The sequence below is a fragment of the Collinsella sp. CLA-ER-H6 genome (genome assembly GCF_040092305.1).
Lineage (GTDB): Bacteria > Actinomycetota > Coriobacteriia > Coriobacteriales > Coriobacteriaceae > Collinsella.
Window position 1 is genome coordinate 1 of sequence record NZ_JBBNLS010000019.1, and the last position, 42,968, is coordinate 42,968.

The window sequence follows — 42,968 nt, forward strand, 5'->3', positions numbered from 1 at the left end:
TACATAGAGCTCTATTACAATAGGGTGCGCATGCATTCCACCCTGGGCTACATGTCTCCAGTGGAATACGAGCGGCAATACGCTTGAGGATCCTTAAAAGAAAGTCCAGTTTATCCTTCCCACTCCAGTCTAAATCTGTAACAGCTATGGTTCAAAAACCGGTCCAGACGTTACAGATTGAGATGATTGGTTGAGACGGTCCATCGGCCAACCAACCACCCTCATCTGTAACGAAATGTCATACATTTCTTTCTGTACTGGACACCCCCAGGGGGTATGGGTGTATAGTATCGGCAGGTTAACACTTTCAACACCGAACCACAGAAAGGAGAAGCCATGGCTCAGGATAAGTTTGACGTGGGCGGTATGACGTGCGCCGCGTGCCAAGCGCACGTGGACCGTGCCGTGAGCAAGCTCGACGGCGTCCAAAGCGTCGCGGTCAATCTGCTCGCCGGCTCTATGCTGGTGGACTACGACCCTGCGCAGGTCTCCCCCGACGATATCTGCACCGCTGTCGATCGCGCTGGCTACTCGGCCTCGCCCATCAGCGCGGGCACCGACGCCGCCTCAAGCGGCAGCTCGCAGGCCAGGTCTGGCGTCACCCATATGGAGTCGCCCACCAAAAAGCTGGAGGCCGCCGCCTCTGCCATGCGTACCCGCCTCATCATCTCGATCATCTTCCTCATCCCGCTGTTTTACACAGGCATGGGGCACATGCTCGGCTGGCCGCTGCCCGGCATCTTCACCGACCATACTCACAGCATGACGCTCGCCCTCACCGAGCTCGTCCTGCTCATCCCCATCGTCTATGTCAACGACGCGTACTTTATCAATGGGTTTAAATCGCTCGCGCACGGCGCGCCCACCATGGACGCCCTCATCGCCGTCGGCGCCACCGCGTCCATTGCCTGGTCGCTCTACGCCATGTTTATCATGGCCGACCAGCTGGCCACAGGTCAGGTACACGAGGCCATGATAACGGGCATGGACAATCTGTATTTTGAGAGCGCCGGCACGATCCTGTCGCTGGTCACCGTGGGCAAATACCTCGAGACGCGCAGCAAGTCCAAGACCGGCGGCGCCATCGAGGCGCTCATCGACCTGGCGCCCAAGACCGCGACCATCGTGGCCGACGACGGCACCGAGACCGCTGTGGACGTCGACGCCATCCTTCCCGGCCAGGTGCTGCGTGTGCGCCCCGGCGAGTCCATCCCCGTTGACGGCGTGGTGCTCGAGGGCAGCTCGGCCGTGGACGAAAGCGCGCTCACCGGCGAATCCATTCCCGTGGAGAAGACCGCCGGCGACACTGTCAATGCGGCCACGGTCAACCGCACGGGCTCGTTTACCTTCCGCGCCACGCGTGTGGGTGCCGACACGTCGCTCGCCAAGATTATCCAGCTCGTCGAGGACGCCAACGCCACCAAGGCGCCTATCGCCCGCATGGCCGACAAAGTCGCCGGCGTGTTCGTGCCCGTGGTGTTTGCGATCTCGGCCGTGACCTTTGCGGTGTGGATGGCACTGACCGGCAGCATAAACGAGGCGCTCACCTCCGCCGTGGCCGTGCTGGTGATCAGCTGTCCGTGCGCGCTGGGCCTGGCCACGCCCGTCGCCATTATGGTCGGCACCGGCAAGGGCGCCGAAATGGGCATTCTGTTTAAGAGCGCCGAGGCGCTGGAGAACCTACGCAGCGTGGGCACCGTGGTGCTCGACAAGACGGGCACCGTCACCCGCGGCAAGCCGGCTGTGACCGATATCACGGTAGCCACGCGCGCTGACGGCTCGCCCGCCATGAGCGAAAAGGCATTGCTCAAGCTGGCCGCTGCGCTGGAGCGCTCAAGCGAGCACCCGCTGGCCGAGGCGATTATGGCCGAGTGCGAGGCGCGCGGAATCGTCGCACGCATGGTCGAGGACTTTACCGCCGTGCCCGGGCGAGGCGTTACGGCACGCGAGGGGCAGAATGTCATCGCCGCCGGCAACGTGCGTCTGATGGACGAGCTGGGCGTGAAGGTTCCCGCCGGCCTTGCCGAACAGTTCGCGGCCGAGGGCAAGACGCCGCTGTTCTTTGCCAAGAACAGCGAGCTTGTCGGTACCATCGCCGTGGCGGACGAGGTCAAGGAGACGAGCGCCGGGGCCATCGCCGCACTGCGCTCGCTTGGCGTCGACGTGTGCATGCTCACCGGCGACAACCGCGTGACGGCCGAGGCCATCGCCCGCCGCGTGGGGCTGAGCAGCGAACAGGTCATCGCCGACGTCCTCCCTGCCGACAAGGAGCACCACGTCCGCGAGCTGCAGGATGTGGGCGGCAAGGTCGCCATGGTAGGCGACGGCATCAACGACTCCCCCGCCCTGGCGCGCGCCGACGTGGGCCTTGCTATCGGCACCGGCGCCGACATCGCCAAGGAGGGCGCCGACGTGGTTCTCATGCGCAGCGACCTCATGGACGTCGCCCGCGCCATCGAGCTGTCGCGTGCCACGATCCGCAACATCAAGCAGGACTTGTTCTGGGCGCTGTTCTACAACGGCATCGGCATTCCGCTTGCCGCGGGCGTGTTCTTCCCTCTCACCGGCTGGCAGCTCTCGCCCATGTTTGGCGCCGCCGCCATGAGCCTGTCGAGCGTGTGCGTCGTAAGCAACGCTCTGCGCTTAAAATCCTTTAAGCCAAAAGTGGCAAAATAAGCTCACCATTAAGTCCATTTAGAACGGGTTTTCCAGGTGCCCGAGATTGACCTGAAAGAGGAGCGACGCGTACTTTGGTACGCGAGCGACGGCTTGAAGGTCAAGGTCGGGCACCTGGGAAAGCCGACACAACAGAGAGGAATACCCATGCGTTACACAATCAAGACTTCCGGCCTTATGTGCGGCCATTGCGATGCCACCGTCGAGACCGCGCTGCTCAACGTGGTCGGCGTGACCGATGCCGACGCCGATCACGAGACCCAGACTGTCCAGGTGGAGTGCGCCGACACCGTGACCGCCGAGCAGCTCGCCGCCGCCGTCGAGGGCGCCGGCGAGAAGTTCCACGCCCTTTCGGTGACCGCCGCGTAACGACCCGCACGTACCCCCCCGACCAGAAACGAGGACCCGCCATGATGGCAGACCACAAATCGGTGACCCGCATGCTCAAAACGGCACGCGGGCAGATCGACGGCATCCTGCGGATGGTCGAGGAGGACCGCTACTGCGTCGATATTTCCACGCAGCTCATGGCCACACAGGCGCTCCTCGCGCGCATCAACGCCGACGTGCTCAAGGCGCATATCGAGGGCTGCGTGACTTCGGCAATCGAATCGGGCGACGAAGACCTCAAAGCCGCCAAGCTCGCCGAGATCGAACGCGTCGTCAACAAGCTCTCCAAGTAATTGGGGCATTGGGGACAGACTTCTTTGCGCCATCTTGGTGTATCGGGGACAGGTACGTTTGCACCACATTGGTGCAGATTAACCTGTCCCCCTTGCTCTAAATCGGGTATAAAGGCGTGCAGCATATCGAACGAAAGGCAATTTGCATGAATGACTTTATGAAGGGTCGCAATGGTGCCGACGAGCTCACCATCGTGATGGGTTTTGCCGGCATCGTCATCGCGATGATCGGATCGATAACCCGCATCCAGTGGCTCAGCTGGATTGCCATCGCCGTAATCGTGATTGGCGTGCTGCGCGGCCTGTCCAAAAATATCGACGCACGTCGCAAGGAGAACGAGGCCTTTGTCGCCGCGACTGCAAACGTACCCGGCTTGGGCAAGTTTGTAGCTAGCTTGGGCGGCGGAGCTGCAGCGGCCAACGCCTCGCGCGCAGCCGGTACTAGCAAGGAAGACTTTGAACGTGCCAAGCGCACAGCCAAGAAGATGTGGAAGGGCCGCAAGACCACAGTCTATCTCAAGTGCCCCAACTGCGGCCAGATGCTCTCCGTTCCCAAGGGCAAGGGCAAAATCCGCGTCACCTGCCCCAAGTGCCACGCCAAGATGGAGACGCGCTCCTAGCCGCCATACCATGGGACAAAATAAAAGCCGAGGCCTCGTGTTGAGACCTCGGCTTTTTTTGATTATGACAAAGGGACCGTCCCTTTGTCACACCTATGCTACGCCATCGCGGGCGAGCTCCTCGGCAAGCGCTTCGGCAGGCATGGCCATAATCGCGTCGAGCTCGGCGTCCACCTCGGGAATGCGCTTCACCTTGAGCTTGCGCACCAGATCGCCGCGACACATCACGTGCGTCGGCTCACGCAGTGCGCACAGGTCATCGAGCGGGTTCTTGCGTGTCACCAGGATATCGGCGGCCTTGTCGCACTCGATTGTGCCGGTCTCGCCGCCCAGCCCCAGCAGCTCGGCATTGACCTGCGTGGCCGTATGCAGCGCGAAGGCGTTACTCACGCCGACATACTTGGCAAAATAGGCCACCTCACGCCACATGTCGTACTGCGTCACGAACGGGCAGCTCGAGTCCGTGCCAAGGCCCACCTTAACGCCAGCTTCCAGTGCGGCACGGGCGCTCTCAATGATGCCCGAGCACACGATGTCGCCGTTCTTCTTTTGCGTATCGGTCGAATGGGTCTTTTCCGGGTCGAGCAATACAAACGGCAGCGCCGGGCTGATAGTGCAGGTAACGCTGGGCGCACGCCCCTCGAGCTGCGTGCCCGCGGCGCCACGGTACAGCTCCAGGATCTCGGGCGTCAGCGGAGCGCCGTGCTCAATCGTGTCAACGCCGGCCTCAAGTGCGGCCTTCACACCCTCGGTACTCTCGACATGGGCCATAACCGGAAGGCCCATATCGTGCGCCGCCTTGCATGCCGCCGCGGCAACCTCCACCGGCATACGCAGCACGCCCGGCTCGCCCACCTCGGTCGCATCGAACACGCCGCCCGTCACGAACAGCTTAATGACGTCGGCACCACGCGCGTACAGGTCGCGCACCTGTTCGGCTGCCTCGGCGGGACTGTTGGCCACCTGGGCGAACAAGCCCGCACCATGGCCGCCCGGCACCGTGACGCCCGTTCCCGGCGCCACCAGGCGAGGACCTTGATACTTGCCGGCGTCGATGGCATTACGAACGGCGATGTCGGCAAACAGTGGGTCGCCCGCGCCGCGCACCGTGGTCACGCCGCTTGCCAGTTGTTGTTGGGCGCTGCCCTTAAGAATATGGCGCACGATGGCGCGCCCCACGGGATTATCGAGCTTCTTCATCAGCGCGCCCGCATCGCCCGCCGAAACCGGCTTGCCCGAACCGCACAGATGCACATGCATATTGATGAGACCGGGCATGAGATACGCACCTGCCAGGTCGATGACCTCGGCACCTGCAGGTGCCTGCGCCACAGCACTCGGCCCCATCCACGTGATGACACCGCGCTCAACAGTCACGGCCATATCGGGTTGCGGCTCCATATGCTCCGAACCATCCAGGACGGTCGCATTGATAAACAACGTGGAACGATCGGCAGACGCCATATCGAGCTCCTCCCCCTCAGAAAACTTGAACATCTGTCCATTATTATCCAGTGTAGCCCGATTGCCACAGACATATCGGTTAACGGAGGGAAGAGGGGATGTGGGGGACGGAATACGCTGCAGTCCCACCCCAGCGACACCAGGGAAATGTCTCGATCTGTAACAGTTACGGGCTCAAACAGCCGCCAAGCGTTACAGATCGAGACAAATAGACACGCGGCGGCGCTGCGACAGCCCATCCCCTACTCCCACTCCTGCTCGTAGATGTTGAGGGACTTTACGTAGCGCCCCTGGGCGCCCATGATGTCGCGGACCAGGCGCAAAAAGAAGCTGATACGCGAGGTGTCGAAGCCATCTTCTAGGTCTTCCGGATGGACGGCGCCGGGCCCGTCGATCGCCGTATCGCTCAGGCGCGCTATGTCGTAGAGGTAGAGCTGCCCCGCCGTCAGCCAGACATCGTCGACGCAGGCGAGGCGCACCGCAATCGCACCGTCGCTCCAATGCTCCTTTTGCACGATATGCGGGTCGTAGACATCAAAGCGACGGTCGGTGCGCGTATCCTTCAGCGCAACCGTGCCGTTCGCAGGATCCTTGCCCAAAATGCCAAAGCGCGAGAAATACTGTGTGTCGCGCACCTGCTCGAGCCGCTTGAGCGAGGCAGGCGAAAGCGATGCCGGTGGCTCGTCAACATACAGCTCGAGCAGCGTCTTACCATGGCGATAGGGGCGCTCGAAGAGCAGCCAATCGGTAAATGCCATGTTGTAGGCCATGATTTCGTTTTGGGAAGGCTCGGTGCGATAGCTGAGCCACGGATCGACGATAATCTCGAACTGTTCGCGCGCCGACTCCAGGAATTGAAACTTCCGCAGCATCCAAAAGTGAGCCATGTCGGCAATATCGTTGCCGACGGCTTCAGCCAGCTCTGCTCGGTCAAAAACTTGGTCAGTCACGGCATCCTCCTCAAACTGATGGACCTCAATTTGAGCTTACGAGGAGGGTGGGCAGCCACGACCAGCGCGGGCAAAATAGGCCTCCGGCTGCAAACCAGATGCTGACCAAACACTTGACGAAAAGCTTGACCGAAAATGCGCACCGCAACAAAACCGCAGGTAAACATAGACGGCCAACCCGCCCTTTTGAGCCAAGCGCCCCCGGTCACCACAGAAACAGCAGAGCACCACAGCTCAAGAAGACGCCGAATGGACACTCGCGCGTCGGCAAACGAACAAATCGGTCGCAAACCCGCAAGGAGTGTCCCCGAATGCCGGCACATAAGGAACGTCCCCAGCTGCCGGCACTTGGGGACGTTCCATTTGGGCCAGCCGTTGGGGACAGCCCTTGTCGATTCAGCTGTGGACAGCCGCCTTACAGCTCCAGCGCCTCGGCGACTTCGGCTGCGCAGGCCAGGGCGTCGGCCATAGCGTTCACCACGAGCGAGCTGCCGTTACGAGCGTCACCGGCAACATACACCGGCGCGGCATCCGCGGCGACGCCGTCAACACGCGCCGCAAGATGCGAGCCCTCGGCGGCCATCACAGGCAGCGGACGACCAGCAGTGGCAACGGGCACGCCAACGGCGTCGAACACACCGTGCTCTGGGCCCGTAAAGCCGCAGGCGATGAGCACCAGCTGGGCCGGCACCTCGTGCTCGGAGCCCGCAATGCGTTCAGGCTTGCCGGCCGACCAATCCAGGTCGACCACGCGCAGGCCCGCGGCAGCGCCCTTCTTGTCCAGCAGCACCTCGAGCGTATCCACGCCCCAAGCGCGCATCTCGCCGCCCATGGCAGCGATGGCCTCCTGCTGGCCGTAATCGGTCTTCTTCACGTTGGGCCACTGCGGCCAGGGGTTGCTCGCCGCGCGCGCATCAGGCGCCGCCGGCAAGAACTCAAACTGGCGCACGCTGCGCGCACCCTGACGTACCGCGGTGCCCACGCAGTCGTTACCGGTATCGCCGCCGCCAATGACCACGACGTCCAGGCCGCATGCATCGACGACAGGCTCGCCGCCATCGAGCACCGAGACGGTCGAAGCCGTCAGGTAGTCCACGGCATACACTACGCCCGGGGCATCAATGTTCGCAGCCGAAAGCCCACGCGGAGCACGGGCGCCGGCAGCCACCACAACGGCATCGAAGTCGTCGAGCTTGGCAGCCACCGCAGGATCATTCACGTCAGCACTCAGTTCGAACACAATACCCAGCTCGCGCATAAGTGCCACGCGACGCTCGACCACGGACTTCTCGAGCTTCATGTTGGGAATGCCGTACATGAGCAGGCCGCCCGGGCGGTCGTCACGCTCAAATACCGTCACACGGGCACCGCGACGTGCAAGCTCCCATGCAGCCACCAGGCCAGCCGGGCCAGAGCCAATCACAGCGACCGTGGGTGCATCCTCCCCTGCCGGCTCAAAGCGGCGCGGACCGCCATTTGCCCACTCATGGTCGCTGATCGCACGCTCGTTGTCATGGATCGTCGTGGGTTGGCCATCGACCGAACCCAGGTTGCACGCGGCCTCGCACAACGCCGGGCACACGCGACTCGTAAACTCGGGCATGGGCGAGGTGAGCGACAGTCGCTCGGCAGCCTCATCCCAGCGGCCGCGGTACACCAGCTCGTTCCACTCGGGAATCAGGTTGTGCAGCGGGCAGCCGCTCGGGCGTGCCTTGCCAAAGCTCGCGCCCATCTGACAAAACGCCACACCGCACATCATGCAGCGGCTCGCCTGGGCACGGCGCGCATCGTCGTCGAGCTCCACGTACAGCGGATCGAAATCGCGGCTGCGCTCCTCCACGGGGCGCAGCTCGTGGGTCACGCGATCGATATCAAGAAAAGCACCGGGCTTACCCATGGCACTTACGCCTCCTTCTTGGTCGAAGCAACAGAACCGGTAGCGGCCACGGACGCAGCACCCGCAGCACCGCCCGCGACATCAAAGCGAGCAACATCCGCGGCACTCGCGCGACCGGTCACGATGTCAAACGCCAGCTCCTCGGCCTGCGCATGCGTCTTGCCCACGGCCTCGCCCGCAGCGACGATCGCCAGTACGCGCTCGTACTCGGTCGGAATGACCTTCACAAAGTGCTTGCTCATCGAGTCGAAGCTGTAGAGCAGCTTAATTCCGCGCGGACTCTGCGTCGCGTCCACGTGCCCCTGGATGAGCTCGCGAATCTGCGCCAGCTCACCGGCCGTCGGGGCCTTGAGCTCCACGCTCTCGTGGTTCACACGGGCGTCGAGCGTGCCGTATTGGTCAAAGACATAGGCCACGCCGCCCGTCATGCCGGCGGCAAAGTTCTGCCCGACCTCGCCCAGGATGAGCGCCAGACCTCCCGTCATGTACTCGCAGCCATGGTTGCCGCAGCCCTCGACCACCACCGTGGCACCGGAGTTGCGTACGCCAAAGCGCTGGCCGGCCAGGCCGTTAATGAAGCCGCGACCGCTCGTGGCGCCAAAGAACGCAACGTTGCCCACGATGATGTTCTCGTCGAACTTGTAGGTCGCATGCGGGTTGGGGCGCACCGACACCTCGCCGCCCGAAAGGCCCTTGCCAAAGTAGTCGTTGGCGTCGCCGCACACGTTGAGCGTAATGCCGCGCGGCAGGAAAGCGCCAAAGCTCTGACCGGCCGAACCATCGCAATCGATGGTGATGGAGCCGGCGGGCAGGCCCTCGGGATGCGCCTTGGTCACCGCGTTGCCCAAGATGGTGCCCACGCAACGGTTGACGTTGGCGATGTCGGCGCGGAAGCGAATCGGGCGCAGGTGTGCACGGGCATCGGCCGTATAGGGCACAAACAGCGTGGAGTCGAGCGTCTTGTCGAGCTCGCTGTCCGCAGCCATCTGGGGCAGGAAGTGACGGCCGTCGGCGCCCGGGATGTGGGCACCAAACTCACAGGTCGCGCTTGCCAGCACGGGCGACAGATCGAGCAGGTTGGCCTTGCGGTTGCCCGGGACCTCGATCTGGCGCAGGCACTCGGGATGGCCGACCATCTCGTCGACGGTGCGGAAGCCCAGGCTCGCCATGACCTCGCGCAGCTGCTCGGCAACAAAGAGCATAAAGTGCTCGACGTGCTCTGGCTTGCCGCGGAAGCCGCGACGCAGGCGGCAGTTTTGCGTAGCGATGCCGGCCGGGCAGGTATCCTGCTGGCAGTCGCGCTGCATGAGGCAGCCCATGGAGATGAGCGGCATGGTCGCAAAGCCAAACTCCTCGGCACCCAGCAGGCAGGCGACGGCGACGTCGGTGCCGTCCATGAGCTTGCCGTCGGCCTCGAGCACCACGCGTGAGCGCAAACCGTTTTGCAGCAGCGTCTGCTGGGCCTCGGCAAGGCCAAGCTCCAGCGGCAGACCCGCGTGCCAGATAGAGTCGCGCGCAGCGGCACCCGAGCCGCCATTGTGGCCGCTGATCAAGATCTTGTCGGCGGCACCCTTGGCCACACCGGTGGCGATGGTGCCGACGCCGGCCTCGCTGACCAGCTTGACCGACACGCGTGCGCCGGGGTTGGCGTTCTTAAGATCGAAGATAAGCTCCGCCAGGTCCTCGATGGAGTAGATGTCGTGGTGCGGCGGAGGCGAGATCAGGCCGATGCCGGGCGTGGACTGACGGACCTCGGCAATCCAGGGGTAGACCTTCTTACCGGGCAGGTGGCCACCCTCGCCAGGCTTGGCGCCCTGGGCCATCTTGATCTGAATCTCGAAGGCGCTGCACAGGTAGCGGCTCGTCACGCCAAAGCGCGCGCTTGCCACCTGCTTGATGGCGGAGTTCTTGGAGTCACCGTTAGCCAGCGGGGTCTCGCGGCGCGGATCCTCGCCGCCCTCGCCGGAGTTGGAACGGCCGTGCAGGCGGTTCATGGCGATGGCCATGCACTCGTGCGCCTCTTTGCTGATGGAACCGTACGACATGGCGCCGGTGTTAAAGCGGCGGACGATGTTGAGCGCGGGCTCCACCTCGTCGAGCGAAACCGGCGTGCGACCGTTGGCATTAAAGTCCAGCAGGTCACGCAGGCGCACGGCACGGCCGGTGCGGTGCAGGCGGGCGCTGTACTCCTTAAAGGTGTCGTAGCTGTCCTCGTGGCAGGCGGTCTGCAGCAGGTAGACGGTCTGCGGGTCGATAAGGTGATCCTCGCCGCCGAGCGGGCGCCACTTGGTCAGACCCAGCGTGGGCAGCTGATCGGGAGCCGGGCTCTTAAGAATAGCGAGCGCAGTGTCGTAGCGCTCGTTTTGCTCGCGCTCAACGTCCTCGACGCCCATACCACCCACACGGCTCACCGTGCCGGCGAAGTACGCGTTGACAAACTCCGGCGTAAAGCCCACGGCCTCGAAGATCTGCGCCGAATGGTAGCTCTGCACCGTGGAGATGCCCATCTTGGACATGATGGAAACGATCCCGGCAGTCGCAGCCTTGTTGTAGTTGGCGATGCCCTGCTCGGCTGTCACGTCCAGATCGCCGTGCGCCGCCAAGTCGCGAATGCACGCATGCGCGTTGTACGGATAGATGCCGCTCGCGGAGTAGCCCACCAGCGCCGCAAAGTCGTGCGGGGACACGGCGTCGCCACACTCCACCACGATGTCGGCAAAGGTGCGCACGCCAGCGCGGATCAAGTGATTGTGAACGCAGCCCACGGCGAGCAGCGACGGTACGGGCACCTCGCCCGCAGCGGCACGATCGCTCAACACCACGATGTTCACGCCGTCGCGGACCGCGGCCTCAACGTCCTCTGCAAGCTGCTTGAGCGCAGCCTGCAGCGCACCCTCGCCGGCATCGCGGCGGTAGACGGCACGGAAACGGCGGGTCTTAAAGCCCACGCGGTCGATGGCGCAAATGCGGTCGAACTCCTCCTCGTTGAGCAGCGGGCGCTCCAGACGCACCAGCTGGCAGGCCGTACGGGAGTCCTCGAGCAGGTTACCGTGGTTGCCCAGGTAGAGCGTGGTCGAGGTGACCATATGCTCGCGTAGGGCGTCGATCGGCGGGTTCGTGACCTGAGCGAACAGCTGATAGAAGTAGCCAAAGAACGAGCGCGTCTTCTTGGACAGGCAGGCCAGCGGCGCGTCGATGCCCATCGAGGCGAGCGGCGCCTTGCCCTGCTGGGCCATGGGACGCACGACCTCGTCGACGTCATCCCAGTGGTAGCCGAGCTTGGCCATGCGCACGGCGGCGGGCACCTCGGCGTCCTCGGCGGGCGTTGCCGCAACGGGCTCATCAAGCGCGTCAACGGTCAGCGTCTCCTCGGCAATCCAATCACGGTAGGGCTTTTCCTTAGCATAGCGGGCGCGCAGCTCGTCGTTGTAGATCACGCGGCCGCGGGCAAAATCGACCTCGAGCATCTGGCCCGGCCCCAGACAGCCGCTCGTCAGGATGTTCTCGGGGCTCACCTCGATGGTGCCCACCTCGCTTGCCAGCATAAAGCGACCGTCGCGCGTCACATAGTAGCGAGCGGGACGCAGGCCGTTACGGTCGAGGGCGGCACCCAGCGTGCGACCGTCGGTAAAGGCGATGGCCGCCGGGCCGTCCCACGGCTCCATGAGCATTGACTGGTAGGCGTCGTAGGCGCGGCGCTCCTCGCTCAGACTGTCGTTGTGGTCCCATGGCTCGGGCAGCAGCATGGATGCGGCACGCGTGAGCGGACGGCCGTTCATGACCAAAAACTCAAGCACGTTGTCCAGAATCGCGGAATCGGAGCCCTCGCGGTTGATGATGGGCATCACGCGCTCAAGATCGTGCTGCAGCACGGGGCTGTACAGGTTGGGTTCGCGGGCGCGGATCCAGTTGACGTTGCCCTTGAGGGTGTTGATCTCGCCGTTGTGGATGATAAAGCGGTTGGGGTGCGCGCGCTCCCAACTGGGCGTGGTGTTGGTGGAGTAGCGCGAGTGGACGAGCGCCACGGCCGTTTTGACGGCGGCGTCGTTGAGATCGATGAAGAAGCGGCGCATCTGCGTGGCGACCAGCATACCCTTGTACACGATGGTGCGCGAGCTCATGGAGCACACGTAGAAGATCTTGTCGCGCAGGGCAAACTCGGCGTCGGCCTTTTTCTCGATGGTGCGGCGGCACACGTATAGGCGGCGCTCAAAGGCATCACCGGCGGGTGTGTCGTCCGGACGGCCCAGGAAGGCCTGCAGGATGGTAGGCATGCAGGCGCGGGCCGTCTCGCCCAGGTCGTGCGGGTCGACCGGTACCTCACGCCAAAAGAGCAGCGGAACGCCGGCTTCGGCGCAGCCCTCCTCAAACACGCGACGGGCATCCTCTACGCCCTTGTCGTCCTGCGGGAAGAACAGCATGGCCACGCCATAGTCGCCCTCTGCCGGCAGAATCTGGCCGCACTTTTGAGCCTCTTTGCGAAAAAAATGATGCGGAACCTGGAACAGGATGCCGGCGCCGTCGCCGGTGTTCTTCTCGAGTCCCGTACCGCCGCGGTGCTCCAAGTTGACCAGAATGGACAGTGCGTCGTCCAGAATCTGGTGATGGCGCTCGCCGTTGATATCGGCAAGCGCGCCGATGCCACATGCATCGTGGTCGAATTCGGGGCGATAAAGGCCCTGCTGCTGAGCGGAATCTGCCTGCATCGCGATCCTCCCCTAGGTGTTAGACAGTCAGTTGACTAGGCATACTAGGTGCATCGCCGGCCCGTTGTGTTTCCCGCCCGTTTCGAAACAATCGCGTAACGCACGCCCTACGAGTGGACACCGCCGACCTCAAGGACGACAACAAGGGCCCCAAGTTCGGCCTGTAAGCTCACCGCTTCAAACATCTCAATCTGTAACAGGAAGACCCAATTTTGGCGCCTAGATGTTACAGATTGAGATGTTTTCGAGAGACAGTTCCGAATGTCTCGATCTGTAACACGAAGGGCCGGTTTTTGCAGCTAACTGTTACAGATCGAGATTTTCCATAGGACCATTTCTTCCTGTCTTGATCTGTAACACCTAGACCCAATTTCCATCCTTAGTTGTTACAGATCAAGACATTTCGGTAATCCCCTTTCACCATCCTATTCAAATACAACAATTTTGTTAGTCTTGGTTAACTTTTTAGCATAAAACGGGTATCCTTTGCGGCGTCAAACAAACGGCACGCAGGAGCTCACCATGCTCAACCATCTCAAACAACACTTTGGCTCGCACCGCACCGGAGGCCACGGAGGTCTGGATATCGCCCGGCATATCGGCCCCGGGCTGCTCGTGACCGTCGGCTTTATCGATCCGGGCAACTGGGCCTCCAATATGGCCGCGGGCTCGCAGTTTGGCTACGCACTGCTGTGGATCGTCACGCTGTCCACAATTATGCTCATTGTGCTGCAGCACAACGCGGCACACCTGGGTATCGCCACGGGCGCCTGTCTTGCCGAGGCCACGACACGTTACCTTCCCCGCTTCGTTGGGCGCACGGTGCTTGCCAGCGCCTATCTCGCGACCATCGCCACCGCCATGGCCGAAGTCCTGGGCGGTGCGATCGCGCTCCAGATGCTCTTTGGGCTGCCCGTGCGCGCGGGCTGCGTCATCGTGGCGACAGTATCGATGGCGATGCTCATGACGAACTCCTACAAGCGTGCCGAGCGATGGATCATCGCCTTCGTGGGCGTGGTAGGACTCTCGTTTTTGGCCGAGCTCACGCTAGTCAAGGTCAACTGGCCGATGGCCGCCGCAAGCTGGATCACACCCAGTATGCCCACCGGCTCGGCCGCGATTATCGTAAGTGTCCTAGGCGCGGTCGTTATGCCTCACAACCTCTTCCTGCACTCCGAGGTCATCCAATCCATGCACTTCGAAGGCCAAGGCGAGCAGGTTATCGAGGAACGTCTGCGCTACGAGCTCTTCGACACGCTCTTTTCGATGGGCGTGGGCTGGGCGATCAACTCGGCCATGGTCATCCTGGCCGCAACGACCTTCTTTGCGCACGGCATTGTCGTAGACGACCTCGCCGTCGCAGCGGCCACGCTCTCCCCCATTCTGGGCCCGGCAAGCTCGGCCATCTTTGCGGTGGCACTGCTGTTTGCGGGTATATCGAGTAGTGTGACGGCGGGCATGGCGGCGGGCACCATCACCGCAGGCATGTTCGACGAGGAATACGACATCCACGACCGACATTCCTCGATCGGGGTGGCGGCTTGTTTCGTCGGCGCAGTGGCGGCGTGCTTGGTCGTCCCGAATCCTTTTGAGGGTCTCATCTGGAGTCAGGCGCTGCTGTCGCTTCAGTTGCCGATTACGGTCTTTGTGCTCATACGACTCACCAGTTCGCCCCGCGTTATGGGCAAATACGCCAACTCGCGCCCGCTCAACGCGCTGCTCGTAGGGATCAGCGTCATCGTGACGATTCTCGACATCGTGCTGCTAACGGGGATGTAATTGGGATGGCGTGACTGTCCAGATATAACGTCTCAATCTGTAACACGTGAGACCGTTTTAAACCGTCAGATAAATCAAAAGGGTCCCGGCCGAGAATTCGACCGGGACCCTTGGACAGAGCTATATGTTGTTGCAAGTCGTGTGTCTACGAGCTACTCCTCGACAAGCTCAAACTCATCGGGGCCGACGCCGCAGACCGGGCACACGTAGTCCTCGGGCAGCTCGGGCGTGTCGACCTCAACCTCGTAACCGCAAACGGTGCACACAAACTTATACGTCTTCTTCTCCTCAGCCATGATGTTCTCCTCTCGAACGTGACTGCTGGTGTACTTACTTATTAGTATATATTCTCAATAACATAATGCAAGTATTTTTAGAACATTTCTAGCCTTGATACGACGAGGCTTTGGGCGGTGTCTTGCCCTTTAGCACCTTGTGATAGTAGTCGTACGTCAGCGGCGTCTCGTCGCTCAGGCGCTCGGCATCCTCGACCTCGCCAATAAACAGCAGATGCGTGCCCACATCCACAGTGTCGATCAAACGGCAGCTAAACAGGGCCGCCGCATGCTCGGGCACATAGGGCATGCCCAGAGCCGTCTCGCGGGTCTCGTATTTGGCAAACTTGTCATAATCGCTGCTGGTGCGGAACCCAAAGTTACCGATGTAGAGCATGTCGGCCGTCTGATCGATCACGGTCAGCGCGAACGCTTTGGCCGATGCGATGACGCCCGAGGTGACATTGTCCTTGTTCACAGCAACCGAAATACGCGGCGGCATGGACGTCACCTGCACCGCAGTGTTGATGACGCAGCCGGCGCGCAGCCCGTCTGCCGCAGCGCTCACCACGTACAGACCGCTCGGCATGGTAAAGAACGCAGTTTTGTCCATAACGATCACTCCCCTAGCTCGGGTTGGAACCTCATGAATGTATGTACCCACAAAAAAGGCGGCACCCATAACGGACGCCGCCTTTGAGACATATGTGTCAGAACAGTAAGAAAGATGAGACGCCCGCAGTTGCGGTGAAATAGGGACTGAATAGCCCCTCAAACAGGCAAAACAGTCCGTATCTCACCGCAACTTATATAGAGCGCCTAGCGGTTGCGTTCCTTAAGGGCGCGGTCGATCTCGCGTTGGACATCACGCTTGGCCATGTCCTCGCGCTTGTCGTAGAGCTTCTTGCCGCGACCCAGACCCAGCAGCAGCTTTACGCGGCCGTCGGTATTAAAGTAGAGTTCCAACGGAACCAGCGCATAACCACGGTTGCGAAGTTTGCCGTCAAGAAAGTCGATCTCCTTGCGGTGCAGCAGCAGACGACGCCGACGGTCGGGATCGCGATTCCACACGCCACCATGGCTATAAGGGTGGATATGCAGGCCGACGAGCCAGCACTCCCCGCCGCGGATCAGCGCGAAGGTATCGGTGATCTGGCAGGCGCGCTCGCGAATCGACTTGACCTCGGTGCCACTCAGTTCAATACCGCACTCAAATGTCTCATCGATAAAGTACTCGTGATGTGCCGAGCGATTCTTGGAAATGAGTTTGCGCTCGCGCCTACTGGGCATCGCCGGCCTCCTTGGCGCCGTCGGCGTTTGAGCCCGCAGCCTCGCGCTTTGCCTTGCGCTCGGCATTGAGCTCGGCGTCGCTCTCGCGCACCAGTTTGATAATCGCCGCGCAGGCCTCCTCGCCCACCAAGTCGCGAGCACGCACCGTCAGGCGCGTCGCCTCCTGCTTGTCGCCGTCACTTGCAGCATCGGTCGCGCACATAATCAGGCAGATGGCAATCTCGGCCGAAGGCGAGGTCGGCACGCCTTGCAGGGCCAGTTCACCCATCACGTGGTCGTCGCTCTCATCGGCGGCATCCGGATAGGTGGTATGGATCTTGTTGAGCAGGCGCGTCGTATGCGCATCGTTGGGCGCCAGGCGCAGCGCCAGACGCGCGCAGCCCACGGCAGCCGAAACGTTCTCGGTCTCGGGCTCCAAGAAGTACTGGCCTAGATTGGCGTAAGCGCGGGCGGCGCACTTGCCATCGCTTGCACGCTCCAGCACCGAGAACGAGAGCGATGCCCATTCCTGCTTGTCCTCGAGTGCGCGGAACAGCTCGGCCAGATCCAGGCGGTAGTTGCAGTTCATGGGGTCCCAACGCACAGCCTGCATCAGGGCATTACGAGCGCTCACATAATCCTGCTGGCGAATGTAGGCAAACGCCATATCAGAGTACAGGCGGTCAAACGGCACCTCGACCTGCACGAGCTCGCGCGGATCCTTCTCCACGCGGCGATAGGCCAAGCGCTCAAACTTGCTATCGAAGCTAAAGTATTGGCGCTTCTCCTCCGTCTTGCACTCAGCGTCGATATACTCCTCGGCGAGCTCCACCAGACGCTCCAGCAGCGGCGTCGCCGTAGCCAGGTCGCCCTGCGCCAGATAGTTCTCGGCATACGTGATGTCTTGCAAGCTGATGGGCAGATCCATGGCTACTCCTCGATCTGAGCGAAACACGGCAGGCGCCGTATATACGGTCAATACACAAAACCCGGGTCTCTTACGAGGCCCGGGCGTTCAATTTTGGTAGCCCGTACCAGATTCGAACTGGTGATCTCCGCCTTGAGAGGGCGGCGTCCTAAACCGCTAGACGAACGGGCCATATGTAGCAAATGCAATGGCTGGGATGGAGGGAGTCGAACCCCCATTGACGGAACCAGAATCCGCTGTCCTGCCATTAGACGACATCCCAATAACTGCATCGCTGCGCTCGGCTGTGCCTTTGCGCAAGAAAGAAATATACGGGAAGTCTCGCCATGACGCAAGCCCCAATTTTGACTTTTTTGAAATTCAGTCAAATTGGCCTAATTTAGTCCAACCCGTGAAGGACCTGTGAAGCCGACCGCTGTACACGAAGGGCAAAACGCCGCGAGCGGTAGCCGTCAACCGTTGGCAGATTCTACCGCGAAAACGATAGCACCAGGCAACACAATCGAAGTATCAATGATCACGTAGATATCGAGGCGCCATGGACGAAGAGCTTGATTACCTATGGGAGACCCTGGGCCTTGAGATCACTGCCGACCTTTGGCCCGAACGGGACAAAATCCATCCCACACTGCGCCCCGCCATTACTGTGGTGCAGGCAAAATACCGCCGTGCATCCTTTTTGATCATGCGGATGTCATGGCACGCGGGACTCCCCGACCTTAAGCGAATCCAGGCAAGTCTCGTCGAGCTGTCCGGCATGCCGACCGTCATATCCGAGGCGCACCTGGAGCAGCGTCAGCGCGAGCGACTGCAACAGCAGCGGATTCCCTTTATCTGCCCCGGCGTTCAGGCATATCTGCCCTTTATGGACGAGGAGTACTGGAGCGGCAAGCCCAACAAACACGTAAAGGTCTACGATCCGCACGAATGGGCACAGCTGGCGGACTGACTGGGGCAGGCCCGCCGGCGGAAAGTGCGTCCCACCCTGAGCACACAAAACGGGTCGCACTTTCCGCAGCCGCTACAGCAACGCCTCGGCCCAAGCCGATTCCCTAAAGCCGGGAATCACAAAGTCGTCGCCCACCAGCAGCGGACGCTTGACCAGCATGCCGTCGGTCGCCAGCAGCTCGTAGCACTCCCGATCCGTCATGCCCGCGTCCAGACGCGCCTTCAGGCCCAGCTCTCGATATTTCATGCCCGACGAATTAAAGAAGCGCCGCACCGGCAGCCCCGAACGAGCAATCCAGGTCGCAAGCTCATCAGCCGTGGGATTGTCCAAAACGATATCGCGATCGATATACTCTACCCCATGTTCGTCCAGCCATGCCTTGGCCTTCTTACAGGTCGAGCACTTGGGATATTCAACAAACAGTACGGTCATGGGAATCCTCCGAATATAGATCGGCCAACGCAGGCACACGCCACACGAGGCGCCTTCGTATGATGGGCCAATTGTAGCCCACGGGTCACACGCTAAACGAACCGTACCCCGAATCCGCGTTTAATGAACGGCAGCAGCTCCATTGCCTCGGGCGTGATATGGCCCGCAACGTTCATGCGCTCGTCACCGGGAAGATCGACCCGCGCAATCTCAAGCTCGCCTTCGTAGCGCCCATATCCGCTATTGCTCACAGCGATCGACCCCGCCTTTCGCGGCAGGCCGGCTCCGGCATCCGTCGGCACGGAATCCGGCTTAAGCGTCGTACGTGACTCCTGAGACCTAAAGATGAAGACGCTCGAGTCGGGCCGGTCGTGATGAATCTGCCCGCGCGCATAGGCATAACCGAGCTCAAGCTCGCATTGCAGGTCCACGTATCCGGCGGAAACTTGAGCAAACTGCGCCCAGCCCGCATCGGAAAGATCGGGGTCGCCGACCAACACAATGTCGCAATCGGCGCCATGTGCAAGCTCAAGCATATTGAGAGCAACCTTTGACGCGCGACCGCGCTGCGCCTCGACCGTCGGCAGTCCCTCGAATACCGGCCCGCGAACGTTAGCATCACCCGGCACAAAAGCCATGATTTCGAATCCAAGCGCCGCAAGACGAAGATTCACCCGAGCAATGTCCTCCAGAGCTAAACCGGTATAAGGCTTGGGGTAAAAATTGTGGCAGGCGGCAAAACGAGTCACATCGGCGCCGGCTTCACGCCACGATGCGATTTCATCAGAACTCACCGTCGATGCATTGACCACAATGCGAAATACACCGGACAGCTCCGCGACCCGCTGGGCGCTAAAGCCATAGTCCAAACGAAGGTATTCCAACCCCAGATCGCGCAGGTCCTCGATACGCTCAAGCCCGAGTAAATCGCACGTACGCGGCCCCACATCGGCAATGAGCGCAATGCCGCGGGCGGAAAGCAGCGACAGCACATGACGGACCTTATCGGCATACGCCGCTCCCCCATCCTCGGGAATATGCAGTGAGGTAAACGCATAGTGCGCACCCGCCGCGGCACCACGCTCAATCGTCCGCTCAATATCCTGCAGAGGGCTGGAAAGATAAATCGAAATACCCGTTTTCACGCTTCAACGCTCCTTTAAAAAAGGCCGACGGAGCAGTTAGCCCCGCCGGCACAACCATATCATCAAGAAATCTGCCGCGCTCCGCGAGCCCTGAGCAACACGGCTCGCGATATCAAACTACTCGCCAAAGAACTCGTTGATCTTCTGCTCGTCGACGCCAAAGAACCACGTCAGGACAAAGCCGGCGGCATAGGCTAGCAGCATAGCGGCAACGTAGCCGAGCTGCTGGCCAGGAACGACGATCAGCAGGCCAAACAGACCGGAAACGCCCTGAGAAACCGTGCCGATGTGAAGCAGCGCCGCGAGCGCGCCGCCAAATCCGGCACCCAGGCAGGCCGTCACAAACGGACGAACGAGCGGCAGCGTAACAGCATACATCAGAGGCTCGCCCACACCCAGGATTCCAACGGGAATGGACTCTGCGACGTACTTCTTGAGCTTGGCGTTCTTGGTCTTAAAGTACAGCGCCAAACCGGCACCGACCTGGCCGCCGCCAGCCATCATAAGGATGGGAAGCAGGTAATTGATACCCTTGGTAGCGCCGTCGGGATCGTTGAGCATAGCGTGGATCGGCGTGAGCGCCTGATGCAGGCCGACGGAAACCAGCGGCAAGAAGCCTGCCGACAGGATATAGCCGCCCAGGACGCCCAGCTTCTCGAAGATAAAGGTCAAAACGCTAAAGATGGCAGTCGTCAGCCATGCACCAACCGGCTGGATGACGAGCATCAGAGCAAAGGCGCCGATGATGAGCACCAGCAGCGGGGACAAGAACGTGTCGAGTGCGTTGGGCATAACCTTGCGAATCTGACGCTCCATCCAGGCAAAAAATGCGCCAGCGATGAGAGCCGCGATCATGCCGCCCGCTGCGGGGTTGTACTGCGCATTGGTGAGCGGCAGCAGAATGGCAGTGGCAGGATCAGCCGCGCCAGGCGCAAGCAGGGGCATGGCACTGTTGGCGATGCACATCATGCCGGCGATGCCGCCCAGCGCAGCGGAACCACCAAACTCACGTGCCGCGTTATAGCCCACCAAGATAGGCAGATAGGCAAACAGGGCCCAGCCCATGGAACGAATGCCCTGGTACCACCACTCGCCTGCAAGCGCTCCTGCCGTCGAGACGTTAATGACGTTGCAGATACCGTTGATGAGGCCAGCCGCAATGATGCCGGGAAGCAGGGCGACGAAGACATTGGAAATCTTCTTGAGGAAGGCCTGAACCGGCTTGGACTCGTACTTGGCCTTCTGCGCGGCCTTGTTTGTGGCCGCAGCGTCAACCACGCTCTCGTCGGCAACGCCTTTCGCAAGGCCGGTGAGCTTGGAGAACTCCTCGAGCACCTTATTCACCTTGCCCGGACCCAGCACGATCTGCATCGTGTCGTCCTCGACCAGGCCCATCACGCCGTCGAGTGCCTTAATACCCTCCGTGTCGACGTTGCCCGTGTCTTTGACGGTCACGCGCAGGCGCGTCATGCACGCCGCGTTTGCGAGCACGTTGTCTTTACCGCCCAAAAGGTCCAACAGCTTTTGGGCCAGCTCTTTGTTCGTCATAACTCCTCCTTGTATTGGGTATCTCGTCTGGATGTCATATCAGCTCGCGCCGCGCACCTATTGGGCGTCGGCATTGCTCTTCTCATGGCCACTCACCGCAGTACGGACATGGCCGTGCGCCCGTTCAAGAGCTACCGCAGCCTGCTCGGCATTGCAGTCCAACAGCACCGAGACAATAGCGGTTTTTACGTGGCCGCCGGCATCCGCAAGCGCCTGAACAGCGCGCTCGCGCGTGCAGTCGGTCGCTTCCATCACGATGTTCTGGCCGCGCACCACCAACTTCTCGTTCGTCTGCTGCACATCGACCATCAGGTTTTGGTACACCTTGCCAATCTTGACCATGGCACCGGTCGAAATCATGTTGAGAATGAGCTTTTGAACCGTTCCCGCCTTGAGCCTCGTTGAGCCGGTCAGCACCTCGGGACCGGGCACGGGCTCAATGGCAAGATCTGCGCTCTCCCCGATCTTCGACCCTTGGTTGCAGGCGATTGCAATGGTCTTGCACCCAGTTGCCTTGGCGTACACAAGGCCGCCCACCACGTAGGGAGTACGACCGCTTGCCGCCAGGCCAACGACAAGATCCTTGTCCGAGAGTCCACGCTCTCGTAGGTCGTTCGCGCCAAGCTCCTCGCTGTCTTCGGCACCTTCGACAGCCTTGATAAACGCCGTCTCGCCTCCGGCAATGAGCCCGACAATCAGATCGGGTGACACGCCAAACGTGGGCGGACACTCCGAAGCGTCGAGTACGCCCAGACGACCGCTGGTGCCCGCGCCCATGTAAAAGACGCGCCCGCCGCGCTCGAGTGTCTCAGCAGCCCAGTCGATTGCTGTGGCAACCTGGGGCAACACTTTCGTGACCGACTGGACGGCACGAAGATCCTCATCGTTCATCGTCGTGACGATTTGCAGCGATGTCATCGTATCGAGGTCCATTGACCTTTGATTACGCTGTTCGGTCGTGAATTTTGTTAAATCGAGCATTTCATTCACCTCATCTTTCCTGTTTCTCGATGTAGTTTTGCTTAATGACATGCGTCGCCCGTTCGTAGTCGCTGGCAACGTAAGCAGCGTACAGGGCATCGACAACCATAAGCTGGGCCATACGCGAAGCCATGGCACCGCTGCGGACCAAGGGTTCACTCGCAGCGACGCCGAGCACGGCATCGGCCATGGTGGCAAGCTTGGATGATCCATCTACTTTGGTAACGGCCACTACGGGACAGTTGTGGCGTTGAGCCTCGGCGGTGCAGTCCAGCACCTCTTGCGTCAAGCCCGAGTAACTAAAGGCGATTGCCATATCGCCCTCATGCATGTTCTTGGCACATAAGAGCTGATCATGCCAGTCGTCGTACAGATGGCACTCTTTGTCGACACGCATGAGCTTTTGCGCCAGGTCGTGCGCGACCAAACGAGAAGCACCAATACCGAACAGATTGACCGCGCGTGCCCGCTTAAGACGGGCCGCGCATCGCTCCAAGACGGTGTAATCGAGCGTTCGCGCCGTCGCCTCGATCGTGCGCACGTTGCTTTTCATCACCTTCCCCACGATGCGTTCGACGCTGTCATCCATGGAGATGTCCTCGAGAGCTACGTCTTTCTTGTCACCTAAGAGCGCCAGCTCGGCAATCAGTTCGCGCTGGAACTCCTTGTAGCCCGCAAAACCCAAACGCTTGCAAAAGCGCAAAATGCTCGAGGGCGAGGAGAACGTGACATCGGCAAGACCGCGGACGGACAGCCCGACCACCTCGTGCGGATGAGCGCTTACATATGCGATGACATTGCGTTCCGCCGGGCTCGCGCTGAGCTCACGCTCGCGAAGCCGCAAAAGCAATCCGTTTGCCATCTCAAACACCTCCGTTGAGAAGAATTAAAGACCAACGACCGATTCGTACCGGATACAAACAGCTTTTGCGGTACATTGTGCCGCATCGTGGCGCACAAAGGGCGAGCGTTCTACCGCTCGCCCCTCAAATCCGACCGCTCGGAAATACGCGCGACACAAAATAATTCAACAAGGTCGCATTATCAGAAACGGGTTTGTTACCGGCTAGCGCCTCGCATGGGCGCCGATCGGCCGAGTCGCATGGCGCACCAACGCCGCCGTCAGCAATACCAACAGCATGGCGATGACATAGCCCGCAGCATCGAATCCTAAATCGATAACGTCGAAATGCCTGCCGGGAACAAAGATCTTATGTACCTGATCGCCAACGGAGCAGGCGGCGCAAAAGAGCAATACGGGCACGCAACGGGAGCATACGCTCCACGGACGCTTGGAAAAGCAAACCACGACCACCGAGGCGAACAATCCGACGAAGAAAAACTCTACAGTATGGGCAACGCGACGGACGTTCGTGCCCACCCACATGCGAATGGAAGCAAGTCGGCCAGACCGGACATTCGAGGCAGCCGAATCGGTGCCCCCGGTCATTCCGTTCTCCGCCTGAGCTTCACCCGTGGCATCGACAGCCTGAACGCCCGTAGCCTGACCCTCCACCACACGCGCGGTGGACTCGCTCAGCAACGACGTCTCCACCGCATTTTGCTCCGTCAGCACCCAGATGCCCGCCAGCGTTGCAGCGAACAGAACGATCGCGGTCCATCCGATTATTTGTTTTACGCGCGCCAAGGGTCAACCTCCTTTTTTGAATATCAGCGAGTGTAGCCCCAAATGGCATCGTCACCGTATCAAAATTTGAATCGCAACAGGAAGCGACAAAGCGACGCAAAACCCTACCCCGCCTCGCGCATCCAGCGATCGAACGTCCCCACGCACACGCCCAGGCACTTTGCTGCCTGGCTGCGGGTAATATCGCCCGCCTCATAGCTATCGCGCACCAGCTCAAACTGAGGAGGGCATGGCTTGCGAGGTCGACCGAAACGGACCCCTCGCGCCCGCGCCGCTGCAATCCCCTCCGCCTGGCGCCGATGGATATTCTCGCGCTCCACCTGCGCCACGTAGCTCAGCAGCTGCAGCACAATATCGGCAATCAGGGTGTTAGTCACATCCGGCGCGCCGCTGGCCCTGGCGCGCGTGTCAAGCAATGGCATATCCAACACCACAATGGCAACCCCGAGCACCTTGGTAATGCGTCGCCATTCCTCAAGAATCTCGGAGTAATTACGGCCAAGTCGGTCGATAGAAAGCACCACCAGCACGTCCCCGTCTCCCAGGACGTGCAGCAGCTCGCGATAACGCGGTCGATCGAAGTCCTTGCCGCTCGCATGGTCGGCATAAATATTCGCCGAGCCCACGCCATAGGCGCCCAGCGCATCCAGCTGCCGATTAAGATTCTGATCGCGCGAACTCACCCGCGCATAACCGTACACCGTCGCCATCTCATCCCCGCTTTCTTGTAAACCTGACAAAAGGGACAGGTTTATTTTGGTAGGTTTTACCTCTCAAATAGCAGGTAAGCGGGCGGCCGAGCAGACGGCAAGGTAGCCACGATTCAAATGCGAAGGGCGGTCCCGAAAGGCCGCCCTCCGCTCTCTCGCCACGAGTCGGGATTTAGCTAATGGATAAGCTTAAAGTCCAAGTGCCCACGCGTGGTATTGACGCGCGAGACCTCGATAATCACGCGCTGCCCCAGCTCGTAACGGGTGCCCGTGTCGGCACCTGTGAGCGTGAGCGCGTCCTCGTCGAAATCGAACCACTCGTTGCCCAGACTCTTGATCGAAACCAAGCCTTCGGCCTGCGTTAGGTCCAAGCGCACAAAAAGGCCCATGCTGCTAACCCACGAGACGGTTCCGGCATAGCGCTCGCCCAGACGGTCCTCATAGTACTGGGCAATCTTGATCTTTTGCGTCGCATGGCTGGCGGCATCTGCCGCGCGCTCGGCATCGCTGCATGCGCGGCAGATCTGCGGCAGAATGCGCGGCAGTGACTCGCGCCCCTTGCCGATCAGGCGCGGCGTACGGACCAGGGCGTCCTTGCCGCCCAGCTGCTCATAGGCCAACTGCAGCTTGAGTACGCGGTGCACCACCAGATCGGGGTAGCGACGGATGGGACTCGTAAAGTGACAGTAGCACGGCGCGGCGAGCGCAAAGTGGCCCTCGTTGCGCGGCTTGTACAGCGCGCGCTGCATGCTGCGCAGAAGCAGCGTGTTAACGAGCGGTGCGTTGGCCGTACCGGCGGCAGCATCGACTGCAGCCTGCAGCTCATCGGGGCTCCCCAGGGCAATACCGGCAGCACGGCGATCGTCGATGATGCCTAGCTGCGCCAGCGCAACGGCGGCACCGTGCAGGCTATCGGGGCTCGGATCTTCATGCACGCGATAGCAGGCCTCGATATCACGGTCTGCCAGCCACTCTGCAACGCACTCGTTGGCGAGCAGCATGGCTTCCTCGATAAGCGACGTGGCACGCGAACGCTCACGCGCCACAATCTGCACGGGTACTCCGTCCTCATCCAATAGAGCGCGAATCTCGGCCGTGTCAAAATCGACTGAGCCGTGGGCGCGACGAATACGACGGCGAAGTTCGGCGAGTTCGTTGGCGGCGACAAGGAAATCGCCGAGGTCGATGTTGTAGCCGCGGGCGGCCTTCTCGCACGCAAGACCGCGCTCAAGCGCTTCCTCGCGCGAGGTCTCGGCAGCCGCAACATCCTCGGCTGCACCCTCCAGCACCGAATACTCAACCGCGCCGGCACGCACCAGCAGCGCCTCGGCGCCGTCATAGTCCATACGCACACGCGAGCGAATCACGCTGGGGTACGGATCGTAATGCCGCACGCGACCCTGCGCATCGAGCTCGATATCGACGGTAAACGCAAGACGGTCCTCGTCAGGGCGAAGCGAGCACAGGTCACAGGACAGGCGTTCGGGCAGCATGGGAAGCACGCGATCGGCCAGATACACCGATGTCGTGCGATGGCGAGCCTCAAGATCGATATGTCCGTCCCAAGCCACATAGTGTGAAACGTCGGCGATATGCACACCCAGCTTGTAGCCACCCTCGGGCGTACGCTCCAGCGAAATGGCATCGTCAAAGTCGCGCGCGTCGACCGGGTCGATCGTGATGACAAAGCGGTCGCGCAGATCGCGGCGGAGCGGGTCCTTAAGCGCCGCGGACACATCGAGCGAAAGCCCCTCGGCCTCGTCCAGCGCGGCCTCGGGATAGCTATCGGTATAGCCGTAGCGCGCCATCACATATTGAACGCCCAAATCGGGCGCATCATCTCCGCCAATGCGGCGCTCGATCGTCACGGTGCCCGATTCCAGGCGCGTCGGGTAGGTCAAAATGCGCGCGACAACAGCATCACCCGGGTGGACACCCAGACGATCCGCCGAGGTATCCTCGGGCAAAATGAAGAAGTCGGCCTTCAGGCGCGAATCGAGCGGCTCAATCACACCGAGCGGACCGGCGGTCTGGTACGTACCCACCACGCTTATGGCTGCGCGCTCAACCACGCCTTCGATCACGGCGCGCCGCTCACCGTGCGGGCTGTTCTTAATGCTCACGGCAACGGTATCGCCGTCCATGATCTCACGCTTGCCGCGACCCATGACCTTGTAGTCGCCGTTTTCGGTTACAACGTAGGCGCTATGCTCATGGAGCTGCACGCGCCCGGTCAGGCTCGGACGGCGTTCGCTGCGCACCGGCCCGCGCTTATTGCGAGCTCCACGCTTATGCTTGTTATTGCGCCCCATGGCGCCTCCTAACTATCGATTGCGAACTCCAAAGAGTCTACCCAAATGATTCGCTTTCCTGCCGTCCCCTAGGGATCAAAAAACGGGCCGCCCCATAAGAGACGACCCGTTGGAAGGGGTGAATTCCAGGCATGCTTACACGCGCAGGTAGCGGCGCATGGCGATGGCAGAACCAAAGAGACCGATAATCACGCCGACCAGAATCAGCGCAGCATAGGTCACCAGGTAGTACTGCATCGGCAGGGCAAACGACATCCAGCCGATGCTCTCCTGCAGACGCGGAATCATCAAATTGCGCAGCAGCTCCAGAACGCCGATGGAAAGCAGCGAGCCCAAAATGGCCTGCAGCACGCCCTCGGTGATAAACGGGCCACGAATGAAGCCGTTGCTGGCGCCGACCAGACGCATAATCGCAATCTCACGACGACGCGCCGTGATGGACAGGCGAATCGTGTTGTTGATAAAGATGAACGCGATAAAAGTCAGCAGGCCAACGAGCACCACGGCGGCGATGCGGATGTAGTTGGTCACCTGGAACAGGCGGCTCACTTCCTCCTGGCCGTACAGCACGCTCGCGTTGACGTCGCCGTCGTCCGCGATCTTTTGGAAGTCGGCATTCTTCTTGAGCTTCTTGGCCGTGCTCTCGACCTGAGACGGATCGTCCATCTCAATCGCAAACGAGGCGGGCAGCGGGTTCTGGCCGTCGAGCGCGCTCATGGTGGCGTCGGCGTTACCCGACATCTTGCTCGTGTACTCGGCCAGCGCGTCGTCCTTATCCTTATAGGTCACGGACTTGACGTTGCTCCACGTCTTGAGCTCGGCCTCAAAGGCCTGGACGTCTGCCTGATCGGCGTCATCGCTAATAAAGGCATTAATGACAACCTGATCCTCGACGGTGCCGATCACGGAGTTCAGCATCGCAGAGCCCATGATAAACAGGCCGATGATAAACAGCGAAAGGAAGATCGTGATGACGGCGCCGAGCGAGGTAGTCCAGTTACGGAAGAAGTGGCTGATTGCCTCTTTGAAGGAGTAGCCTACGTTAGTTGGTGCCATAGTTGCCGTAACCTCCCCTCTCCTGGTCGCGGATAACGTGGCCGCCCTCGAGGGCGATCACGCGACGGTGCATGCTATCGACCATCTCGCGGTCGTGCGTGGCGACGATCACGGTGGTGCCAGTGCGGTTAATACGCTCGAGCAGCTTCATGATGCCCAGCGAGATCGCCGGGTCGAGGTTGCCCGTCGGCTCGTCGCAGATCAGCAGCGGCGGACGGTTGACCATAGCGCGGGCGACGGCAACGCGCTGCTGCTCGCCACCGGAAAGCTGGTCGGGCAGCGAGTCCATCTGATCGGCCAGGCCGACCAGACGCAGCACCTCGGGCACCTGGCTGCGAATGACGCCCTTGGGCTTGCCGATGCACTGCAGGGCAAACGCCACGTTTTCGTAGGCGGTCTTTTGCGGCAGAAGCTTAAAGTCCTGGAACACGGCGCCAATCTGGCGGCGCAGGAACGGAACCTTGCGGTTCTTGATCTTCATGAGGTCCTGACCGGCAACCAGGATGCGGCCGCTCGTCGGCTTGACGTCACGGTTGAGCGTCGACAGCAGCGTGGTCTTACCCGAGCCGGAGTGACCGACCAGGAAGACGAACTCGCCCGGATAGATCTCGATGTTGATGTCGTCGAGTGCAGGCTTGTTGGGCTGTGCCGGATAGATCTTGGTGACATGCTCCATAAGGATGACGGGCTCGACACCGGCCTGCTTGGCCATCTTCTTGCGGCTGGCCTGCGGATCGATGGGCGCAAACACCGACGTAAAATCGGGGTTGTTGAGCGCGTTATCGAGGCTTGCGACCTCGGCGGCCTGATCGCTCTCGACCACCGGGGCAGCAGGCTGCGTGGGGTCGGGAATAGCGGCAAAGAGACCGGACTGCGCAGGCTGAGGAGCCGGCGTCGCAGGGGCCAAGGGGTCGGGAATGCCGGCCATGGTAGGCTGCGGCGTGGCGGCGCCAGCCTGAGGCTGCTCCACGCGAGCGGTCACGGCCTGAACGGGCTCAAAACCCGCCGTGCCGGAAAGCGCGACATCGCTGGTGGGATTGTAGGCAAAGAGATCGGATGCCGGCTGTGCCTGATCTGCCGGCTGAGCGGGGGCCTGAGCAACAGGCTGGCCCTCTGAATCCGGAGTGGCGAAACGACTGCCCTGGACGCCTGTCTGCGTCTTGGGGGCATCATCGCCCGCACCGGAGGTACGGAAGTGGTTACCCACTGGTGCTCCTTATCGTCGTGCGTTTAAACTACATGAGCGCTTTGTATTTTAGCAGCATTAGCTTTGCTGCACATAAGAAGCATGGCGTGCTTAGGGATCCCGTCGGCCAGGCACAGGGTTACTCTCCAAATCGTCCTCGGACATGTCGGAGCCCCCGCTGCGCGCTTCGCGCGGCGGGGGCTCCTCCGTCCTGCGGAAAGATTTGGAGAGTAACCCTGTGCCCGGCCTGCGATAACTAAGGGGTCGCTGCGTTTATCTTGAAGTGCTGCATATACAAAGTTGGAAGGGTCTGAATTGCACTTTGCCGATATATGCCCTTTTCCCTGATGGGACCGTGCTTGAGGGGCGTCTTCACAAGTTGCGGTAAAATACGGATTAATTGAGCCTTTAAGCTGGCAAAACAGTCCTTATTTCACCGCAACTGAAACAGGGGCGCTCTCCAAGAGAGCGCCCCTGCCGGGTTTCCATAGTACTGGCGAAACAGTTTTATAGTTCTGGCGAAGCAGTCCTTGAGATCCGCCTTGCCTTATGCCAAGAACTCCTTGGTGGTCGCCACGATGTTGGCGGCGTCCAGGCCATACTTGTGCAAGAGTTCGGCACCCGGGCCAGACTCACCGAAGGTGTCGTTGACGCCGATCTTCTTGAGCGGCGTCGGGCACTGCTCGCACAGGACGTCGGCAACGGCGCTGCCCAGGCCACCGATTACAGAATGCTCCTCGACGGTCACGACGTGGCCGGTCTTGGTGGCGCTCTTGACGATCAGGTCGGCATCGATGGGCTTGATGGTGTGCATGTTGATGACCTCGGCGTCGATGCCCTCGGCAGCGAGCTGCTCGGCGGCCTCGAGAGCCTCGCCGACCATCAGGCCGCAGGCGATGATGGTCACATCGGCGCCCTCGCGCATGACAATGCCCTTACCCAACTCGAACTTGTAGGTCTCGGGGTCGTTGATAACCGGCGAGGCCAAACGGGCGAAGCGCATGTACACCGGACCGTCGCACTCGTAGGCGGCGCGCGTCACGGCGCGGGCCTCCACGTCGTCGGCGGGAACAATCACGGTCATGCCAGGGATGACGCGCATCAGGGCGATATCCTCGCAGCACTGGTGCGTGGCGCCATCCTCGCCCACCGAGATACCGGCGTGCGTGGCACCGATCTTAACGTTGAGGTGCGGGTAGCCGATGGAGTTACGGACCTGCTCAAAAGCGCGGCCGGCGGCAAACATGGCAAAGCTGCTCGCGAAGGCGACGCGGCCGGTGGTCGCGATACCGGCGGCAACACCCATCAGGTTGCTCTCGGCAATGCCCACATCGAAGAAGCGGTCGGGGCAGGCTGCCTTGAACTTGCCGGTCTGCGTGGCGGCGGCCAGGTCGGCGTCGAGGACCACAAAGTCATCGTGCTCGTTGGCGAGCTCGACGAGGGCCTCGCCGTAGCTTACGCGCGTGGCGATTTTCTTGACGTCTGCCATCCTAGAGCTCCTCTCCGGCGGCCGTGAGCTCTGCCATGGCCTGCTCAAACTGTTCATCGTTGGGGGCCTTACCGTGCCAACCCACCTGGTTCTCCATAAAGGAGACGCCCTTGCCCTTTGTGGTCTCGGCGATAATGGCAGTAGGCTGACCCTTGGTGGCGCGGGCCTCGGCAAAGGCGGCGCGGATCTGATCGAAATCGTTGCCGTCGGCAAGCTCCACCACGTGGAACTTAAAGGCGCGGAACTTGTCGGCGAGCGGCATGGGGTCGTTGACCTCCTCGACGGGACCGTCAATCTGCAGGCCGTTGTGGTCGACGATCACGCAGAGGTTGTCGAGCTGCTGGTTGCCGGCAAACATGGCGGCCTCCCAGACCTGGCCCTCCTCGCTCTCGCCATCGCCCAGCAGGGCGTACGTGCGGTAAGTATCGCCCCAGTGCTTGGCGGCAACGGCCATGCCCACGGCAGCGGAGATGCCCTGGCCGAGCGAGCCGGTGGACATGTCAACGCCCGGGGTGTCGTTCATGTTGGGGTGACCCTGCAGGTGACTGCCGATGTGGCGCAGCGTCTCGAGGTCCTCCTTGGGGAAGAACCCGCGCTCGGCGAGCACGGCGTACAGGCCCGGAGCGCAATGGCCCTTGGAGAGCACAAAGCGGTCGCGATCGGCCTTGCGGGGATCGGCCGGGTCGACGTTCATTTCCTCAAAGTACAGATAGGTCATGATGTCGGCAGCGCCGAGCGAACCGCCCGGATGGCCAGACTTGGCAGCGTGCACGCCGGTGACGATGCCCTTCCTTACCTCGTTGGCAACCTTTTTGAGCTCTTCGTCGCTCATTGTGCCTTCCTTTCATCCTCTTAAGACAAGATGCGCACGGCACCGAAGGTAATCCCAACACAGCCGCAATGCACGTACGTCATTCATTATGCTGGAAACTGATGGCTTTACCAGAGTTTTTATCATTATTTGAACAATTTAGCAGGCAGAACCGCTGATGAAACGGTTTATCAATGTGAACGTCTTTTGGATGCGGTGGCTGCCTCTCGCCCCGGCACAAAAATGATCCGCAATCCTGCCGTCCCCTACGGATCACCTGATCCCTTGGGGACGGAGGAAAACGGATCATGTCCGCAAACCGAAATTCAGCCTACGCGTTAATGTCCTTGAATCCCTCACCGAAGGCTTCCGTAACGTCGGCGACCGTCACAATGGCGTGAGGATCGCGCTCACGCACGATTGTTTTAAGGGTGTTGAGCTCTCGACGGCTAACGATCACCATGATCACCGGCTTCTCGACGCCCGAATACATACCGGTCGCCTTTAATTTGGTGCAGCCGCGTCCCAGACCATACATGATGTCGGCCGCGATATCGGGGAAATTGTCCGAGATGATGAGCACCATACGACGCTTATTGCCGCCATCGACCACGGCATCGATCACATAGCCGCTGATCACCATCGATAGTCCTGCATACAGAGCATTTTCGAGCGAGAAGACCGGAGCCGATGCCGCGCATACGGCAACGTCGATTGCCATGACGGTCGAGCCCACCGGCAGCGAGGTGTTACGCGAGATGATTTGGCCAATCGTGTCCGAGCCGCCGGTGTTGGCGCCGGCGCGCAACACCATGCCGTAACCGATACCCGTAATAATGCCGCCCCACATAGCGGGAAGCATTAGGTCCGCATCTGCCAGAGGCGCTACAAACGGGGCAAACAGATCGGTAAAAAAGCCCAGCAGCACAAAGCCCGTCGCTGTCTGCACCACGTAGAACATGCCGCCCTCGCGCATAACGATCAGCAACAACAGGGCATTCATCACGATGGTCTGGATACCGACGGGAAGCGACACGCCTCGCGCTGCGCCGACCGCCTGGATAATAGTCGCAAGGCCCGTAACGCCACCGGCGGCAAGACCGTTGGGAATCAAAAACAGGTCGGTCGCGATGGCGGCCAAGGCGCACCCCAACATGATCTGGGGCAGATCGTGAAAGAAGTTCATCGAAAGAATGCGCTTGATGTCCAGACGATATGCCATGCTGCCTCCCTCAAAAAAGCGCACCCAAACGGATGCGCTTTGAACTTCTTCTTGTATTCGATTCTACCGATTCGCCGGACAAAAACCACCCCTGCGCAGGATTTATTCTGGATACAAACCCGTCCAACCGTTGGGCTTAGCATCGGCTTGAAACTGCCCGATGTTTTAGACCTCCGAGCCTTCTGCATCGGCGTTGCCGGTGGCCCAGCGATGGTAGCCAATAACAAACGGGTCCAGGTCGCCATCGTCAAGAACGGCCTCGACATTGCTGGTCTCCACGCCCGTGCGTAGGTCCTTGACCATCTGGTACGGGTAGAGCACGTAGCTGCGAATCTGGTTGCCAAAACCAATCGTGGTCTTGGGCCCGCGGATCTCATCCAGGGCCTCGGCGCGCTTCTCGAGCTCAATCTCGTACAGGCGAGCCTTGAGGATCTGCATGCACGCGGCCTTGTTCTGAATCTGGCTGCGCTCGTTTTGGCAGGTAACCACAATGCCGCTGGGGAAATGTGTCACGCGCACGGCGGAGTCGGTGGTGTTGACGCCCTGACCGCCCGGGCCGCTCGCGTGGTACACGTCCACGCGGATGTCATCGGGACTGATCTCGATGTCGATATCATCGGGTAGCACGGGGATGACCTCGACGCCGGCAAACGTGGTCTGGCGGCGCTTCTTGTCGTCGGTGGGGCTAATGCGAACCAAGCGGTGGACGCCGGCCTCGGCGCGCAGCATGCCAAATGCGTCCTTGCCCTCGACGGTAAAGGTCGCGCGGTCGATGCCGATGACCTCGGCCGCGGGACAGTCGTTGATGGTGACCTTCCAGCCGCGACGCTGGCAGTACTTCATGTACATCTTAAAGAGCATGAAGGTCCAGTCCTGCGCCTCCAGACCACCCTGTCCGGGCTTGATGGTCACAATGGCATCGCCGTGATCGAACTCACCGGTAAACCAGCTCGAAAGCTCAAGCTCATCGATGGCACGGGCCAGGCGCTCAGCCGTGGCTGCAGCCTCCTCGCGAAGGGCGGCGGCGTCGGGGTCATCCCCCATCTCCTCGGCAAGCTCCAGCGCGGCGCGGGCATCGGAAAGCTCGCCGCGCGCGGTGTCCACGGCAGCGATATCTTCCTTGGTGCGCGCAATCTCCTCCATGGTGGCACGGGCGGCGTCGGCGTCATCCCAAAAGCCAGGGGCAACACTTTTGGCCTCGAGCTCGGACACGCGGGTACGCTTCTCGTCCAGGTGGAGATATGACTCGACCTCACCGAGCCGGTCCGCAAACGCGTCCAGCTCGGCGGGCGTTACCTCTAAAGCCTCAGCCATTAACGATTCCTGCCGTGGCAGTACTTAAACTTCTTGCCGCTACCGCAGGGGCACGGGTCGTTGCGGCCCACGTTGACGTACGGATCGTCGCTCTCGGACTTGCGATAGGTGGTCACCTTGCCACCGTTGTTGACGGCAGCCGGACCACCCTGGACAGCCGTGCGGGCCTGCACCTGCGCCTGCTTGCGCAGCACCGAGTCGCCGTTGTCACCATCGACCTCGGCAGGGCCGGAGAAGCGCGCGCCCTCGAGCGCGGGCTCCTCCTTGTGCTCCACGGCACGCGGGGCAGCCTTGATCTCGATGCGCAGAACCGTGCGCAGGTAATCCTCATACATGGTATCGACGAGTATCTGGAACGCGCCGTAGGCCTCGGTCTTGTACTCAACCAGCGGGTCGCGCTGGCCAAAGCCGCGCAGGCCGATGCCGGTCTTGAGGTAGTCCATCTCCTGCAGGTAGTTCATCCAGCGGGTATCGATGACGCGCAGCATGACCTGGGTATTGAGCTCGCGCATCAGGTCCTCGCCCAGACGCTCGGCCTTCATGTTGTAGCACTTCTCAACATAGGCCAAGACATCGGCAGCCAGGGCTTCAAAGTCCTCGTCGGGGAACTTCGGCGTATCGATGTGGCCGGTGAGCTCCACAACCCACTTGCGCAGGCCCTCCAGGTCGCGCTCGCCCTCGTGGCTGTCCTTGGTGCAGAACTCCTGCACGCAGCGGTACACGGTATCGTGCATGACCTCGGTGATGTGGTCGGTCAGGTCCTTGCCGTCCAGAATCTTGTTGCGCTCGGCGTAGATGACCTGGCGCTGCTTGTTCATGACGTCGTCGTACTCAAGGACGCTCTTACGCATGGAGAAGTTGATGCTCTCGACCTTGTGCTGGGCGCTCTCGACGGCCTTGGAGATGATCTTGTGCTGAATGGGCATGTCGTCGCCCATGTCGGCCGTGACCATCATCTTGGAGACGCGGTCCATCTTGTCGCCGCCGAACAGGCGCATGAGGTCGTCCTCGAGCGACAGGTAGAACTGGGTCTCGCCCGGATCGCCCTGACGACCGGAGCGGCCGCGCAGCTGGTTGTCGATACGACGGGACTCGTGACGCTCGGTTCCGATAACGGTCAGGCCGCCGGCGGCAAGCACGCGCTCGCGCTCGGCCTTGCAGGTCTCCTTGGCCTCGGCGTTAAACTGCTCGAGCTGCTCGGGCGTCACGTCCTCCATGGTCAGGCCCTCGTACTCAAGGCGCTCGCGCACCAGCTCGTCGGGGTTGCCGCCCAGCAGGATGTCGGTACCACGACCGGCCATGTTGGTGGCGATGGTCACGGCGCCGTAGCGTCCGGCCTGGGCAACGATGTGGGCCTCGCGCTCGTGATGCTTGGCGTTGAGGACCTCGTGCGCGATGCCGCGCTTGGTAAGGGCGGCGGACAGCTTCTCGGAGCTTTCGATGGAGACGGTGCCCACCAGGACCGGTTGGCCCTTGGTGTGACGACGCTCAACGTCGTCGGCGACGGCGTTGTATTTAGCCTGAATGGTGCGGTACACCAGGTCCTCGTGATCCACGCGCTGCACGGGCTTGTTGGAGGGGATGACCTCGACGGGCAGCTTGTAGATCTCGCGGAACTCGGCATCCTCGGTAAGTGCCGTGCCGGTCATGCCGGAGAGCTTGTCATACAGACGGAAGTAGTTCTGCAGGGTGATGGTGGCCAGGGTCTGGTTCTCCTCGCGTACGAGCACGCCCTCTTTGGCCTCGATGGCCTGGTGCAGGCCCTCAGAATAGCGGCGGCCTTCCATAATGCGGCCGGTGAACTCGTCGACGATCTTGACCTCGCCGTTGGTGACCACGTACTGCTTATCGCGGTGGAACATGTACTGGGCCTTCAGCGCCTGCTGCAGGTGGTTGACCAGCTGGCCGGAGAGATCGGCATAGATGTCATCGATACCCAGGCGGCGCTCGATTTTCTTAAGGCCGCGCTCGGTGGCGGCAATGGTGTGCTTGGCCTCGTCCATGACGTAGTCGCCCGTGGGCTCCACGTCCTCGGTGGCGGTGAGCATGTCGTGCGACACGTCCTCGCCGCGCTCAAGGCCACGCACGGCACGCGCGAAGTCCTTGTAGGTACTGGCGGACTTGGTGCCAGCGCCCGAGATGATCAGCGGGGTGCGGGCCTCATCGATCAGGATGGAGTCAACCTCGTCGACGATGGCGTAGTTGTGACCGCGCTGCACGCGCTGCTCGGGACGGGTGACCATGTTGTCGCGCAGGTAATCGAAACCGAACTCGGAGTTGGTGCCGTAGGTGACGTCTGCCTGGTAGGCCGGACGCTTGAGCTCGAGCGGCATGTTGTTCTGGAGCAGACCGACGGTCATGCCCAGGTACTTGTAGATGCGGCCCATCCACTCGGAGTCGCGCTTTGCCAGGTAATCGTTGACGGTAACGACATGCACGCCCTTGCCGGCGATAGCGTTGAGATAGCCGGCCAACGTGGAGACGAGGGTCTTACCTTCGCCGGTCTTCATCTCGGCGATGTGGCCCTCGTGCAGTGCCATGGCGCCAATGAGCTGCACGTCAAAGTGGCGCATACCCATGGTGCGCTTGGAAGCCTCACGCACGGTGGCAAAGGCCTCGGGGAGCATGTCGTCGAGCGACTCGCCGTTGGCGTAACGCTCGCGGAACTTATCGGTCTGGCCGCGGAGCTCCTCCTCGGTCATCTTCTCAAACTGGGGCTCAAGACCGTTGATCTGGTCGACGATCTTGTAGTAGCGCTTAAGGTCCTTATCGGATCCAAAGGACAGCAGCTTTGACATGAATCCCATGTGGTTTTCCTTTTTGGCCATCGCCCACGTCGTGCAGTTGCGGGCGAGTTAAACACAGATGATTGTACTTTAGCCAAACAAGGCGCGGCCTATACGGTCGACCTCGACCGCCACGTAATAACTACGACCAACCTGCCACAATGGGACAGGTTAATTTTGGCAGGTTTTATCTGGGCAAACGCCGCCTCTCTGCCATTTGGTGCAATGGGGGCAGGTTGGTTTGCACCAATAAAAAGAAAAGGACCGCGCACCCAAACGGATGCACGGCCCTTATGCCATGAATGCGAGCGATTCCGCGGCGAGCTATTTACTCAGCAGCCTCGGTGGTCTCAGCCTCGGCAGCGGCCTCCTCGACGGGAGCCTCTGCGGGAGCCTCGGCGGCCTGCTTGGCAGCCTCCTCGGCGAACTTAGCGGCACGCTTAGCCTTCTCGGCAGCCTTAGCCTCAGCGGCGGCCTTGCGAGCGGCCTCGGCCTCAGCAGCCTTGGCGGCCTTGGCAGCCTTGGCCTCCTCAGCCTTCTTGAGCTGGGCGGCAGCGGCGCCACCGAACTTGTCGGCGAAGCGCTGGACGCGTCCACCGGTGTCGACGAACTTCTGCTGGCCGGTGTAGAACGGGTGGCACTCGTTGCAAAGCTCGACCTTCATCTCGGACACGGTAGCGTGCGTCTTGAAGGTGTTGCCGCAGGAGCACGTCACCGTGCACTCGACATACTGGGGATGGATACCCTGCTTCATGGTAGGACTCCTTATTAGTCAGGCGCTGGTTACCGATCAGCGCATAAGGCGTCTTGGTTTCCGACCAAGACAACAAACTCGGCTATGGTACCACGGCACCGCGCGTCCCACAAAAGGTTCACGGTATTTTCGGAACGACACGAATCTGACCCATCGAAACACATCTCCACCGTTCCTTCAACTGGGAAAATGCCGTCCCCGGGGCCTGAGAAGGGCCCCGGGGACGTTCGACTGACTGCAGGAACGGCCTTTCCGCTCAATGTGTTCGGCTGAGATCGGAAATCAACCAAACTGAACTAGGTTCAGTTGACATGGTTAAAAACGAGGGGCGACGCTTTTGCGTCACCCCTCGTCCCGGCCGGGTTGCTTTAGTTGTACACACGGTAGTTACACTTGAACTGGGTTATGTGTCCATAGCTGGAGCGGTACCAACCCGATGTATAGCTGATTACTTCTGGGCCTAGATATTCGTATCTCTTGTTGTAGCGAAGCTGACGGTAGGTCGTGTCGTACTCTGCTACGTAAAACGTGTCTCCAGAGAAGGCTTTGTACCGGTCTTTAACCGTCGAAGCCATGTACGCGGGTTCGACATCGCCTTTCTCTCCGTTGAGCGCATAGACGGATGCCGCGATTCCGCATAAAGCCGTTGCCACGAGGATGGCGTAGACAGCCATGCGCGACGCATTGGACTTCAGCTGTTCAAATAGTTTCATGTCATTCACCTCCCTCGTATGTATCGAGGTATTCCTGCTTGAGCGTCTGCGAGGACGACTCGGTCTTTTCCACGAGCGTGCCGGCCTCGATGAAGTAGAACGAGTCGGTGAGGTCTGCCAGGTCGTCGAGCAGATGGCTTGAGATGAGCACGCTGCGTCCCCGCGCCACCTCGCTGCGCATCGCGTCGCAGGAGGTTTTCCGCTTACCCGGATCGAGGCCGTTCAGCGGTTCATCGAGGATGAGGTACGGGCAACCGGTCGCTATCGCCATGGCAAGCTTTACCTGCTGCTTCATTCCTGTCGAGAGTTTACGGGTCGGCTTGTCAAGATATGGGGAGATTCCGAGGGAGCTGCAGAGCGAGTCGATGTCGGCGGCCGATTTCCACGCCTCCCTAACGAAAGAGAGGTGCTCGCGGGCCGATAGCGTGGGGTAGAGATCCGCGCCGCCCGAAGAGCTCAGGTAGACGAGTTCTGCGAATTCGGCTGATCGACGTTGGTAGATTCCGTCTGCCGCCAGGCTTCCCGAGCGGATGCGGGTGGGAAATTGGCCCGACAGCGCTTCAAGAAGGGTGGTTTTCCCCGAGCCGTTGGGAGCGACGAGCCCCGCCGCCGTTCCCGGGCCCAAGGAAAGCGATCCGATCGAAAGTATCGTCGTGCTCCCGTATCCCACGCTCGCGTCCAGGAGCTCGAGCCCATGGTGCTTTTTAGCGGGTCCAGCCTGTTTGGGCGAACGTGTCGCAACGGCGCCGACCGCGAAAAGGACCGCGACGTATACCAGGGCCACGGCAAGCATCGATGCGCCGCCCGAACCGGAGCCAATGAATTCTGTCGGGAAGCATCCTACGTAACCCGTTGCCTCGATAGGCGAGAACACGGCCAGCGGCAGGAGCTCGAGCGCGGCATTATGCCCCAGTGCCGAATCGGACAATAACGGGAATGCCGGGGCCGCGACAAGCAACGCGGAGGTAAGGGGGCCCGCGAAGACGCGCCTCGTTGCGGTCGATAGGACGACGGAACAAACGGATATCAAGGTTCCACCCGCGAGCAGCGCGAGAAGTATGGTCGTGAAGACGTTTCCCGCGGTCGTGGTAGTGAGCGCGCCGTTATGGAAGAAGGCGATCGGGTACCCGATCTGCCCGAAGCCGTTTAGGGCCAAGGCGTAAATACTCCCGGGCGCAAGGCCGGCGAGGAGCATCGCGGTCCCCGCGCCAATTATCGAAAACACGGTTTGGATAAGGCGCCGGAATTTGGGCACGGGCGCCTTGGCCGCCAGGGTCCCGGGCCTTGTGGCGCCGAGCACGAGTATCGACGAGAGAAGGAAGGGGATGAAGGGAAGGAAGGACGGCGCCTGGGCAATGGCGTAGGGCAGGAAGGAGAGGAACGGCAGGTCGTTTGCGGAGGCCGGGATATCCGCGATGCCGGAGCTGCTCAGAGCGCGGCAATATGCGAGCTCTGCGTCATTGGTCTCCTGGTCCCCCACGATGGACCCGGATTGGAAGCCCTCGTCCATGAGCGCGTAGTAGCTCTCGGCAGAGTCGAGAAAGGCGGCGTCGGTTTGAGCGGCGAGGGCGGCGTTCGCGTATCTTGCAAGCTCAGCGTCATCTTGCTGCTCTGGCGATAGGTCTGTGCCGCTGGCCTGGGGCGCGCGCGTATTGAATGCGTCGACAAAGCCCTGCATGCCCTGCTTCATAAAGAAGGGGCCGTAGATGGGTGAATTGAACGCAATGGGGACGGAAAAGGCTGCAGCAAGAACGAGCGTGGAAATCCATACGGCCTTGTCTCTTAGGATTAGTTTGAGAAGAAGTCGACAGTACATTCAGAAGCACCTGCATTCCTCAAAGAATCGTTAGATTAAAAGTAACAGATTGAATGAAGATGCGCGCGGCGGGGGCGAGGCGAATGGCTGAACGGTATCGATACGCGGGTTCAACGGTATTATATTGACCACATAGATTATTAACTTGCATTTCTACCCGCCCCTTTCGTAGAGTCGCCGATACGTGCTTAGCGCACCCTCGGCGCGTCCGGCAGGCTTTGCGAAATGGGATCCAGGAGACTTCGGCGCAGCATCATCTTGCGGAATGCTTCAAATGAGCCTCCCATCCTTCAAAAACAGAATCTCATCGCACAGCCTATCGACCGAATCCAAGATGTGGGATGACATGATGATGCACGTACCAGAATCGGCCAGCTTCCTGAGAATCTCGGAATGCAAGTCCACCCTGCTGGGGTCGAGCGCGTTCATGGGCTCATCTAATAGAAGGTACCGCGCGCCCGTCGCATACGCAATCGCCAGGGTAAGCTGCTGCTTCATGCCCTGGCTCAGAGTGCGGATCCTCATCTTCGCGAACTCGCCTATCTGCGTTTGTTCCACTATCTCTTCGATATCGCGAGCATGCGGCCACATATCGCAAACCATCTTGAGGTGATCTTCCGCACGCAATCCGGGATACAGCAGCGTCCCCTCACCAGGTGCATAGAAGATCATAGAACGGACCTCTCTCGCACCCGTACCCTGCACCTCATCCAGAACGATGCTCCCGTCCACGCGAGGACCCGGCAAACCTGCCATCGCACGCAGCAACGTCGTCTTTCCATGCCCGTTCGGAGCGACGAGACCGTAGACCGTACCCGGGGCAAACTCAGCGTTCACCGAATCTACGAGCACCTTCTTTCCATAAGAGATCGTCAGCGTTTGAAGGTCAATCATCGAGATCATCCCCTTTCGATCTTTGGAACACTCAGGCGCACCATCAACGGAGATACGGCGCCCAAGACCACCAGCAGAGCGCCCGATGCGCCGACGACCTCTCCAAAAGGCATCGCGTTCGTCCCTCGCCCAAGGAACCCAATCGTCCCCACCTGGGAAGCGGGATCAAACGAGGCGAATGGAGCCAGCAGCGCGACGCCCATGCCCACGCTTTCAACATGAGCGCTCAACGAACCCAACACCAAGAGAACCGCGCAAACCATTCCGGTGACAACGGGGTTGCGGCTAATCGCTGCTGTCAACGCAGCGACGACGGAAATCACGCCGTATGCCATGACCAGCAACGGAATACTGCACAACACCGCCTCCCCCACCATGGACGTTGTCGAAGCTCCCGCCCGAATGAGAGCGACGGGATACTCCGATCCACCCGCACCGTTCTTAATCACGGACACAACGACAGCGGGAACCATCGACACCAAAAGCAGCACCAAGCCAAGCAGGAGAGCCAGCGCAACAGCCGTCAGAAAACGCACATGCGCTGTTGCGGGGATCTGGAGAACCAGAAGGGAACGACACTGCAGGTGGGTACACGCGAGCGATGTGACAACCACGGGCAACAGCAAAAATAAGGAGGGAAGCGCTGCCTGGAGATACGAAAGGAGGATTAATGGGGGCATCTTCGTACTTAACTCGTAAACCTTGGGGTCCGGCAAGCTCGCGATCGACTCAAGCAGAAGGGCGCGCGCCTCCGCACGAGAAGGAGTCTCCGGCTCGATTCCGATCGATTGCAGGAGAGTCGCATCTGCCGCGCCCAGCTCACCTCGAGCGCGCTCGTACGTCGCAAGGCCTCGAAACCCCTCCGCAGGCATAGGCGCGTACACGAAACCCGAAAGAGCATCCCGCATGTCTTCCAGGGCCGCTTTGCCCTCGACGTCCATATTCGCAGCGTTCTGCTCTAGATACCGATCTATTGAACGGAGCTCCCCATCCCTATACCGAACAGCGGAAACGTTATCAGCGTCAGGAAACATCTCGACCAGAGCCGGGGCCAGCATCGTCGTCGACATTGCAATCGCGCATACGGCGAGGGTAGGAGAACGCAGGAGCAGTTTCCCCATCGTTCTTACGTATGCAACGGCGGAGGCACAAGCGCTCGAACGAGTTGCCGTTCTCGATGCAGTGAAGGAACCTCTCTCAAGACAAATCGGGGATATCGGGCACGCGCAGCCGCTCTTTCCAGCAACGCAAAGCAGGCTAATTGCCAGCACCTCGATCCCGATTGCGCATACGAGGGCAATCGCGCCACGCTCGAAGCAAAGTCCAGGCAGATTCACTATCTGCGTTGTCGGGTACGGGCTATAGGCGCCGACGGTCAACTCAGTGTTCGCATACGTAAGGGGATTCAACAGGGCGAACTCACGTAAAGCGATGGATCTTCCGTAATACCCGGGAACCATCGTCACCCCCATCAGGGCACATACGAACACGATTCCAAGCGTAGGGTTATTGGCAATCTTCACGGCAAGGTGAACGACAAGCGAGATGAACGCTGCCACCAAGAATTGCAAGATGGCCGTCTGCGCGAACACCAGCCAAGCCGGTTTGATAACCGGAGTCGCATATTGAATGTAGCCTATCGGATAGAACGGCGAGCCCGGGCCATTCTTCACAAGCGCGGCGATTATCCCTGGAAGATTGATGGCGAGGACGGCAAGCATTGCAAAAACACTCGCCCATACGCTCGATGCAACAAGTCTACCCAGCTCGCCCATCGGTGCCTGGATGATGAGCTTTTCACGTTTGTTAAGACGCGCGGCAAGGAACGAGGGTTGATTTCCGATCTCAGCCGAACACTTTGAGCGGATAGGCCGTTCCCGCAGTTAGCTGAACGCCCCCGCGGCCCCTCCTGGGGTCCGGGGGCGCCGTTTTCCCAGTTGAAGGAACGGTGGAGA

At 60.7% G+C, this 42,968-nt stretch carries 34 protein-coding genes and 2 tRNA genes; 6 read left to right on the top strand and 30 right to left on the bottom strand.

Going from position 1 to position 42,968, the window contains the following annotated elements; genetic code table 11:
• The first annotated feature begins 336 nt into the window (after window positions 1-336).
• The 4 genes from AAAX77_RS08475 (at window position 337) to AAAX77_RS08490 (ending at window position 3,979) form a co-directional block, all read left to right on the top strand.
• A complete protein-coding gene (locus tag AAAX77_RS08475; protein WP_349105816.1) occupies window positions 337-2,676 on the top strand; it encodes a heavy metal translocating P-type ATPase in 2,340 nt (779 codons plus the stop codon).
• Window positions 2,677-2,823: 147 nt separating this feature from the next.
• Entirely contained in the window at window positions 2,824-3,045 is a 222-nt protein-coding gene (locus AAAX77_RS08480; RefSeq protein WP_117634829.1) for a heavy-metal-associated domain-containing protein, read from the top strand.
• A 41-nt stretch (window positions 3,046-3,086) separates the two neighbouring features.
• Window positions 3,087-3,359, top strand: a complete 273-nt coding sequence (locus AAAX77_RS08485) for a metal-sensing transcriptional repressor (RefSeq protein WP_349105818.1) — start codon at window positions 3,087-3,089, stop codon at window positions 3,357-3,359.
• A 146-nt stretch (window positions 3,360-3,505) separates the two neighbouring features.
• Complete coding sequence (locus AAAX77_RS08490; protein WP_349105820.1) at window positions 3,506-3,979, top strand: hypothetical protein; 474 nt, start codon at window positions 3,506-3,508, stop codon at window positions 3,977-3,979.
• A 93-nt stretch (window positions 3,980-4,072) separates the two neighbouring features.
• Here AAAX77_RS08490 and AAAX77_RS08495 read toward each other — a convergent pair whose 3' ends face one another.
• From AAAX77_RS08495 to gltB, 4 genes are all read right to left on the bottom strand, one after another.
• Window positions 4,073-5,476, bottom strand: coding sequence for an amidohydrolase family protein (locus AAAX77_RS08495; RefSeq protein WP_349105821.1), 1,404 nt, complete (start codon window positions 5,474-5,476; stop codon window positions 4,073-4,075).
• A 209-nt stretch (window positions 5,477-5,685) separates the two neighbouring features.
• Window positions 5,686-6,393, bottom strand: a complete 708-nt coding sequence (locus AAAX77_RS08500) for a hypothetical protein (RefSeq protein ID WP_349105822.1) — start codon at window positions 6,391-6,393, stop codon at window positions 5,686-5,688.
• 415 nt (window positions 6,394-6,808) lie between these two features.
• A complete protein-coding gene (locus tag AAAX77_RS08505; protein ID WP_349105824.1) occupies window positions 6,809-8,290 on the bottom strand; it encodes a glutamate synthase subunit beta in 1,482 nt (493 codons plus the stop codon).
• A 5-nt stretch (window positions 8,291-8,295) separates the two neighbouring features.
• Window positions 8,296-12,996: a glutamate synthase large subunit gene (gene gltB / locus AAAX77_RS08510; RefSeq protein WP_349105826.1), complete on the bottom strand. Its 4,701-nt coding sequence runs from the start codon at window positions 12,994-12,996 to the stop codon at window positions 8,296-8,298.
• Between the two features lie 522 nt (window positions 12,997-13,518).
• Between gltB and AAAX77_RS08515 the strand changes: the two genes are divergently transcribed.
• The gene (locus AAAX77_RS08515) at window positions 13,519-14,775 is read left to right on the top strand and encodes an Nramp family divalent metal transporter (RefSeq protein ID WP_349105828.1); all 1,257 of its coding nucleotides are present in this window, start codon (window positions 13,519-13,521) and stop codon (window positions 14,773-14,775) included.
• A gap of 152 nt (window positions 14,776-14,927) precedes the next feature.
• Here the strand turns inward: AAAX77_RS08515 and AAAX77_RS08520 are convergent, their stop codons facing one another.
• From AAAX77_RS08520 to AAAX77_RS08545, 6 genes are all read right to left on the bottom strand, one after another.
• Window positions 14,928-15,071 (bottom strand): rubredoxin-like domain-containing protein, encoded by a 144-nt coding sequence (locus AAAX77_RS08520; RefSeq protein WP_006235327.1) that lies wholly within the window; start codon window positions 15,069-15,071, stop codon window positions 14,928-14,930.
• A gap of 88 nt (window positions 15,072-15,159) precedes the next feature.
• A complete protein-coding gene (locus AAAX77_RS08525; protein WP_117746556.1) occupies window positions 15,160-15,663 on the bottom strand; it encodes a flavin reductase family protein in 504 nt (167 codons plus the stop codon).
• Between the two features lie 206 nt (window positions 15,664-15,869).
• Entirely contained in the window at window positions 15,870-16,340 is a 471-nt protein-coding gene (smpB, locus tag AAAX77_RS08530; RefSeq protein WP_349105830.1) for an SsrA-binding protein SmpB, read from the bottom strand.
• A complete protein-coding gene (locus AAAX77_RS08535) occupies window positions 16,330-17,247 on the bottom strand; it encodes a hypothetical protein (RefSeq protein ID WP_006235324.1) in 918 nt (305 codons plus the stop codon). Before AAAX77_RS08535 ends, smpB begins: the two co-directional genes overlap by 11 nt.
• A 94-nt stretch (window positions 17,248-17,341) precedes the next feature.
• A tRNA-Glu gene (locus AAAX77_RS08540) sits at window positions 17,342-17,418 on the bottom strand.
• A gap of 17 nt (window positions 17,419-17,435) precedes the next feature.
• Window positions 17,436-17,509 (bottom strand) — tRNA-Gln (locus AAAX77_RS08545).
• A gap of 276 nt (window positions 17,510-17,785) precedes the next feature.
• Between AAAX77_RS08545 and AAAX77_RS08550 the strand changes: the two genes are divergently transcribed.
• Window positions 17,786-18,196, top strand: a complete 411-nt coding sequence (locus AAAX77_RS08550; protein WP_006235322.1) for a hypothetical protein — start codon at window positions 17,786-17,788, stop codon at window positions 18,194-18,196.
• Window positions 18,197-18,268: 72 nt separating this feature from the next.
• Here AAAX77_RS08550 and AAAX77_RS08555 read toward each other — a convergent pair whose 3' ends face one another.
• The 20 genes from AAAX77_RS08555 to AAAX77_RS08650 form a co-directional block, all read right to left on the bottom strand.
• A complete protein-coding gene (locus AAAX77_RS08555) occupies window positions 18,269-18,628 on the bottom strand; it encodes an arsenate reductase family protein (protein WP_118066575.1) in 360 nt (119 codons plus the stop codon).
• Between the two features lie 92 nt (window positions 18,629-18,720).
• Window positions 18,721-19,773 carry a MupG family TIM beta-alpha barrel fold protein gene (locus AAAX77_RS08560; RefSeq protein ID WP_349105832.1) on the bottom strand — a complete coding sequence of 351 codons (1,053 nt, stop codon included), beginning with the start codon at window positions 19,771-19,773 and terminating at the stop codon, window positions 18,721-18,723.
• Between the two features lie 117 nt (window positions 19,774-19,890).
• Window positions 19,891-21,321: a PTS transporter subunit EIIC gene (locus AAAX77_RS08565; RefSeq protein WP_035137407.1), complete on the bottom strand. Its 1,431-nt coding sequence runs from the start codon at window positions 21,319-21,321 to the stop codon at window positions 19,891-19,893.
• Window positions 21,322-21,378: 57 nt separating this feature from the next.
• Window positions 21,379-22,302: an N-acetylmuramic acid 6-phosphate etherase gene (murQ, locus tag AAAX77_RS08570; protein ID WP_349105835.1), complete on the bottom strand. Its 924-nt coding sequence runs from the start codon at window positions 22,300-22,302 to the stop codon at window positions 21,379-21,381.
• A 10-nt stretch (window positions 22,303-22,312) separates the two neighbouring features.
• A complete protein-coding gene (locus AAAX77_RS08575) occupies window positions 22,313-23,164 on the bottom strand; it encodes a MurR/RpiR family transcriptional regulator (protein WP_055310345.1) in 852 nt (283 codons plus the stop codon).
• A 204-nt stretch (window positions 23,165-23,368) separates the two neighbouring features.
• Complete coding sequence (locus tag AAAX77_RS08580) at window positions 23,369-23,950, bottom strand: VanZ family protein (RefSeq protein WP_349105836.1); 582 nt, start codon at window positions 23,948-23,950, stop codon at window positions 23,369-23,371.
• A gap of 104 nt (window positions 23,951-24,054) precedes the next feature.
• On the bottom strand, window positions 24,055-24,660 hold the full coding sequence (locus AAAX77_RS08585) for a recombinase family protein (protein ID WP_195919687.1): 606 nt from the start codon (window positions 24,658-24,660) through the stop codon (window positions 24,055-24,057).
• Between the two features lie 176 nt (window positions 24,661-24,836).
• A complete protein-coding gene (locus AAAX77_RS08590) occupies window positions 24,837-26,972 on the bottom strand; it encodes an RNB domain-containing ribonuclease (protein WP_349105837.1) in 2,136 nt (711 codons plus the stop codon).
• Window positions 26,973-27,107: 135 nt separating this feature from the next.
• Window positions 27,108-28,028, bottom strand: a complete 921-nt coding sequence (gene ftsX / locus AAAX77_RS08595) for a permease-like cell division protein FtsX (protein ID WP_117734382.1) — start codon at window positions 28,026-28,028, stop codon at window positions 27,108-27,110.
• Window positions 28,015-29,235 carry a cell division ATP-binding protein FtsE gene (ftsE, locus tag AAAX77_RS08600; protein WP_349105839.1) on the bottom strand — a complete coding sequence of 407 codons (1,221 nt, stop codon included), beginning with the start codon at window positions 29,233-29,235 and terminating at the stop codon, window positions 28,015-28,017. Before ftsE ends, ftsX begins: the two co-directional genes overlap by 14 nt.
• A gap of 526 nt (window positions 29,236-29,761) precedes the next feature.
• Complete coding sequence (locus AAAX77_RS08605) at window positions 29,762-30,703, bottom strand: transketolase family protein (RefSeq protein ID WP_055251857.1); 942 nt, start codon at window positions 30,701-30,703, stop codon at window positions 29,762-29,764.
• A 1-nt stretch (window position 30,704) separates the two neighbouring features.
• Entirely contained in the window at window positions 30,705-31,535 is an 831-nt protein-coding gene (locus AAAX77_RS08610; protein WP_118079460.1) for a transketolase, read from the bottom strand.
• Window positions 31,536-31,845: 310 nt separating this feature from the next.
• A complete protein-coding gene (locus AAAX77_RS08615) occupies window positions 31,846-32,736 on the bottom strand; it encodes a YitT family protein (protein ID WP_349105841.1) in 891 nt (296 codons plus the stop codon).
• Between the two features lie 165 nt (window positions 32,737-32,901).
• Window positions 32,902-34,050 carry a peptide chain release factor 2 gene (gene prfB / locus AAAX77_RS08620; protein ID WP_035137418.1) on the bottom strand — a complete coding sequence of 383 codons (1,149 nt, stop codon included), beginning with the start codon at window positions 34,048-34,050 and terminating at the stop codon, window positions 32,902-32,904.
• Window positions 34,050-36,857: a preprotein translocase subunit SecA gene (gene secA, locus AAAX77_RS08625; RefSeq protein WP_349105844.1), complete on the bottom strand. Its 2,808-nt coding sequence runs from the start codon at window positions 36,855-36,857 to the stop codon at window positions 34,050-34,052. The genes prfB and secA overlap by 1 nt, the downstream gene beginning before the upstream one ends.
• A gap of 307 nt (window positions 36,858-37,164) precedes the next feature.
• Window positions 37,165-37,590: a 50S ribosomal protein L31 gene (gene rpmE / locus AAAX77_RS08630; RefSeq protein WP_006235303.1), complete on the bottom strand. Its 426-nt coding sequence runs from the start codon at window positions 37,588-37,590 to the stop codon at window positions 37,165-37,167.
• A 368-nt stretch (window positions 37,591-37,958) separates the two neighbouring features.
• Window positions 37,959-38,303: a hypothetical protein gene (locus tag AAAX77_RS08635; RefSeq protein WP_349105846.1), complete on the bottom strand. Its 345-nt coding sequence runs from the start codon at window positions 38,301-38,303 to the stop codon at window positions 37,959-37,961.
• A gap of 1 nt (window position 38,304) precedes the next feature.
• On the bottom strand, window positions 38,305-40,119 hold the full coding sequence (locus AAAX77_RS08640; RefSeq protein WP_349105848.1) for an ABC transporter ATP-binding protein: 1,815 nt from the start codon (window positions 40,117-40,119) through the stop codon (window positions 38,305-38,307).
• Window positions 40,120-40,389: 270 nt separating this feature from the next.
• Window positions 40,390-41,013, bottom strand: coding sequence for an ABC transporter ATP-binding protein (locus AAAX77_RS08645; RefSeq protein ID WP_349105851.1), 624 nt, complete (start codon window positions 41,011-41,013; stop codon window positions 40,390-40,392).
• Window positions 41,014-41,018: 5 nt separating this feature from the next.
• On the bottom strand, window positions 41,019-42,788 hold the full coding sequence (locus AAAX77_RS08650) for a hypothetical protein (protein WP_349105852.1): 1,770 nt from the start codon (window positions 42,786-42,788) through the stop codon (window positions 41,019-41,021).
• Window positions 42,789-42,968 lie beyond the last annotated feature (180 nt).

What these genes read in the sequence shown, in the direction of transcription:
- AAAX77_RS08505 (WP_349105824.1), bottom strand. Translation starts at nt 8,290, where the DNA reads ATGGGTAAGCCCGGTGCTTTTCTTGATATCGATCGCGTGACCCACGAG.
- AAAX77_RS08635 (WP_349105846.1), bottom strand. Translation starts at nt 38,303, where the DNA reads ATGAAACTATTTGAACAGCTGAAGTCCAATGCGTCGCGCATGGCTGTC.
- AAAX77_RS08490 (WP_349105820.1), top strand. Translation starts at nt 3,506, where the DNA reads ATGAATGACTTTATGAAGGGTCGCAATGGTGCCGACGAGCTCACCATC.
- AAAX77_RS08565 (WP_035137407.1), bottom strand. Translation starts at nt 21,321, where the DNA reads ATGACGAACAAAGAGCTGGCCCAAAAGCTGTTGGACCTTTTGGGCGGT.
- prfB (WP_035137418.1), bottom strand. Translation starts at nt 34,050, where the DNA reads ATGGCTGAGGCTTTAGAGGTAACGCCCGCCGAGCTGGACGCGTTTGCG.
- rpmE (WP_006235303.1), bottom strand. Translation starts at nt 37,590, where the DNA reads ATGAAGCAGGGTATCCATCCCCAGTATGTCGAGTGCACGGTGACGTGC.
- AAAX77_RS08495 (WP_349105821.1), bottom strand. Translation starts at nt 5,476, where the DNA reads ATGTTCAAGTTTTCTGAGGGGGAGGAGCTCGATATGGCGTCTGCCGAT.
- AAAX77_RS08475 (WP_349105816.1), top strand. Translation starts at nt 337, where the DNA reads ATGGCTCAGGATAAGTTTGACGTGGGCGGTATGACGTGCGCCGCGTGC.
- AAAX77_RS08485 (WP_349105818.1), top strand. Translation starts at nt 3,087, where the DNA reads ATGATGGCAGACCACAAATCGGTGACCCGCATGCTCAAAACGGCACGC.
- AAAX77_RS08640 (WP_349105848.1), bottom strand. Translation starts at nt 40,119, where the DNA reads ATGTACTGTCGACTTCTTCTCAAACTAATCCTAAGAGACAAGGCCGTA.
- smpB (WP_349105830.1), bottom strand. Translation starts at nt 16,340, where the DNA reads ATGCCCAGTAGGCGCGAGCGCAAACTCATTTCCAAGAATCGCTCGGCA.
- AAAX77_RS08520 (WP_006235327.1), bottom strand. Translation starts at nt 15,071, where the DNA reads ATGGCTGAGGAGAAGAAGACGTATAAGTTTGTGTGCACCGTTTGCGGT.
- AAAX77_RS08555 (WP_118066575.1), bottom strand. Translation starts at nt 18,628, where the DNA reads ATGACCGTACTGTTTGTTGAATATCCCAAGTGCTCGACCTGTAAGAAG.
- AAAX77_RS08610 (WP_118079460.1), bottom strand. Translation starts at nt 31,535, where the DNA reads ATGAGCGACGAAGAGCTCAAAAAGGTTGCCAACGAGGTAAGGAAGGGC.
- AAAX77_RS08515 (WP_349105828.1), top strand. Translation starts at nt 13,519, where the DNA reads ATGCTCAACCATCTCAAACAACACTTTGGCTCGCACCGCACCGGAGGC.
- AAAX77_RS08645 (WP_349105851.1), bottom strand. Translation starts at nt 41,013, where the DNA reads ATGATTGACCTTCAAACGCTGACGATCTCTTATGGAAAGAAGGTGCTC.
- AAAX77_RS08615 (WP_349105841.1), bottom strand. Translation starts at nt 32,736, where the DNA reads ATGGCATATCGTCTGGACATCAAGCGCATTCTTTCGATGAACTTCTTT.
- AAAX77_RS08575 (WP_055310345.1), bottom strand. Translation starts at nt 23,164, where the DNA reads ATGGCAAACGGATTGCTTTTGCGGCTTCGCGAGCGTGAGCTCAGCGCG.
- AAAX77_RS08585 (WP_195919687.1), bottom strand. Translation starts at nt 24,660, where the DNA reads ATGGCGACGGTGTACGGTTATGCGCGGGTGAGTTCGCGCGATCAGAAT.
- gltB (WP_349105826.1), bottom strand. Translation starts at nt 12,996, where the DNA reads ATGCAGGCAGATTCCGCTCAGCAGCAGGGCCTTTATCGCCCCGAATTC.
- AAAX77_RS08480 (WP_117634829.1), top strand. Translation starts at nt 2,824, where the DNA reads ATGCGTTACACAATCAAGACTTCCGGCCTTATGTGCGGCCATTGCGAT.
- AAAX77_RS08525 (WP_117746556.1), bottom strand. Translation starts at nt 15,663, where the DNA reads ATGGACAAAACTGCGTTCTTTACCATGCCGAGCGGTCTGTACGTGGTG.
- secA (WP_349105844.1), bottom strand. Translation starts at nt 36,857, where the DNA reads ATGGGATTCATGTCAAAGCTGCTGTCCTTTGGATCCGATAAGGACCTT.
- AAAX77_RS08650 (WP_349105852.1), bottom strand. Translation starts at nt 42,788, where the DNA reads ATGGGCGAGCTGGGTAGACTTGTTGCATCGAGCGTATGGGCGAGTGTT.
- ftsX (WP_117734382.1), bottom strand. Translation starts at nt 28,028, where the DNA reads ATGGCACCAACTAACGTAGGCTACTCCTTCAAAGAGGCAATCAGCCAC.
- murQ (WP_349105835.1), bottom strand. Translation starts at nt 22,302, where the DNA reads ATGCTCGATTTAACAAAATTCACGACCGAACAGCGTAATCAAAGGTCA.
- AAAX77_RS08605 (WP_055251857.1), bottom strand. Translation starts at nt 30,703, where the DNA reads ATGGCAGACGTCAAGAAAATCGCCACGCGCGTAAGCTACGGCGAGGCC.
- AAAX77_RS08535 (WP_006235324.1), bottom strand. Translation starts at nt 17,247, where the DNA reads ATGGATCTGCCCATCAGCTTGCAAGACATCACGTATGCCGAGAACTAT.
- AAAX77_RS08550 (WP_006235322.1), top strand. Translation starts at nt 17,786, where the DNA reads ATGGACGAAGAGCTTGATTACCTATGGGAGACCCTGGGCCTTGAGATC.
- AAAX77_RS08590 (WP_349105837.1), bottom strand. Translation starts at nt 26,972, where the DNA reads ATGGGGCGCAATAACAAGCATAAGCGTGGAGCTCGCAATAAGCGCGGG.